Consider the following 55,507-nt stretch of genomic DNA (forward strand, 5'->3'; position numbering starts at 1 on the left):
GAACCCGACTTCTCCAATCACCTCACCGCTAACTGCCGTTCCCGACAAGCGCTGCGTTGTGATCAGCGAAGCCCACGACTGTAGCACAGGTTTTTTTGGTTTCGCAAGCCTGATGACGATTTGATGTCATTGGCGCTTCGCCCCTCACCGCGCAAGGAGCCACACAACGCCGCGCCGCCTTGCATATGAGGATCCGGTTGGACCAGACCCGGCACAGCCCCTCGATTTCATATCCGACTGCTGCCGCTCCGAGAGCTATTTCTATCTACGCCCGTCCTGGGCTCGCTGCCGCCACGAGACGCGCATCTGCGCTGATCAATGAACAGCCACTGCGCCTCGGGCTCCAACCAATTCCTTTTCAGCCGCCGCCTGTGGGTCGTCGCTGTCCAAGATGGAAGGTAGTGCCGCAGCCAGCCGCTGCGCATCCGCACGCAGGACGCGCTGCTTGACGGCAGGAATCTGCGAGGGATGCATGGAGAAGCTGCGCAGACCCATGGCCAGCAACAACTCTGTGAAGACGGGATCCCCCGCCATCTCGCCGCAGACGCTGACCCCCTTGCCCGCCGCACGCGCCTGGGCGATGGACTGACTGATCAACTGCAGCACCGCTGGATGCCAGGGGTCGTACAGATGGGCGACGGCCTCGTCAGCACGGTCGATGGCCAGGGTGTACTGGATCAGGTCATTGGTGCCGATGGAGACGAAATCCACATGCCGCAGCAACAGCGGCAGCATGACGGCCGCTGCCGGAATTTCGATCATGACGCCCAGTTCCACCCGCGTGTAGGCATGGCCGGCGTCGGTCAGCTGCTGTTGAACCTTCTTGACGGTCTCAACAATTGCCCTCACCTCGCTGAGATGGGCCACCATCGGAATCAGCAGCCTGACCTTGCCATAGGCGCTCGCTCTATAGATGGCGCGCAACTGCTGGCGGAACATGCTGGGCTCGGCCAGGCTCCAGCGGATGGCGCGCAGGCCCATGGCGGGATTGAGCACATGCTCGTGGCGCAGCTCGTTCACGGTCAGCCGGTCCAGCGGCTTGTCGGCACCAACGTCCACCGTGCGGATGGTGACCGGCATGCCCTTCATCGCCTCGACCGCCGCCTTGTAGGCGACGAACTGCTCCTCTTCGCTCGGCAGCTCGCCATCTCGGTTCATGAAGAGGAATTCACTGCGGAACAGGCCCACGCCCGTGGCTCCCGACTCGACGGCGGCTTCCGCATCGGCCGGCATCTCGATGTTGGCGTGCAACTCGATGTGCTCGCCGTCAAGCGTGACGGCCGGCGTGTGGCGCAGCCGGGCCAGGCGCGCGCGCTCCAGCTCGCTCTGGCGCTGCCGGAAGCGGTATTCCTCCAGCACGATGGGTGACGGGTTGACGATGACGGTGCCGGCATCGCCGTCGATGATGACCCAGTCGTCCTGCATGATGAGGCGCGAGGCCTCCCGCGTCCCTACCACCGCCGGAATGTCCATGCTGCGGGCGACGATGGCGGTGTGCGAGGTCTTGCCGCCGATGTCGGTGATGAAGCCGCGGAAGACGCTGCGCTTGAACTGGATCATGTCGGCCGGCGCGATGTCGGCGGCCACCAGCAGCAGGGGGTCCTCGCCGCCGAAGTCGCGCGGCGTAACGGGCGTGGGCGTGTCCCCCTGCTCCTCGGCCAGCGCGCGCAGCACGCGTTCGACGACCTGTTCCAGGTCGGCCTTGCGTTCGCGCAGATAGTCGTCCTCCATCTCGTCGAACTGGCGGGCCAGCACTTCGAGCTGGGCGGACAGCGCCCATTCGGCGTTGTAGTGGCGGTCGATGATCCACTGGCTGGCGCTGCCGGTCAGGGCCTCGTCGTGCAGCAGCATCAGGTGGACGTCCAGCAAGGCGGCCAACTCGTGCGGCGCGTCGTCGGGAAGTTCGGCCTTCAGTGTCTCCAGCTCTTGCACGACAGCATCGCGCGCCCGCAACAGGCGCTCGATTTCCGGCTGGACCTCGCTGGGCGCCACAAAGTAGTGGGCCACGTCGACGCGGCTGGAAGCGACCAGCACGGCCCGCCCGATAGCGACGCCGCGTGAGACCGCAATGCCGAACACCTGGAAACTCATCAGCACCCTCCGCAGATCAATCCCCAATGTAGCCTGAGCCGCAAGGCCTTCGCGTCATGGTTTTTTCATAAGGGCTTCACCTCAGCGTCAAAACGCCGGCCCAGCATGGCGGGCCATGAACCGCAGTCTGATCCTGTCGCATGCGCTGCCGCATGCCCCCACGCAGCGCTCTGAGCGCTCCACTTCCTCCACCCGCCTCAGCGTCAGCTGGGCGTGCAGCGAGGCCGAGGTGCGCGAAGCCCAGGCGCTGCGCTACCAGGTCTTCGCCGTCGAGATGGGCGCCCGCCCGCCCACACCCAAGGATGCTCCGGCCGGACTGGACATCGACCTCTTCGACGCCTATTGCGAGCATGTGCTCGTGCGCGCCGGCGGCGAAGACGGTGAGCCCGGCCCCGTCGTCGGCACCTACCGCGTGCTGACGCCTTCTGCCGCCAAGCGCGCCGGCGGCCTGTACAGCGACACCGAGTTCGATCTCACCCGATTGCGCAATCTGCGCTCCCGCGTCGCCGAGATCGGCCGCTCCTGCGTGCACGCCGACCACCGCAGCGGTGGCGCCATCATTGCGCTGTGGGGCGCGCTGGCCGAATTCATGGCCCGCAATGGCCTGGACACCGTCATCGGCTGCGCCAGCGTCAGCATGCGCGACGGCGGCCATTTCGCGGCCAGCCTGTGGAAGCAGATCGCCGCCGAGCACCTCGCGCCCATCGACTGCCGGGTGCGCCCACGCCTGCCGCTGCCCATCGAGCATCTGCGCCAGGACCTGGTGGTGGAGCCGCCAGCCCTGATCCGCGGCTATCTGCGCTGCGGTGCCAAGCTGATGGGCGAGCCCGCCTGGGATCCCGACTTCAACACCGCCGACCTGCCGCTGCTGCTGCGCACGGCCGACCTGCCGGCGCGCTTTCGCCGCCTGGCCGGTGCCTGATCAGCTCACTGACCTTCGCCGAACTTGTCGTTGACGAGGGCGGTGATCTGGTCCTGGGCGGCCTGCTCGTCCTCGCCATCGGTCTCCAGCTCGACGGTTGCGCCGATGCCCGCGGCCAGCATCATGACGCCCATGATGCTCTTGGCGTTCACGCGCCGGCCGTTGCGGCTCATATAGACCTCGCACTTGAAGCTGCCGGCCAGCTTGGTCAGCTTGGCGGAGGCGCGCGCGTGAAGACCCAGCTTGTTGCTGATGGTGAGGGTGGACTTGATCATTCGTCGGGGGGCAAGGGAGGCGTGGCGACGATGCCGGTGATGGCGCCCTGCATGGCGCGCCTGGCCAACTCGGTCAAAGGTTTCTGGCTGGCATAGCAGAGGGTGCGCCACAGCATGGGCACGCTGACACCGCTGAGCACCTGGACCTGCTCGCCCGCCAGACGCTGGGCGCCATTGCTGGGCGTGGCGCCGAAGACGTCGGTTAGCACCAGCCATTCGGGCTGATCGGCCTTGGCCATCAAGGCGCGGGCGGCGGTTTCGACGTCCTCCGCATACATAGCGGTGTCGACATCCAGCACCGCCAGCGTCGGCGCGCAGTCGGGAAAGGTGTGCTCGGCCACCTGCCGCAGCGCGGAGGCCAGCGGCGCGTGGGCAATCACGAGCAGATTGGGCATGACGGCATGTTAGCGGGCGGCCTCGATGGCCAGTCCGGCGCGAAAGCTCTCCCATGCGGCAACATCGTCTGCGTCCGCCGTCATCACCGCCTGATAGACGCGCCCACCGTGGGCGAAGACGGCCACTCGCGCCACACCGGCGGTAGCAGCCAGCCGGTATTCGGCCGCCTCTGGCAGCGGTGTCATGCCCGGCACTTGCAGCGCCTGGGCCGGCGGCAGGGGCTGGCCCAACTTGGTCGCGAGGGATTGGGGCATGGCCTTCAGGGCCGCGCTGAGCTGGGTGGGGTCGGGCAGGTCGGCCCAGGACAGCGCAAAGCGCTTGCCCGCCGCCTCGCACTGGGCCAGGCCCTTGTCTTGGCGCTGGTCGATCTCGGGCTTGCAGGGAAACAGGGCGACGGCGCCCGACCCGGCCGGCCGGGCCTCGCGCCAGTTCAAGGCCGGCTGGCAAGCTACCAGCAGCAGCATTAGGGCAAATCCGGCGGTGGTACGGCAGGGCATGGCCGAATTATCGGCAGCGGCGCGAGGACAATTCCGCAATGCAAGAAATGCCCTCTTCTCAAGTCCCCCAGGCCCTTTCCGGCGTGCGCGTGCTGGACCTGTCCCGCGTGCTGGCCGGCCCCTGGTGCACCCAGACCCTGGCCGACCTCGGCGCCGACGTCATCAAGATCGAGCGCCCCGGCAGCGGTGACGACACCCGCGCCTGGGGCCCGCCCTATCTGAAGGACGCCGACGGCCACGACACCACCGAGGCAGCCTATTTCCTCGGCGCCAACCGCAACAAGCGCTCCCTGGCCGTGGACCTGTCCAAGCCCGAGGGCCAGGCCATCGTGCGCAAGCTGGCCGGCCAGGTGGACGTGCTCGTCGAAAACTTCAAGGTCGGCGACCTGGCCCGATACGGCCTGGACGCCCAGAGCCTGCTGGCCGAACACCCCGGCCTCGTCATCTGCTCCATCACCGGCTTCGGCCAGACCGGGCCTTATGCCGAACGCGCCGGCTACGACTACGCCGTGCAAGGCATGGGCGGGCTGATGAGCGTGACCGGCGAGCGCGATGACCTGCCCGGCGGCGGGCCGCAGAAGGTGGGCGTGGCCGTGTCCGATCTCTTCACCGGCATGTATGCCACCGTCGCCATCCTGGCCGCCCTGCGCCACCGCGACGCCACCGGCCAGGGCCAGCTCATCGACATGGCCCTGCTGGACACCCAGCTCGCCATGCTGGCCAACCTGGGCAGCAACTACCTTTGCAGCGGCAAGGCGCCCGGTCGCATGGGTAATGCCCACCAGAACATCGTGCCCTACCAGGTCTTCGAAGCCAGCGACGGCCATCTGATCCTGGCTGTCGGCAACGACCGCCAGTTCGCCAAGTTCTGCGACATCGCCGGCCGGCCCGACTGGGCCACCGACCCGCGCTTCGCCACCAACTCGGAGCGTGTGCGCAACCGCGCCGTCCTCGTGCCGCAGCTGGAAGAAGCCATCCGCCAACGCCCCCGCAACGACTGGCTGGCCGCCCTGGAGGCCGCCAAGGTGCCCTGCGGCTCGATCAACTCTATTGGTGAGGCGCTGGCCGACCCGCAGGCGCAGGCTCGCGGTGCCGTGGTTCCCATGCCCCACCCCTTGACCCCCGACCTGCGCCTCATCGCCAGTCCCATGAAGCTGTCGGCCACGCCCGTGACCTACCGCCACGCACCGCCGCTGTTGGGCCAGCACAGCGACGAGTTGCTGCGTGAAGCGGGCTGTTCTGCGGAAGAAATCACAGGCTGGCGTAACAACGGTGTCATTGCGTGAGGGCTAACCCACCCCCAACCCAAGGGTTTCCCCCTGGCTGCGGGATGGAGGTGGCACCGTCCTGTCCGCAGCATGCGCTCACGCACCGAGGTGGGCCGACCACCTAGAACCATCCGCCTCGGGTCCGCAGCCACCGGGTCATGTCCACACCGCCCTCTTCAGCGCCAATCAATGCCGCCAACGATGTCACGCCTGAGCCGACGCCGGTCCAGTGGGCGGACATCGTCCAGCAGCTGGGCGCCGAGATCGCCGGGCCGCTGAGTGCGGCGCTGGAGCAGATTCAGAACCTCGCCACCACCGGCCAGATCGACCGCCGCGGCCTGCGCCTGCTGCGCCGCAGTGTGGACGACGCCCGCACGGCCGGCATGCTGGGCCAGCAGCTGTCCCGCCTGGCCTCGGGCCGCCTGCGCCTGAACCGCGAGCGCCAGCACCTCACGCAGATGCTGCGCAGCGTGCTCGCCCAGCGTAGCCGCGAGACCCAGGCCCGCGGCGTGCAGGTGCGCCAGTCGCTCAAGCCGGTCGAGATCTGGGCCGACGGCGCCCTGCTCTTCGGCCTGCTGAACGCGCTGATGGACTGGGCCCTGGCCAATACGCATTCCTCCGTCGACCTGCGCCTGGACCTGACGCCCTGGCCGGTCAAGGCGCGGCTGAGCTGCCGCTTCGCGCACCGCTCGCTGGAGCTGCTGGGCGAAGACGCCGACCCGCATGCGCCGACGCCGGGGCTGGACTCGCTGGCCTGGCGCCTGCTGGAACAGACGGCCATCACCCTGGGCGTGCTGCCGTTGCGCGAGCAGGAGGCCGGCATCACGCTGCTGACGCTGGAATTCAACCAGCTCGCCCCGGACGAAGCGCCGCCACCGGACAGCACGAGCGCCCGGCTGGAGGCCGAGGCCGAACGCATGGGCGGCAATTCGCGTCCGCTGGCCGGTTGCCAGCTGCTCATCGTGTCGGCCCACCGCGAGATGCGCGCCGAGGCGCAAGCCGCCGTGCGCCATATGGGCATGCTGGTGGACGTGGTCGGCAGCGTGGCCGAGGCCGAACAGTTCTGCCGCGAAGGCCTGCCCCACGCCATGCTGTTCGACGCGGCGCAGATGAGCGAACCCCTGCTGCAGCTCATTGCCGGCGTCATGCGTGACGCGCCCGACTTCGCCTTCGTCGAGATGTTCGACGGCGAGCACCGCACCCAGCTGTCCACCGCCACCGGCGACGGCGTGGCCCGCATCTCGCGCCGCCACCTGCCCGACGCCCTGCCCTCGCTGCTGATGTTCGAGCTGGCCAAGAGGGTTTAGCGGCTTCTCTAGAATCCGCTCCATGTTGTCCCGCCGCGCCCTTGCCTGTGCCCTGATTTGCGCCGCCGCGTTGACGGGCTGCGCCCGCGAGCAGGCGCCCGCCGTCGACTATGTGCTGCTGAATGGCCAGAAGGCCAGTTCGAAGGACTGGCACGGCAAGGTCATGCTGGTCAACTTCTGGGCCACCAGCTGCGCGACCTGCGTGAAGGAGATGCCGCAGATCATCGCCACCCACGACAAGTTCAAGGCCCGCGGCCTGGACACCGTCGCCGTGGCCATGAGCTACGACCCGCCGGCCTTCGTCGCCAAATACGCCGAAACGCGCAAGCTGCCCTTTGGCGTGGCCATCGACAACACCGGCAGCGTCGCCCAGGCCTTCGGCTCGGTGCAGATGACGCCGACGACCTTCCTCATCAACAAGCGCGGCGAGATCGTCAAGCGCTTTGTCGGCGAACCCGACTTCGCCGCCCTGCACGGCCTCATCGAGCAGCTGCTGGCCGAAGCCTGAGCCCGTCGACGAAGGCGGCCATGCGGGCCGCGATGAAGTCGACCTCTTCCTCCAAGGCGAAGTGCCCGGTGTCGAGCAGATGCAGCTCGGCTTCGGGCAGGTCGCGCAGATAGGCCTCGGCGCCCGCCGCCGGGAAGAAGGCGTCGTTGCGCCCCCAGACGACAAGCGCCGGCGGCCGGTGCTGGCGCAGCCAGGCCTGCCAGGCCGGATAGCGCTCGACATTGCGGTGGTAGTCCAGGGCCAGGTCGACCTGGATGGCCTTGCGGCCGGGCAGGTCCAGGAAGTGCTGGTCGAGCAGCCAGCCCTCGGGGGCGATGCGCTCGGGCTCGCGCGTGCCGCCCAGGTACTGCATGCGGGTGACCTCGGCCGTCAGGATGCCCATGACGGCCTCCTCGGCGCCGGGCCGGCCGGGCCGCAGCGCGACCAAGTCGCGGGCCATGGGGCTCAGCCCTTCCTCGTAGGCATTGCCGTTCTGGATGACGAGGCCAGCCACCCACTCCGGGTGGCGTTCGGCCAAGCGCAGGCCGACGGGGGCGCCGAAGTCGAACAGATAGGCGACGAAGCGGTCCAGGCCCAGGGCCTGGCAGAAGCCTTCGACCACGTCGGTCAGGCTGTCGAAGCTGTAGGCGAACTCGGTCGCCGCTGGCGCATCGCTGAGGCCGAAGCCCGGGTAGTCGGGTGCTACGAGGTGATAGCGGTCGGCCAGGGCCTCCATCAGCTTCACGTATTGGCGCGACGACGACGGGAAGCCGTGCAGCAGCAAAAGCGTCGGCGCGTCGGCCGGGCCGGCCTCGCGGTAGAAAACGTTGAGGCCGTTGACCTTGATGTTGCGGTGGAAGATGGCTGGGGTCACGAGAGTTCTCCTTGGCGATGCCTCCAGAGTAAGAGCCGGACACGCCCGCCGGTAGCCGCGCTATCCTGCAAAGACTTTCCACTTTCAATGGAAGATCCGCCATCAGCACTCTCGCCGACGTCAATCTGAACCGCCTGGCCGTCTTCGTCGCCGTTGTCGAAGCCGGCTCGCTGAGCGCGGCAGCGCGGCGCCTGGGCATCGCGACGACCATGGTCAGCGCCCATATGCAGCGCCTGGAGCGCGAGGTCGGCGCCAGCCTGCTGCTGCGCACGACGCGCTCCCTGCGCCTGACCGAAGCCGGCGAAGGCTTCTACGAATCCACCCGCCAGATCGTGGCCGACGCCGAAGCGGCCATTGCCGCAGCCGCCGGCGACACGGCCGCACCGCGCGGGCGGCTGCGCGTGACGGCGCCGGTGGACTATGCCGAGCGCGTGCTGGCGCCCGTCGCCGTCGCGCTGCGGCAGCGCCACGCCGAGTTGCAGATCGAAGTGCTGGCCGTGGACCGGCCGCTGGATCTGGTCGCCGAGCAGATCGACGTAGCCGTGCGCATCGGCGAGCTGGCCGACTCGGAGCTGCGTGGCACGCGCGTCGGCCGCTTCGGCAAGTGCATCGTCGCCAGCCCGGACCTGCTGGCAGGCCGGCCGGCGCCCGCGCGGCCCGAGGACCTGGCCACGCTGCCCTTTGTCGCGCTGTCCGTGTTGGCCCAGCCCTTGAGCTTCACTTTCAGCGCCGCCGGCGAAGCCGAGCAGACCGTGCGCTTCCAGGTCGCCCTGGCCATGAACACCGCCTCGGCCGTTCGCAGCGCGGCCCTCGCCGGCGGCGGCCTGTGCGTGCTGCCCGACTATCTCGTCGCCGACGACCTCGCCGCCGGCCGCCTTGTCGCCCTGCTGCCTGGCTGGTGCCTGCCCGAGGGCGGCATCCATGCCCTCTACCCGGCCGCCCGCCAGCCGCCACGCAAGACCCGCGTGCTGATCGAAGCCCTGCAGGCGCGGGCCGAGCAACCCTGACGTTATGACCGCCCCACAAGCTCTCATGAGCGGAGCACGGGCGGCGGATAGACACTGGCGCAATGCACAAGACTCTTGTCGCCCTCTCCCTGCCGCTACTGCTCGCGGCCTGTGCCCATCAGCCGCTGCCGCTGCCCGAGCCGGCGCGCATCGAACCGACGGCGACGCAGCTGGAATCGGCCCGCAAGGTCGGCCTGGACGCCACCGAGCTGGCCAGTCTGCTCAACAAGCCCCTGTACAAGATGCAGCCGGCCGAGGTCGGCCGCTTCCTGGCCTTCGAGCAGCTGGACCAGCCGAGCCTGCGCCAGCGCGTCGCGGCCCTGGCGCGCAAGAACATCGGCCAGCCCTACGAGCTCTTCCTGCTCGGCGAATTCCCCTACGAGACCTATGACGCCCAGCCGCTGTTCGACCTGAGCAAGAGCGACTGCGTCGTCTTTGCCGAGCACACCTACGCAATGGCGCTGAGCGCGTCCTGGGCGGAGTTCTTCTGGGTGCTGCAGCGCATCCGCTACCGCGACGGCATCATCGGCGTGGCCACGCGCAACCACTACACCGAGGCCGACTGGAACCTGGCCAATCGCTGGCTGGTGCAGGACGTGACCGCCGCGCTGGGCGCGCCCACCCAGGCCTACCACCAGCGCATCGACCGCCAGGCCTTTCTGAAGAAGCAGTTCAAGATCCAGCGCGACATCCCGGTGCAGAACTTCGACGATGTCTACGTCGCCAAGCAGGACGTGGCCGCCATCGAGGCCCAGCTGCAGGACGGTGACTTCGTCAACATCATCTCCAGCCGCGCTGGCGAAGCCTGGGCCTCGCATGTCGGCCTCATCGTCACCGGCGCTGACGGCTCGCGGCATCTGCTGCATTCGGCCGAACCGCAAGTTCGCGAGGAGACGCTGCAGGGTTTCATCGCCCGCATGGCCGAGCGCGATGCGCGCCAAGCCGGGCAGAACAAGCCGCGGCTCGCCGGCTTCAAGTTCCTGCGCCTGAACGACGCGCCAGAGCCGCCACCGATGGCGCCGCAGCCGCGGCCGCAGCGGTCCTGATCAGGCTGCGGTCGGGTTCAATGCCGCGTGGGCCTGCTCGTCCGCGTGGTAGCTGGAGCGCACCATCGCGCCGACGGCCGCGTGCGTGAAGCCCAGCTCATAGGCTTCCTTCTCGAATTGCTTGAAGGCGTCCGGCGTCACATAGCGGCGCACCGGCAGGTGATGGCCGGACGGCGCCAGGTACTGACCGATGGTGATCATGTCGATGTTGTGCGCCCGCATGTCGCGCATGACCTGGCGGATCTCGTCGTCGGTCTCGCCCAGGCCGACCATGATGCCGCTCTTGGTCGGCACGCCCGGCACTTCTTCCTTGAAGCGCTTCAGCAGGTTGAGGCTGAACTCGTAGTCCGAGCCCGGGCGCGCTTCCTTGTACAGGCGCGGCGCGGTCTCGAGGTTGTGGTTCATCACGTCAGGCGGCGCGGCCTTCAGGATGTTGAGCGCGCGGTCGGCACGGCCACGGAAGTCGGGCACCAGCACCTCGATCTGCGTCGTCGGGCTCAGCTCGCGAACCTTGGTGATGCACTCGGCGAAGTGGCCGGCGCCACCGTCCTTGAGGTCGTCACGGTCGACGCTGGTGATGACGACGTACTTCAGCTTGAGCGCCGCAATCGTCTTGGCCAGATTCAGCGGCTCATCGACGTCCAGCGGGTCGGGCCGGCCGTGGCCGACGTCGCAGAAGGGGCAGCGGCGGGTGCACTTGTCACCCATGATCATGAAGGTGGCCGTGCCCTTGCCGAAGCATTCGCCGATGTTCGGGCAGCTGGCTTCCTCGCAGACGGTGTGCAGCTTGTGCTCGCGCAGGATCTGCTTGATCTCGTAGAAGCGGGTGGTCGGCGAGCCGGCCTTGACGCGGATCCAGTCGGGCTTCTTCAGCACCTCGGCCGGCACGATCTTGATCGGGATGCGGGACGTCTTGGCCTCGGCCTTTTGCTTGATCGTCGGGTCGTAGGTCGTCGTGTCGGACATGGTCGGGCCGTCAAGGCTGCAATTGGGCCGAGAGTCGCTCGGCGAGCCGGCCGGCCGCGGTCGGCCAGTCGGTGAAAACCCCGATTTTATCGAGAGACGTGGTTTCCAGGCCTTCGTATCCGCAAGGGTTGATGCGGAGAAAGGGTTCCAGGTCCATGGCCACGTTCAGCGCGAGGCCGTGATAGGTGCAGTGGCGGCTGACCTTGATGCCCAGGGCGGCGATCTTGGCCAGGCCGCTGAACCCCTGGATGGGACCGGTCAGCGCCGCGTGGGCGCCAGGGTCGCCGGGGCGCACATAGATGCCCGGCGCGCCGCCGACGCGCAGGCCGGTCACGCCATAGCCGTCCAGGGTCTGGATGATGGCCGTCTCCAGGCGGAAGACGTATTCCTTGACGAAGATGCCGAGGCGCCGCAGATCGACGAGCGGGTAGGCCGTCACCTGGCCGGGGCCGTGATAGGTCACCTGGCCGCCGCGCTCGGTGGCGACGACGGGGATGTCGCCCGGGCCCAGCAGATGCTCGGGCTTGCCGGCCAGGCCTTGCGTGAAAGTGGGCGGATGCTCACACAGCCAGAGCTCGTCGGGCGTGTCGGCATCGCGCGCCGCCGTGAAGGCGCGCATGGCCTCCAGCGTGGGCAGGTAATCGACCCGCCCGAGGGTCTTGACGATCATGCAGGCATCATAGGCAGGCGCTGTAAGCCTTCGCTTGCCCAAGTCGACTGGACCCGATGAAGACTCCACTGATTGCTGCTCTCCTGCTCGCCGCCTCGCTGGCTCAAGCCGCGTCCCTGTCCGATGCCTTGACCGCCTATGACGAGGGCGACTTGAAGACCGCGGCCAAGGGCTTTGCCGATTCGGCCCAACGCGGCGAGCCGCTGGGTCAGTTCAATCTGGCGATGATGAATCTGCGCAAGGAACTGCCCGGCGCCAGCGACGCCAAGGCCTGGCAGCTGCTGCAGCGCGCGGCGGCCCAGAAGCTGGCCCTGGCCGAGAACGCGCTGGGCGAGATGATCGAGCAAGGCCGCCACGGCAAGCCCGACCCGAAAGCCGCCTGCGGCTGGTTCGAGCGTGCCGCCGAGCAGGGCAATGGCGACGGCGCCCTGGCCACCGCGACCTGCTACTACCTCGGCCGCGGCCGGGCGCAAGACCTCGCCCAGGCCCATCGCTGGTATCTGGAAGCGGCCAAGGCCGGCGATGTCGGCGCCCAGTACATCGTCGCGTCGATGTTCGAGACCGGATCGGGCGTGGAGTCGGATGCGCGGCTGGCGCGCTACTGGTACGACGTCGCCGCGAAGAACGGCGACGACGCGGCCAAGGCCAAGCTCAAGGCAATGCGGGACGCGGAGGCGTCGAGCTGATCAGAGCACGACCTTGACCATCGGGTGCGTGGTCAGGGTACGGTAGATCTCGTCGAGCTGCTCGCGGCTGGTGGCCGTGATGGTGATGGTCAGGCCCAGGTAGTTGCCACCCTTGCTCGGGCGTTGCTCGATGGTGGAGGCGTCGAAGGCCGGGTCGAACTGGCGCGCCACATGGGCGATGGCCTCGACGAAGCCCTCGACATGGGCGCCCATGACCTTGATCGGGAACTGCGAGGGGTACTCGATCAGCGATTGCTCGGGCGGGATGTCGGGCGGCAGGTTCATCGGGGCGACCTCACTTGATCCAAAGGCGCAGGGAGTCCCAGGCTCGGCCGAGCAGGCCGGAGCCTGGCACGGCTTCCTGCACGACCAGCGGCACTTCGGCCACCGGCGTGCCCGCAGCTGTCGTCACGCGCAGGGTGCCGACGCGCTGCCCCTTGTTCAGTGGCGCGACCAGCGGGTCGGTGCGCTCGACCTGGGTCTGCAGCTTGGTGGCATCGCCATGCGGCACGGCAACGTAGATGGCGTCAGCGGCACCGAGCTTGGCTTCCTTGGCTTCGCCCTTCCAGACCGGCACGGTGGCGATGGCCTTGCCGGCGTCGAAGATCTTGACCGCGTCATAGGCCGTGTAGCCCCAGTTCAGCAGCTTCTGGCTTTCGTTGGCACGGGCTTCCCTGGAGGTCGTGCCCATGACGACGGACAGCAGGCGGCGCTTGCCATTGGGAAACTCGCGATTGGCGCTGGCCACCAGGCAGTAGCCGGCGGCCTCGGTGTAGCCGGTCTTCATGCCGTCCACGGTCGGGTCGCGGCGCAGCAGCAGGTTGCGGTTGTCCTGGCGGATCTTGTTGTAGGTGTAGTCGCGCTGCGAGTAGTAGGCGTAGTACTCGGGGAAGTCCGTGATGATGTGGGCGGCCACCGTCGCGATGTCGCGGGCGCTGCTCTTGTGGCCGGGCTCGCTCGTGCCGGTCACGTTCTTGAACTCGGTGTTCTTCAGGCCCCAGGCCTGGGCCTGGCGGTTCATCAGCTGCACGAAGTTCTCGACCGAACCGGCCGCGCCTTCGGCCAGGACCACGGCGGCGTCGTTGCCGCTCTGGATGATGAGGCCATGCAGCAGCTCATCGACCTTGGGCGTCATCGTCGTGTCGATGAACATCAGCGAGGGATCGCCCTTGCGCTCGTCCCAGGCGCGCTTGGACACCGGCAGGGTCTGCTCCAGCGTCAGCTTCTTGTCCTTCAGCGCACCGAAGACGACATAGGCCGTCATCAGCTTGGTCAGCGAGGCCGGGTCCTGGGCCGTGTCGGCGTCGCGCTCGGCCAGGGTCTTGTGCGTGGTCAGGTCGATCAGCACATAGTTGCGGGCGGCGAGTTCGGGCGGCTGGGGCGCCTGGGCCTGGGCGGTCAGGGACAGCGCGGCAAAGAGGCAAGCAAGCAGTCGTTTCATCGAATCGGATCAGGCGCGCGCCGGGTCGAAGGCACGCACCACCAAGGACTTCAGCAGTGGCAGCTGCCCGTGGAAGAAATGGCCCACGCCGGGCACGACAATGACGGGCAGGCTCTGCGGGCGCGCCCAGTCGAGCACGGCCTGGAGGGGCACCACGTCATCGACCTCGCCGTGGATGACCACGGTGTCGGCCGGCACGGGGGCGGTGTCGAAGCGGCTGGTCGCGGGGCCGACGAGGACGAGGCGCTGGGCCGGCTCGGTGATGCGCTGAGCAGCCCGCGAGGCGACATAGCCGCCAAAGGAAAAGCCCGACAGGATCAGCGCCTCGCCAGGGGGGCGCACGGCCTCGAGCACGGCGATCGCGTCATCGACCTCGCCGCGGCCTTCGTCCCAGCCGCCTTGCGATTGCCCGATGCCGCGGAAGTTGAAGCGCACCGCGCGCCAGCCGAGCTGGATGAAGGCACGCGCCAGGGTCTGCACGACCTTGTTGTCCATGGTCCCGCCCTGGGTCGGGTTGGGATGGCAGATCAGGGCCGTACCCAACAGCGTGGTGCCGTCGGGTGGCAGGTCGATGGCCACCTCGATCTGGCCGGCCGGGCCAGGGACGAGGCGCTTCTCGGTCTGGGCGTTCATCGGCCGACAGAATCCGGCAGCACCAGGCGCTGGACGACCTGGCCATCGCGCAGATGGCTTTCGACGATCTCGTCGATGTCGCTCTGGTCGACCCAGGAATACCAGACGGCCTCGGGGTAGACGACGGCGACCGGGCCACCGGCACAGCGGTCCAGGCAACCCGCCTTGTTGACCCGCACGCCGCCCTTGCCGGCCAGGCCTAGCTGCTTGACGCGGGACTTGCAGTGATCGAAGCCGGCTTGCGCGTCATGGTCGGCGCAACTGGCCTCGCCATTGGTGCGCTGGTTCAGGCAGAAGAAGACGTGGCGCTCGTAGTAACTCATCACCGGCGATTGTCTCATTGGGGTTTCTGCACGAGGCGGGCGGCAAGCCACAGGAGTGCAACGAAAGGCCATGTCCAGGCCACCCAGCGCGTCAGCCCGTAAAGGTTGACGAAGCGGCCATGCTCCCAGGCCTGCATGTTCAGCGTCAGATAAGGGTCGCTGGGCGCGATGCTGATGAGGCCGATCAGCGCGCACAGCACGAACAGGCCCAGCGCCGCGGCGACGCGCGATGGCAACAGGCAGGCCAACAGGGCCAGCATGACGCCCAGGCCAACGCCGGGCCGCGTCGCGTCGCTGAGCCAGGCCCAGGCGTGATCGGGCCCGAAGGCCATGGCCGTCGACGTCGCCGTGCCGAGCAGGCCCAGCAGCACGGCGCCACCGGCCAGGGCCAGGCGGCGCAGGCCGGGGCGGGCGACGGTGATCATCAGCAGCACCGGCGCGAGCAGGCCCAGCGCGATCGCCAACGCCTCCAGGCCCGGCGGCAGTTCATGCTCGATGGTGACGGCGTCGCCCCAGTTCAGCGCCCAGGGGGTGCCGGTCAGGGCGTCCAGCAGCAGTTCGCGCCACCAGGGCAGCCATTGGCCGAGGCCGAAGGGCAGAGGCGTCGGATACAGCAGGGCCAGCGGCCACAACAGCAGCAGGGCCAGGGCCGGCGCGCTGCTGGCGCCGAACCAGTGGTCGCGCACATCCTCCCAGCGCTCCAGGCCACCCAGCGCACTGAGCACCAGGCCCAGGACCGCACCCAGCGTGCTACCCACGGAATTCAGAGTCCAGTCCGACAGCGAAGGCACCCGACCCGGCACGAAAAACTGCAGGGACTCCATCGCAAAGGACAGCAGCGGCCCCGGCAGCAGGCCCAGCAGCAGTCCACCACGAAGGCCCCAGCCGGAGCGCATCGCCGCCGCGAAGCCGAGCAGGCCCAGCGGGATATAGCCGATCAGGTTGGCCTCGACGTCGAAGGCCCAGAAGCGTCCCGGCCAGGGCAGGCTGAACAGCCAGGGCAGGCCCATGCCCGGCGGCCAGCGCCAAGGCCAGAAGGGATAGAGGCTGGCGTAGATGACCAGGCCCATATGGGCCAGCAGCAGCCAGGTCGCGGAGCTTTGGCGGCGACGCACTTCCTTGCCTCAGAAGGGCTTGACGGTCACCAGGATGACGATGGCCGCAAAGAGCAGCACGACCGTCTCGTTGTAGACGCGGAACCAGCGGTGGCTGCGCTTGTTGGACAGCTCCTCGAAGCTGCGCAGCAGGCGGCGGTTCATGTGGTGATAGCCGATGACGCCGACGACGAACAGCAGCTTGGCATGCAGCCAGTAGCTGCCGGCAAAACGCCCGGCGCCAAAGCCCAGCCAGACCCACAGGCCGAGCAGCAGGGCCACGCCCATCAGGATGCTCGTGAAGCGGTGCAGCTTGTGCGCCATCAGCAGCAGGCGCTCACGCTCGGCATGGCTGTCGGCCGGCACCATGGCCAGGTTGACGAAGATGCGCGGCAGATAGAACAGGCCGGCAAACCAGGCGGCGACGAAGACGATGTGAAAGGCTTTGACCCAGAGCATCCGGGCATTATGGGCAGTCGCCGGAGCCTTCAGGTGGGGCGAGCCCGCCAAGGCTCCATCGGGCTTCGCAACATGGGGCCGAAGGACCCCGGCGCTTCAGCGCCGAGCGGCTTGCATCGCAAGACGCATGTTGCGTGACCGATAAAAAAAGCCCCGGTTCAAGACCGGGGCCGAGAAAGCCTTATCGCTGTCATCACGCTAAGGCTCCTGCTCAGGGAGGAAAAGCAGGGAATGACCACCTTGCGGCTATCATTCGAGAACCAGTTTAGCGCGCTTGAGCGGTGACGTCAGGAATAAATGACGTCTGGATGTGTCAACCATCACGCGCCGGGCCGCACCCCCCGCAGCCTGAGGATTCGAATTGGCACGCTCTGTTTTTCCCTCCTCCGCCTTCCCCGCGGCGCGCCCGCGCCGCCTGCGCCGCGACGCCTTCACGCGCGCCCTGGTGCGCGAGCATTCGCTCAGCGCCAGCGACCTCATCCTGCCGGTTTTCATCCATGAGGGAGAGAACCGCCTGGACGCCGTGGCGTCCATGCCGGGCGTGTCGCGTCAGAGCCTCGATCATTTGTTGCGCACGGCCGAGCAATGCGTCGAGCTGGGCGTTCCCGTCATCGCCCTCTTCCCCGTCATCGATGCATCGCTGAAGACGCCCGACGGGGCCGAAGCACTGAACCCGAACGGCCTTGTGCCGCGCGCGGTGCGCGAGGTAAAAAAACATTTCCCCCAGCTCGGCCTGCTGACCGACGTGGCCCTGGACCCCTTCACCAGCCACGGCCAGGACGGCGTCATCGACGAGACCGGCTACATCATCAATGACACGACAGTGGAGATCCTGGCCCGCCAGGCCCTGGTGCAGGCCGAGGCCGGCGTCGACATCGTCGCGCCCAGCGACATGATGGATGGCCGCATCGGCGCCATCCGCCAGGCGCTCGAGGCCGCCGGCCATATTCACACGCGCATCATGGCCTACAGCGCCAAATACGCGAGCAGCTTCTACGGTCCCTTCCGCGACGCCGTCGGATCGGCTGCCAACCTCGGCAAGGCTGACAAGAAGACCTACCAGATGGACCCCGGCAACAGCGACGAAGCCCTGCGCGAGGTGGCCCTGGACCTGGCCGAGGGGGCCGACATGGTCATGGTCAAGCCCGGCCTGCCTTATCTGGACATCGTGCGGCGCGTGAAGGACGAGTTCCGCGTGCCGACCTTCGCCTACCAGGTCAGCGGCGAGTACGCCATGGTCAAGGCCGCCGCCGCCAATGGCTGGCTGGACCATGACGCCGTCATGATGGAGTCGCTGCTGGCCTTCAAACGCGCCGGTGCCGATGGCGTGCTGAGCTATTTCGCGCTGGACGCCGCCCGGCTGCTGAAGAAGGGCTGAGCCGGTGCGGGTCTTCCACATCCTGCCGGACAGCTTCCAGGAGCTGGCGGCCCTGCCCGAGGCCCTGCCGGAGCGCGGCTTCCTGTGGCTGGGCTATGGCCGGCGCGAGTTCGAGGTCGGTGAAGGGGCCGCGCAGCAGGCCCTGTCGCGCTGGGGCTGCGGCAATATCGTCGACCTGCATGTCTCCGACCTGATCAACAACCAGCTGCCCTCGCACTTCGACTACACGTCCTGGTACGACATGCTGGTGTTCCGCCGCCTGGCCGCGGCACCGGGCAGCCAGGACCTCTTCGTCGACGACGAGCACGGCACCCTGGCCTCCGCCCAGCGCGCCCTGCGCGCCATCGACACCAGCCCGGTCGGCTTTGCCGTCTTCGACCGCGTGCTGGTCACCGTGCACCCGACCGACTGCCAGGTGCGCGAGTTCTTCGCCCAGAAGCTGGACCGCCTCATCGAAGGGCGCGAGAAAGCCCCGGCGCGCGGCAGCGCCCGCCTGCCGGCCAGCCCGGCCGACCTGATGCTGCGCATGGTCAACCACATGGTGGACAGCTATCTGGAGCTGCGCCGTCTGCTGACCCGCCAGCTCGGCACCCTGCAGCGCGTGCTGCTGGACCAGAGCAGCGAGTTCGACGACTGGCCCCTGCTGCTGGAAAGCCGCGACGCCCTGCATCGGCTGGAAGACACCTGCGAAGACCAGCGCGCCGCCATCCAGGAGTGGATAGACGCGCTGGACGAATGGCCGAGCGATGGCGACCCCCAGGTCACGCGCGAGCGTGAGCTGCTGCGGGTGCGCTCTCGCGACGTGCTGGAGCATGTGGAGCGCGTGCTGACCCATGTGCGCCGGCTGGAGTCCTCGGCCGAGTCGGCCGTGCAGATGCACTTCAGCGCCCTGGGCCATCGCACCAACAGCATCATGCGCACGCTGACGGTGCTGACGGCCATCTTCCTGCCGCTCAACCTCATCACCGGCATCTTCGGCATGAACTTCGAGTGGATGCCGCTGATCAAGAACGCCAACGGCTTCTGGGATGCCGCCCTGCTGATGGTGGCCGTGGCGCTGGGGCTGTGGTTCCTGTTCCGTCGCAAGCGCTACCTGAGCAGCAGCCGCTAGCAGGACCTCAACGCAGGCGGCGACGCGCGATGGTCAGGATGACGCCCAAGCCGCCCAGCAGCAGCGCGGCCGTCTCGGGCTCGGGCACGGCGGCCGTCGTCGCGATGACGTTGGAGCTGCCACGCAGGCAGGCACCGCCGCCCGGACATTCGGCCGGATAGAGGGGCTGCAGCGCCGTGAACGAGGAACCGAGCTGCACATCGGCCGCGCCGCCGCCAAAGACCGCGGCGATGCCATTGGTGTTGAAGTAGGTGTTGGCCGTGCCGCCGGCCGCCGTGTCGACGTCCATCAGCCCGGTGCTGAAGCCCGTCGGGCTGGTCGTGCCGATGCCCACGCCGGTCGCGACGAAGGTGTTGCCCGCTGCATCGACCGCATGGCCCTTCAGCGACAGCAGCAGCGTGCCGTTGCTCGCCTCGGCCAGGTCGCCTGCCGAGCCGCCGGCATTCAGCGTCGTGAAGTCGTTGTCGGCACCGAAACCGGCATAGACCTTCAACCAGCCGCCGCTGAAGCGGATCTCGCTGGAGCTGACCGACGCGACCGTGTAGCCACCGAAGACATAGGTCAGCTCGCAGCCCGAGCACAGGCTGGAGACGGCCTGCGAGTTGATGGAATCGATCTTGCCGTAGCCGCCCAGGGTGTCGCCGATGCCCAGCGGCACGTTCTGGTAGGTCTGGGTGGCCGCAAAGATCTGGCCCAGCGGGATGTCCACCCCGGAGATCACGACGGCTTGGGCAGCGCTTGCAGCCAGGAGGCCGGCGGCAGCAGCGAGACGGAACAGCTTCAGCATGAGAGGCTCCCGAGCAAATCGCGACGGAAGCGCAAACATACTCGCCGGCCGCCCGGCCTGTCCACAGCGGCGCCCCCCTAGGACCGTGGGCCTTCAGCGCGCGTAGGGGTCTCGGAAGCCCAGCGCCGTCAGGATCTCGGTTTCCCGCGCCTCCATGCACTCGGCCTCGTCGTCGGCCTCGTGGTCATAGCCCTGGGCGTGCAGGGTGCCGTGAACCAGCATGTGGGCATAGTGGTCCAGCAGCGGGATGCCCATCTCGGCGGCCTCCTTCTCCACGATCTCGGCGCAGATGACGAGGTCGGCGCCGACGACGGGCTCGTGGGCATAGTCGAAGGTCAGCACATTGGTGGCGTAGTCCTTGCCGCGGAAGTCGCGGTTCAGTGTGCGGCCCTCCTCGGCGTCGACGATGCGCACGGCGATCTCGCCGGGCAGCTCCAGCGCCGCGCGGATGAAGCGCTGCACCTTGTGGCGCGGCAGCAGGGCGCGATGGCGCGGATCGGCGAACTGCAGGGACAGGCTCAAGTCGGGCTTGCTCATGCTTCCCTCGCCTCGCGCTTGGCGCGCGCTTCATAGGCCTCGACGATGCGGGCCACCAGCGGATGGCGCACGACATCGGCGCTGGTGAAGCGCGTCATCGCAATGCCCTTGACCTTGGCCAGCACATGCTCGGCGTCGATGAGGCCAGACTGCACGCCGCGCGGCAGGTCGATCTGGCTGGTGTCGCCGGTGACGACGCAGCGGCTGCCGAAGCCGATGCGGGTCAGGAACATCTTCATCTGCTCGGGCGTCGTGTTCTGGGCCTCGTCGAGGATGACGAAGGCGTGGTTGAGCGTGCGCCCGCGCATGAAGGCCAGCGGCGCGACCTCCAGCTGCCCCTTCTCAAAGGCCTTGGTGACGCGGTCGAAACCGAGCAGGTCGTAGAGAGCGTCGTAGAGGGGGCGCAGATAGGGGTCGACCTTCTGCGTCAGGTCGCCGGGCAGGAAACCCAGGCGTTCGCCGGCCTCGACGGCCGGACGGGTGAGGATGATGCGCTGCACCGTCGAGCGCTCCAACGCGTCCACGGCGCAGGCCACGGCGAGGAAAGTCTTGCCGGTGCCGGCGGGGCCGAGGCCGAAGGTGATGTCGTGGGACAGGATCTGCTGCAGATACTGATGCTGGCGCGGCGTGCGGGCCGACAGGTCGGCGCGGCGGGTGCGCAGCACCAGCGGGCCCTCTTCGCCGGGCTTGGGCGCCGGCTTGTCCAGCGGCGCCTTGGCCTCGACGAGGGCCAGCTGCAGGGTCTCGGCCGACAGGGGCCGCCGGGCGCGTTCGTACAGCCCTTCCAACAGGGCCTGGGCGCGCTCGGCCGCCGCCTTGGCACCGTTGACGCGGAACTCGGCGTCGCGGCGCGTGATCTTCACGCCGAAGGCCGCCTCGATCTCGCGCAGATGGGCGTCCAGGCTGCCGCAGACGCGGGCCAGGCGCGTGTTGTCGACCGGTTCGAGGGTGAAGCGCAGGATCACGATGGGTGGAAACGAAAGTGGTCGCGGATTGTCGCCGCCCATCGTGCAAAGAGGCGCCCCGTGGGTGCATTCCCGGCCCGTGACCCGCGGGCGCTCACGCACAATGCCGCCCCATGACGTCACCGATCGCGCCGAGGGCCACCAGGGCTCGGCGCCTGCCCCTTTTCCTGCTGCTGTCCGCCACCCTGCTCTGTCCGGCCGCCGCCCAGGCCCAGGCCTTCGCCGGACCGGACTGGACGGCCACGCTGCGTGGCTGGATGGCCGCCATGCTGGCCCTGATGGCCACCGTCGTCGGTCTGGTTTCCAGCCTGCACCACCGCGAGCGCCCGGCCAGCTTCCTGATCGGCATGATGCTGAGCTGGGTCGTGCTGCGCGCCGCCGCCGCCCCCAGCGCGGCCGGGCTGAGGCCGCTGCTGCTGACCCTGCTGGTGCTGTGCGGCGTCCAGTACCTGCTGCGCCAGATGAACTGGAAGCGCAGCTGGATCGACCATGCGCTGTTGATCCAGTGCCTGGTGGTGCCGGCCAGCCTGCTGCTGACGGGCGGCCAGGTCGGCTTTCTCGGCGCCCTCTGGCAGGCGGTCCTGAGCCTGGAGCTGGTGGCCGCCATGGGCTGGGCGCTGTGGCTGCGCCGCGAGCGCCTGAAGACCGGTGCCGACGAGGCCCAGTCGCGCGAGTTCGTGCTGATGGCGGCCCTGCTGCTGCCGACCATGGCTGCCCTGGTCCTCGAGAGGCTGCTGGCCGCGACCAGCGAATCACTGTGGACGACAGCCGCGCCCTGGTTGAACCTGATGCTGCCGGTACTGATGCTGGGCCTGGGCCTGCAGCTGGTGAACAGCGTCGCCCACGCGCGGGTGGATGCCGAGCGGCATGTCGCGGCACTCGAGCAGCGCATGAACGAGCGCATCGCCGAAGTCGAGCGCAGCCACAGCCAGCTGGCCGAGCAGAAGCTAGAACAGGTCACCGAGCGCGAGCGCAAGCGCATCGCCGCCGACCTGCACGACGACCTCGGCGCCAAGCTGCTGACCATCGTGCACACCAGCGAGTCGGACCGCATCTCCACGCTGGCCCGCGAGGCGCTGGAGGAGATGCGCCTGTCGGTGCGCGGCCTGACCGGCAAGCCGGTGCACCTCATCGACGCCCTGGGCGACTGGCGGGCGGAGGTCGTTTCACGCCTGGGCCAAGCCAACATCCTGGCCGAATGGAAGTCGCCGGCCGAGGACATCGAGCACACCTTCCAGGCCCGCTCCTATGTGCAGACGACGCGCATCCTGCGCGAGTCGGTGTCCAACATCATCAAGCACAGCGGCGCAACTCATGCGACGATTTCGAGCGCGGTGCAGGACGGCGACTTCATCCTGACCATCCAGGACAACGGCCAGGGCATTCCGTCCGAACTGGACGGAAGGTTGGACAGAGGCCACGGGATGGCGAGCATGAAATCACGCGCCAAGCAGATGCATGGCCAATGCCTGGTTGAATCCGGCCCTGGCTGGGGTACTGTGATCCGTCTGACGATTCCGCTGTAGATTGCCGAGGCCCCCATGAACCACATCCTGCTGCTCGAAGACATCCCGGAGATCCGCGCCTGGCTCAAGGCGCTGGTCAAGCAGGTGTTTGCCAACGCCCAGATCACCGAGTGCTCGCGCGTCCAGGACGCCCTGGCCCTGGTCAACGGCCAGCGCTTCACGCTGGCGCTGCTGGACCTGGGCCTGCCCGACGGCTCGGGCGTCGAGGTCATCGCCGCCCTGCGCGAGAAGCAGCCCGAGGTGCAGTCGGTCATCGTCACCATCCATGACGACGACGAGCACCTCTTCCCCGCCCTGCAGGCCGGCGCCTTCGGCTATCTGCTGAAGGAACAGTCGCGCGAGCTGCTGGTCGAACAGCTGCAGCGCATGAGCCAGGGCGAGCCGCCGTTGTCGCCGTCCATCGCGCGCAAGGTCATCGCCTATTTCGCGGCGCAAGCCAAGCCCAGCTCCCAAGCCCTGCTGCACGAGGTGTCGCTGACCGACCGCGAGACCGAAGTGCTGCTGCGGGTGGCCAAGGGCTTCACGCTGCCGGAGATCGGCGTGCAGCTCGGCCTGAGCCGCCACACCATTGCCGACTATGTGAAGCAGATCTATCGCAAGCTCAATGTGAGCTCGCGTGCCGAGGCAGCGCTCGAAGCGCAGCGCCTCGGGTTGTTCGGCAGGAACTAGGCCAGGCTCGGCCCGGATAATGGGCCCATGATTGGAAGACTCAGCGGCGTCATCGCCGAAAAATCGCCTCCACAGGTAGTGATTGATGTGGCCGGCGTCGGCTACGAGGTGGATGTGCCGATGAGCACCTTCTTCAACCTCGGCGGCCTGGGTGAACGAGCGGTGCTGCTCACCCATCTGACCGTGCGGGAAGACGCGCACCAGCTGTTCGGCTTCCTCACCCACGAGGAGCGCGCCACCTTCCGCATGCTGATCAAGATCAGCGGCATCGGGCCCAAGATGGCCCTCGGCCTGCTGTCGGGCCTGTCCGTCGCGGAGCTGGCGCAAGCCGTGTCCCAACAGGAGATCGGCCGGCTGACCAAGGTGCCGGGCATCGGCAAGAAGACGGCCGAGCGCCTGCTGCTGGAGTTGAAAGGCAAGCTGGGTGCCGACCTCGCCCTGCCGGCAGCCGTCGCCAACGACGCCCAGGGCGACATCCTGCAGGCCCTCGTGGCACTGGGTTACAGCGAAAAGGATGCCGCCGCCGCGCTGAAGGTTCTGCCGCCCGACGTCGGCGTCAGTGAGGGCATCAAGCTGGCATTGAAGAAGCTGACATGAGCATCCAGACTGACGACTTCGCGCCGGCGCCCCGCATCGTCAGCGCCGCGCCCGAATCCAGTCGCGAAGAGGCGATGGAACGCGCGCTGCGGCCCAAGCATCTCGATGAATATGTCGGCCAGGCCAAGGCCAGGGAGCAACTGGAGATCTTCATCGGCGCCGCCCGCAAGCGTCGCGAGGCCCTGGACCATGTGCTGCTGTTCGGCCCGCCGGGCCTGGGCAAGACGACGCTCTCGCACATCATCGCGGCCGAACTGGGCGTCAACCTGCGCCAGACCTCCGGTCCGGTGCTGGAAAAGCCCAAGGACCTGGCCGCCATCCTGACCAATCTCGAGAAGAACGACGTCCTCTTCATCGACGAGATCCATCGCCTCAGCCCGGTCGTCGAGGAAATCCTTTACCCGGCGCTGGAGGACTACCAGATCGACATCATGATCGGCGAAGGCCCCGCGGCACGCTCGATCAAACTGGACCTGCAGCCCTTCACGCTGGTGGGTGCCACAACGCGCGCCGGCATGCTGACCAACCCGCTGCGCGACCGCTTCGGCATCGTCGCGCGGCTGGAGTTCTACACACCCGCCGAACTGCAGCGCATCGTGACGCGTTCGGCTGGCTTGCTGGGCGCACCCATAGACGCCGACGGCGCACTGGAGATCGCCCGGCGCTCGCGCGGCACGCCCCGCATCGCCAACCGCCTGCTGCGCCGCGTGCGCGACTACGCCGAGGTCAAGGCCGACGGCCGCATCGTCGCCGGCATTGCCGACAAGGCCCTGGCCATGCTGGACGTCGATCCCCAAGGCTTCGACCTGATGGATCGCAAGCTGTTGGAGGCCGTCGTGCACCGCTTCGACGGCGGCCCGGTCGGCCTGGAGAACGTCGCCGCCGCCATCGGCGAGGAGGCCGGCACCATCGAGGACGTCATCGAGCCCTATCTGATCCAGCAGGGATTCCTGCAGCGCACGCCGCGCGGCCGCGTCGCGACGCTGGCGGCCTATCGGCATCTGGGCCTGACGCCGCCCGGCAGCAGGAACTCACCCGACCTGTTCGGCGAGTAAGCAGCGGTCCGCTATGAAATACCCATAAAAAAAGCGCCCCGAGGGGCGCTTTCTTTGTTCTGGTCCCGAAGGATCAGAAGTTGTGGCGGATACCAGCAGCCAGCGAGCTGAAGTCCTGACCAGCGGCACCGGTGAAGTACGTGCCCTTGGTCTGGTTGTCGACCTTGGTCCAGAAACCGTAGATCTTGGTGCGCTTGCTCAGGTTGTAGTTGTAGCCAACCGTCAGCTGCTTGGCACCGTCGTCGGCGATGATCTGGTCGGCCTTACCGAAGTTCAGGTGGAACTCCGACTGACCCATCACGTACATGCCGGACAGACGCCAGACGTTCCAGTCCTTCTTGCCGGCAGCGCCGAAGCTGTTCTCGGCACGCTGGATGTAGCCACCGATGACCACGGGGCCGATTTCGTACAGGCCGCGGACGGCGACCTGGGTGAAGTCACCCTTCTTTTCGTAGCCGAGACCAGCGTGGAAGGGGCCCACGTCGTAGTTCACGGCGATGTCTTCGGCACGGGTCGTGGTGTTTTCACCAGCGGCCACCGACAGTTCGGCGGAGAAGCCAGCCACGGTCGGCGTGAAGTAGGAGACCTTGTTGTTCGTGTAGAACTGCGTCGCGTACAGCGCGTCGGACGAGGTGCCCGTGTCATGGTTGTGCATGGACACGTAGTCGGCCGTGGCGAAGTAGGAGCCCGGGAACCACTTGCCGAGGCGCACGCCGCCGAAGCTGCCTTCGAGCTGGACCCACGAAGCGCGGTTCCAGAAGGTGGTGCCACCGGTGGCAGCGCCGGTGTCGCTGTTGAGGCCGTGTTCCAGCGAGAAGGAAGCCTTCAGGCCGCCGCCGAGGTCTTCGCTACCCTTGAAACCCAGACGCGAGGAGTTGTTTTGCACAACGATCTTGCGGTCTTGCGTGCCGAACTTCTGGCTTTCGACGGAGGTGTTGATGCGGCCCCACAGGGTCACGCTTTGTGCGAAAGCCGGAGCGGCAGCGGTGGCGGCCAGAGCGGCGACGAGTGCAATTTTCTTCATCGTTTGCCTTTACAGAGAGGTTGGACGGGGCCTTGCAGCCCTGCCTAGAAGGACAAGTGGCGGCCAGTATAGGAGCGGCTTTTGCCACGCCCGACCCCAGCGACGCGTGGATGCAACAGTGTGGCTAGGGAGCTTGAAAAGCGCGGCGCCCGTCCTCAAGCCGCGATGTCGTCGGCGCTCAGCCCGGCCAGATGGCGATCGTCGTTCCATCCGACCAGGGTGAAACCCTCGGGTGTCGCCAGCAGCCGGTTGATGGTGGCGTTGCCGAGTTGCCAGCTGCGCGGCGCGTCCAGGGCCACCTGGGTGGCGGCCCGGTAGAGGCAGTCGAGCACGCCGCCATGGGCGACCAGCGCGATGCTCTGCCCTGGATGCGCGGCGGCGGCGCGGCGGGCCGCCGCCAGGCAGCGCGCGCTGAAGACGTTCAGGCTCTCACCGCCCCCCACCGGGAAATCGGGCTCGCGCTTGCGCCAACGGGCCGCATCCTCGGGATAACCCTGGTCAATCTCCTCCCAGCTCATGCCCTCAAAGCGGCCGAAAGCGCGCTCGCGCAGGCCGGCGTCGAGGTGGATGGCCAGACCTTGGGCGCGGCCCAGGGCCTCGGCGGTCTGGCGGGCACGGCTGAGATCACTGGAATAGATGGCGGCCAGGGCTTCGTCGGCCAGGGCCTCGGCCAGGCGCTCAGCCTGCGCCAGACCCAGGCTGCTCAGGGGGATGTCGGTATGGCCCTGGATGCGGGTGGCGCGATTCCACGCGGTCTCGCCATGGCGGATCAGGACGACTCGGGTGGCTTGTTCCAGCACTAGACGCCCCAGACGACGTCGGTCTTCTCTTTCAGGCTGCGCTGCATCAGCTCATGCAGAGGCCAGGCGCGCTGGCGCAGCGACACGCCCTGGCGGCGCGGCACCGCCTGGCCGGCGGCCTTGGCCTCGTCGACGGCGCGCTGGAATTGCGCCTCGTCGGCCGCCACGCCGGCCTCCAGCGCCTGGATCAGGCCTGGCAGGGCCGCCAGTTCGAAGATGCCTTGTGGAGCGGGTTCACGCCCCATCAGGCGCAGCACGGCATCGGCCGACTCGGCCATCATGATGACGTCGGCACCAGCCTTGGATTTGAAGCGGTAGAGCATGGCGCCATTGTGCGCGCCGTGTGCGATCAGCTGGCCAGGCCCAGCCAGCCGGAGACCGGCGAGTCGACGACGTGCCGGCGCGGCCGCACGCGCTGCTCGAATTCGTCGGGCCGCAAGGGCTTGGCAAACAGATAGCCCTGGAACTCGTGGCAGCCGGCCTGGGCCAGGAAGTCGCGCTGGGCCTCGGTCTCGACACCCTCGGCGATGACCTGCAACCCAAGGGCCCGGCCCATCTGCACGATGGCGTTCGCAATGCCGACGTCGCTGGCGTCGTTGGGCAGGCCCTGCACGAAGCTGCGGTCGATCTTCAGGCGCTGGATGGGGAAGCGCTTCAGATAGCCCAGCGACGAATAGCCGGTGCCGAAGTCGTCGATGGACAGGGTGACGCCCAGGCCGGCCAGCGCGCGCATGCGCTTGAGGGCTTCCTCGGCATCGCCCAGCAGCACGCCCTCGGTCAATTCCAGTTCGAGCAGGCTGGCCGGCAGCATGGCCTCGCGCAGCACCTCGGCCACGGTCTCGACGAAATGGGCTTGCTGGAACTGCAGGGCCGACACGTTGACCGCCACCGGCATGCGCAGGCCACGGCTCAACCAGTAGGCGGCCTGGCCGACGGCCTCGCGCAACACCCATTCGCCGATGGCGACGACAAAGCCGCTTTCCTCGGCCAGGGGAATGAATTCAGCCGGCGAGATGTCGCCGCGCTGCGGGTCGCGCCAGCGGATCAGGGCCTCGGCGCCGATGACGCGGTCGCTACCCAACTCGACTTGCGGCTGGTAGTGCAGGCGGAAGCGCCCCTCGGCCAGGGCCTGGCGCATGTCGTGGTCCAGGCGCATGCGCGACAGCAGGTCGACTTCCTTGCGCGGCACATGGAAGCGAAAACCCGCACGACCGCTCTCCTTGACCCAGTGCATGGCGCGCTCGGCGCTGGCCATCAGTTCGTCGGGCGTGCCGCCGTCGCCGGGGTGCAGGGCGATGCCGCAACTGGCCGTGACGGTGAAGCTCAGCGTATCGAAGCTGAAAGGCTGGGCCAGCAACTCCTGAACATGGCGGGCGGCGGCTTCCGCCTCGAACATCTGGGCGCCGTCGACGAGCAGGGCGAACTCGTCGCCGCCCAGCCGGGCCAGGGTGTCGTTGGCGCCGACGGCGCCGCGCAGGCGCTCGACGACCTCGCGCAGCACGCGGTCGCCATAGCTGTGGCCCAGCGTGTCATTGATCTGCTTGAAGCGGTCCAGGTCGAGGTGCAGCAGGGCGAAGGCCGGCGGCGGCTCGCCGGTGTTGACGGCGGCCATCTGCTGCACGATGCGGTCGGCCAGGGCGCGGCGGTTGGGCGCACCGGTCAACGCATCGGAGCGGCCCAGCTCCTCGATGCGCTGGTGGGCGGCCAGCTTCTCGCTGAGGTCGCGGAATGAAAAAACCCGCCCGATGGGTTCGCCGCGGCTCATCTGCGGCAGCGAGACCTGCTCGAGCACGCGGCCGTCGGCCAGGCGCAGCATGTCGCTGGAGCGCATCAGCGGCGCATCCAGCAGGGCTTCGATGCGCAGCCGGTACTGCTCGCCATCGCGCATGACGCGCTGCAGGCTCAGCCACAGGCCGGCATCGCCGGGCTCGTGCAGCAGGCCGCCGGGCAGGCCCCAGAGCTTGGCGAAGCGGCGGTTGAAGCTGCGCACGCGGCCGCCCAGGTCGACGACGAGGATGCCATCGGCGGTGGATTCCAGCGTGGCGCGCAGTTCGGCCAGCAGGGTCTCGCGCTCGGCCTCGGCGCGGCGGCGACGGGTCTGGTCGTGCAGCAACACCAGCCAGTAGTGGCCGCCCTCGGGCGTGTGGACGGGGCTGATGGAGCGGCTGACCCAGCGCGGCTGGCCGTCGCTGTGGGTCAGCACGGTGTCGGAGCGGATGCGGGCAAAGGGGTCGCGGGAAGCCCCCTGCCAGAAGGCCTCATCCTCCAGCGAACCGCACAGGGCCGCCGGTGGCTGGCCGAGGGCGCGCTCGGGCTTGAGCCCGAGCAGGCGCAGCGCAGCTCGGTTGACGGCACTGACCGTCAGGCTTTCGCCGTCCACCAGCCAGGCTGGTTCGGGCAGGCCTTCCAGCAGTGCGCCGATCACGGACGGCGCCTCCGGGACGCGGGGCAAGGCTGAGTTCGCCTCGCGGCCGGCGTTCACGCGGCCAACTCCCCTGGTCCCGTACTCGCGGCGTCGAAGAAGTAGGCGATGCGGGCTCGCGGGCTCAGATAGTCGAGGGAGGCGCGGGGCAGGAACTGAGGCTTGAGGCTGCGGCGGATGCCCAGGTCGGGCATCTCTTCGAGGTTGAGGATCAGCGCCTCTTCCTTGGGCACCTTGGTGTCGTGGACCATGACGCGCGGCTTGAGCGGGCGTGCCGAGTTCACGGACACGACCAGGGCATAGCGGTCGTCGGTCAGCTGCACGGTGGAGCCCGGCGGATAGACGCCCATCATGCGGATGAAGGCGTTCAGCATGGTCGCGTCGAAACGGTTGCGGCCCTGGGCAAACATCAGCGACAGGGCTTCGTGGGGCGTCATCGCCTTGGACGTGATCAGCGGGTTGCACAAGCCGTCGAAGCGATTCACCAGCGCCACGATGCGGGCACCGGTGCTCATGCGGTCCATGTTGATCTTCTGCGGGAAACCGCTGCCATCGGCATGCTCATGGTGCTGGGCGACGATGAGCAGGGGGCCGGGCGCCAGGCCCATGGTCTGGGCGATGGCCACGCCCTTGACGACGTGCTGCTGGTAGGCCTGGGTCTCGGCCGCCGTGAAGCTCTCGTCGCGGTGGCGCAGGCGCGCAGCGACCTCGAGCTTGCCGACGTCGTGCAGCAGGGAGCCGACGCCGAGATCCATCATTTCGTCGCGGCCCAGGCCGAAGGCGCGGCCGAGCAGCAGGGCGATGATGCAGACATTCAGCGCGTGGGCGGTGCTGCGGTCTCCGGCGGCCTCGTTGAGCAGCCGCATGTTCAGATCACCCTCGACCAGCATCTTGTCGAGCAGGGCGGCGGTCAGGGCTTCGGCCTGGGCGCGGGCAGCGTGGGGGTCGGACTGGACCTGGTCCATGACGACACGGAAGCCGTCGGCAGCCTCGCCGTACTGCTCCTCGCACAGGCGCAGGGCTTCCCGCTGGGCGGCCAGCGCGCGGCGGTGGGCCTCCCGGGCCAGATCCTCGGGGCTGGGCTGGGCCGGCGTGGAGGCGTCGGCCGGCGCCGCTGCGGCATCGGCGACGGCTTCGCCTTCGGGTGACTGCAGGGACAGGTCGCTCTTGGCAGGACTCCAGCGCACCTGGGTCAGGCCGAGGCGGCGCAGGATCAGCAGTTGATCGCTGGAGGCGATCTTGAAGCTCGACAGCGGGAAGGGATGCGACATCCAGCCGAGATCCAGATGAATGAACATCCCGACGGTCAACTGGCTGACATCGATCAGCGGATCGCTTGTTCTATCCTGCATTCGCTCAAAACCCGTGCGGCGGGCACCCTCGACCCGGCCCAAGCTCCGGCGGAAACGCCAGAGTCCTCGAGCCGGTCTCCTGCTATACGTCAAATCGGCCGATTGCGCCTGCTGCTGCCCGGGAAAAATCCCGGACGAGGCGCAAGTCGGAGCTTAGCGCCTGAACGTGACCGATTTCCCGCCGCTTTGTCGGTGCAAACGCGGAGGAATGCCTATCTGGCGGACCTGGCGGGCCGCACGACAGGGAACTTTTCAGCGCCGGGCGTGATGGCGCGCGATGAAGTCCCGATACCAGTGGGCGCTGTCCTTGAGCAGGCGCTGCTGGCTCTCGTAGTCGACGTGGACCAGGCCGAAGCGCTTGTCGTAGCCGGAGTTCCACTCGAAGTTATCGAGCAGGCTCCAATAGAAATAGCCGCGCACATCGGCGCCCAGACTCATGGCCGTGGACAGGGCCTGCAGATGGGCGGACAGATAGGCAATACGCTCCACGTCGGGCACATGAGGCTTGGGCCCGTCGACGATGCGGTCGGCGTTGGCCATGCCGTTCTCGGTGATGAACATCGGCGGCGGGTTGTATTCGCGGGCCAGGCGCACCAGATGCTGGGCGAAGACCTCGGGCACGATCTCCCAGCCCATGTCGGTGAAGCCACGCTTGCCCGGGCCGGGGACGGTCTTGCCGTCGGCGCCGAACAGGCTGCGCGTGTAGAAATTGATGCCCAGGAAATCCAGCGGCTGGTGAATGCGGTCCAGGTCGCCGGCCTCGATCTGCGGCGCGTCGGCGCCGACGTACTCCAGCGCGTCGGCCGGATAGGCGCCGCGGAAGATGGGGTCCATATACCAGCGCACGTTCAGCCCGTCGTCGATGCGGGCGGCGCGCCGATCGGCCTCATTGGGCGTGGCCGGGAAGGACGGCGTGTGGTTGAGGACGATGCCCAGCTTGGTCCGGGTCACGGCGCGCATGGCCCTGATCGCCTCGCCATGGGACAGCATCAGGTGATGGGCCACCTGCAGGCTCTCGGCACGGCTGGTATGGCCGGGCGCGAACTGGGCCGTCTCGTAGCCCAGGGTCGCGGTGCACCAGGGCTCGTTGTGGGTGGCGATGCTGGCCAGCCGGTCGCCGAAGCGGCGCCCGACCTCGGCGGCGTAGTCGGCGAAGCGGGCCACGACGTCGCGCGACAGCCAGCCGCCGATGCTCTCGTCCAGGGCCTGGGGCAGGTCCCAGTGGTAGAGGGTGGCATGGGGCTGGATGCCGGCCTCGAGCAGGGCATCGATGAGGCGGTCATAGAAGGCGAAGCCGGCTCCGTTCCAGGCGCCCTGCCCCAGCGGCTGCACGCGCGGCCAGCTGAAGCTGAAGCGGTAGCAGTCCAGGCCCAGGCCCTTCATCAAGGCGACGTCGTCGCGGAAGCGGTGGTAGTGGTCGCAGGCCACATCGATATTGGACGCATCCTTGATGCGGCCGGGCTGGCGGCAGAAATGGTCCCAGATGGAGGCGCCCTTGCCGTCCTCGAAGGCGGCACCTTCGATCTGCGCGGCGCTGGTGGCCACGCCCCAGAGAAAGCCGGGCGGGAAGGATTGAGCGAGGGCGGCGGGGTCGATGCGGTCGAGGTTGGGAAGGCTCATGGCTGGGGCAGGTCGGGGCGGGGGGCCGGCGGCGACGGAGGGGAGACGGTTCAGCGCAGCGGACGCAGGAGGTCCGCGCGTGGCGGCGTTTGATGGTGTCTCCTGTGTTGTTTGAGTTGGGCCCGCCGCGAGCCGTGGGGTGGTTGACGGCGGGCGCAGCGCCCTTGTCATCGCTCATCTTGCCCGACGGATGACAACGCTGTCAATACGCGCTGATAGCGATGACGGCCGCTCGATGGCGGCGCCGTTCAACGCAGCTGGGTTGGCGCGCGCTTAGCGGGCGCGCGTGGAGTCGCGCACGACGAGCTCGTGCGGCAGCACCTTGTGCAGATCGGCTTCGTCACTGGCGGAAGCCATGTCAGGCCGCTGGACGGACACCAGCATCTCGACGGCCGTGCGCGCCATTTCGGCAACGGGCTGGCGCACGGTGGTCAGCGGCGGCCAGACCAGGGCGGCGGTCGGCGAATCGTCGAAGCCGGCCACCGACAGTTCGTTCGGCACGGCCAGGCCCAGGCGCTGGGCCGCGGCGAGCACGCCCAGGGCCATGTCGTCATTGCTGGCGAACACGGCGGTCGGGCGCTGGCGGCGGCTCAGCAACTGGTGGGCGGCGTCGCGGCCGCTCTCGAAGGTGAACGCGCCGGGCTGGATCAGCTCGGGGTCGGGCTCCAGGCCATGGGCGCGCAGCGCATTGACGAAGCCCTGGTAGCGCAGGCCGCTGGCCGACTGGTCGGGCGGGCCCTTGATGAAGGCGATGCGCTGGTGGCCCAGGCTGAGCAGCAGATTGGTGATCTCCTCGGCCGCATGCACATCGTCCATGCGCACCGAGGGCACGCCGCGCAGGTCGCGCTCGGGCGACATCAGCACGCAGGGCGTACCGCTCTCGCGCAGGGCGGCAAGCACCTCGGGGTTGTCACACAGCGGCGGCGTCAGGATCATGCCATCGGGCCGCAATGCCAGCACCATGCGGTCGATCTGCTGGCGCAGATCCGGTGCGTCGTTGTGAAGTGACTCGACCACGAGGTGATAACCCAGCTCGCGGCATCGCAGCGTGGCGCCTTGCTGCACGCTGCCGACGAAGATCGCACTGGGGTCGTAATAGAGCAGGCCGATCAGGAAGGACCGTCCGCCTGCGAGGCTGCGCGCCGACTGCTTGGGCCGGTAGCGCAGGGCCTCCACCACCTTGAGCACCTGATCCCGGGTGCTTTCATGCACACCGGGCTCATGGTTGAGCACACGCGAGACGGTCTTGATCGACACGCCCGCTTCGCGGGCGACGTCGACGATGGTGGGGCTACCGCCGCGTGAGCTCACGATAGCGAAGAATTACTTCTTCTTGGCCTTGGCGGCCGGCTTGGCGGCGGGCTTGGCAGCAGCCTTCTTGGCAGCGGCCTTGGGATCGACGGCGGCCTTGAAGCCAGCGCCCGGAGCGAACTTGGGCAGCTTGGCGGCGGCGATCTTGATCTTCGCGCCAGTGCTGGGGTTCACGCCGTTGCGGGCGGCACGTGCGTGCTGCTTGAAGGAGCCGAAGCCCGGGATCGACACGGCACCACCCTTTTTGACGGTGGTGACGATGGCGTCCAGCAGGGTCTCGAGGACGCGGCCAGCTTCGGCCTTGCTCAGCTCGTGCTTGGCGGCCAGGTGTTCGATCAGATCGGTCTTGTTCATGCGGGGGGTCTCGTCCAAAAACGCGCCCGAACGACTCGGGCGGGCGCGATTGTGGCGCATTGCGAGAGGCATACAGTCCAGCAGAGTCCCGTATCCATCGCCGATGTCAGCCCACGTGCATTTTTCCTCTTTGCTCGACGCCCTGCCCCAACAGGTGTGGAAGGCCGATGCCCAGGGCCGCTTGCTGTGGATGAACGCGCGCCTGGCCGAGGCACTGAACCGCCCCGCGCTGCCGACGCCCCTGACCCAGTGGCTGCACGAGGACGACCGTGCCGCCTTCACCGAACGCTGGGCCGCGGCGCAGGCCAGCGGCCGCTTCGACATGGAATACCGCGTCGGCCCGAACTGGGTGCTGGCCCAGGCCCAGCGCCTGCCGGACTCGCCGCTGTGGCTGGGCACGCATACCGACATCAGCGCGCGGCGTGCCATCGAAAACCGGCTGCGCGAGTCCGACGAGATCTGGAAGCTGGCCCTGGAATGCAGCGGCGACGGCGTCTGGGACTGGCATGTGCAGGCCGGCACCGAGTACTTCTCGGAGCGCTATCTGCGCCTGTATGGCTTCGAGCCCGGCGATGTCGACGCGACGCCCGAGGCCTTCGACGCCCGCACCCATCCCGACGACCTCGCACAGATGGACAAGGACCGCGAGGATCATTTCTCGGGCCGCACGCCGCTCTACCGCAACGAGCACCGCGTGCTCGCCAAGGACGGCAGCTGGAAGTGGATCTTGAGCCGCGGCATGGTCATCGCACGCGACGCGGCGGGCAAGCCGCTGCGCATGGTGGGCACGCACACCGACATCACCGACCGCAAGCGCCAGGAAGCCCTGGTCTGGCAGCAGGCCCGTGTCGACACCCTGACCGGCCTGCCCAACCGCCGCTCGCTGCGCGAGCGCATCGAGCGCGCCCTGGCCCTGCGCAGCATGCGCGGCGACGAACTCGCTGTCATGTTCGTCGACCTCGATCACTTCAAGGAGGTGAATGACTCCCTCGGCCACGATGTCGGCGACGCACTGCTCGTGCAGGTGGCCGGACGGCTGCAGGACCATATGCCGGTGGGCGGCGTGGTCGCGCGCATGGGCGGCGATGAATTCACCGTGCTGCTCGCGACGGCCCAGGCTGGCCCCGAGGCCGAGCGCGTCGGCCACGATCTGCTGGAAGCCCTGTCGGAGGCCTTCGAGGTGGCCGGCGAGCGCGTCTATGTGTCGGCCAGCATCGGTGTCAGCCTGGCGCCGCGCGATGGCGTCGAGATCGAGGCCCTGTTCAAGCATGCGGATCTCGCGCTCTACGAGGCCAAGGGGGCCGGCCGCAACCGCCTGAGCCTGTTCACGCCGGCCCTTCACGAGGCAGCGCAGCGCCGTGTCCGCCTGGCCGCGGAGCTGCGCGAAGCGCTGCGGCTGGCGCAGTTCAGCCTGGTCTACCAGCCCATCCTGTCGCTGCGCGATCCCGCGGCGCCGCCCCGCAAGGCTGAGGCCCTGCTGCGCTGGAGGCATCCGACGCTGGGCGACGTCAGCCCGGCCCAGTTCATCCCGATCGCCGAGACCAGCGGTTTCATCGTCGACATCGGCGACTGGGTCTTCCGCGAGGCCGCCGCCCAGGTCCAGGCCTGGCGGGCTGCGGGGCATGAGGCTTTCCAGATCAGTATCAACAAGTCGCCGGTGCAGTTCCTCGGCGAGCGCAGCCATCGCGTGCAGCCCGATTGGGTCATGCATCTGCGCGGCCTGGGGCTGGCGGGAGACGCGCTGGCGGTGGAGATCACCGAGGGGCTGTTGCTGGAAAGGGACGAGGCGGTGGCGGAGAGGTTGCGCGCGCTGCGCGAGGCCGGGCTGTCGATTTCCCTGGACGACTTCGGGACGGGGTATTCGTCGCTGAGCTATCTGCAGCACCACGAGATCGACACGGTGAAGATCGACCGCAGCTTCGTGGCCGGGCTGGAGCAGGGCGGCAAGGCGCTGGCCCTGTGCCGGGCCATCGTGACGATGGCGCATGAGCTGGGGATGGAGGTGGTGGCGGAGGGGGTGGAGACCGAGGCGCAGATGGTGGCGCTGCGGGACATGGGATGCGATTGGGGGCAGGGGTGGTGGTTTGGGAAAGGGATCCCTGCCGCCGAGTTTGAGGAGAGGTGGTTTGGCGCCACCGGGGAAGGCTCGGTTTCCGCCACCACGCGCTAAGGCGCCCATCGAGGGCACCTTAGCGGGGACTCGGTCACGTTCCGCGACCCCGGTTCGCAGCACAGCTGCGAACCCTTCGAGTCCTCACGCGATGTCCGCTGGACATCGCTTCCTGCGCCCCAAACGCAAAAGGCCAGCACTTTCGTGCTGGCCTTTCTTGTTTGGTGCCCAGGAGAGGACTCGAACCTCCACGGAGTTACCCGCTAGTACCTGAAACTAGTGCGTCTACCAATTCCGCCACCTGGGCTTTCAGGGAGGCCGGACTATAGCCTAGTTCTCAGCCCTCCCCGATGAAGTCGATCAGATGTCGAACTTCACTCCCTGAGCAAGCGGCAACTCACTCGAATAGTTGACGGTGTTGGTGGTGCGGCGCATATAGGCCTTCCACGCATCCGAGCCGCTCTCGCGGCCACCGCCGGTTTCCTTCTCACCACCGAAGGCGCCGCCGATCTCCGCCCCGGACGTGCCGATGTTGACGTTGGCAATGCCGCAGTCGCTGCCCGAGGCGCTCATGAAGCGCTCGGCCTCGCGGATGTCGGTCGTGAAGATGGCGCTCGACAGGCCCTGCGGCACGCCGTTCTGCAACTCGATGGCCTCTTCCAGCGTCTTGTACTTCAGCGTGTACAGGATGGGAGCGAAGGTCTCGTGGCACACCACTTCGGTTTGCGAAGGCATGCGCACCAGGGCCGGCACGGCGTAGTAGGCCTCGGGGAAACGGTCGGCCAGGGCACGCTCGCCACCGCTCACCTGACCACCCTGCTCGCGCGCGGCGGTCAGGGCGAACTGCATCGCATCGAAAGCCTGGGCGTCGATCAGCGGACCGATCAAGGTGCCCTGCTCCAATGGCGAACCGATGGGCAGCTGGGCGCGGGCACGGTCCAGGCGCTCGACGAGGGCATCGTGGATGCTCTCGTGGGCGATGACGCGGCGCGTCGTCGTGCAGCGTTGGCCGGCCGTGCCGTAGGCGCCGAACAGGATGCCGCGCACGGCCAGTTCCAGGTCGGCGCTGGGCGTCACGATGATGGCGTTGTTGCCACCCAGCTCCAGCAGCGAGCGGCCGAAGCGCGCCGCAACGCGCGGGCCGACGGCACGGCCCATGCGGGTGGAGCCGGTGGCCGAGACGAGCGCCACACGGACATCGTCGACCAGGGCCTCGCCGACGTCGGCGCGGCCGATGATCAGCTCAGACAGGCCGTCAGGCGCGGTGTTGCCCGCGGCGCGATAGGCCTTCAGCGCGCGCTCGAACAAGGCCTGCGTGGCCAGCGCGGTCAGCGGCGTCTTTTCGGACGGCTTCCACACACAGGTGTCGCCGGCGACCAGGGCCAGGGCCGAGTTCCAGGCCCAGACGGCTACGGGGAAGTTGAAGGCCGAGATGATGCCGACGACGCCCAGCGGCAGCCACTGCTCCATCATGCGATGGCCGGGGCGCTCGCTGGCGATGGTCAGGCCATGCAGCTGGCGCGACAGACCGACGGCGAACTCGCAGATGTCGATCATTTCCTGGACTTCGCCCAGGCCTTCGCTCGTCACCTTGCCGGCTTCGATGGAGACCAGCTGGGCCAGCTGGGCCTTGTGGGCGCGCAGCTCTTCGCCGAACAGGCGCACCAGTTCACCGCGCTTGGGTGCCGGCACGACGCGCCAGGCCTTGAAGGCTTCATGGGCGCGGCCGATGGCGGCGTGCATGTCGCCGCGGCTCGCGGCCGGGATCTGGGCCAGCACGCCGCCGTCAATGGGCGAACGCACGGTCAGGTCACCGGAACCCGGCAGATGGACGCCCAGGGCGTCGAGGAGGGAAAGAGTCTGTTGCTTCATGACGAACATTGTCCCGCGCTCAGGAAATGGACTCGACTTGACGGCTTTGTTGATAGGCGGAACCGAAGCGGTTCGCAAGGAAGTCGGGCAGCTTGACCTCTTCCTGGCGAATGAAACCCTTCTGCGGCAGCTTGCCTTCGCGGAACAGGTCGACGGCGGCGCAGATGCCGGCGGCGGTCGTGATCTGGATGGCGGAGAGCGGCTGGGCGCCGTCACGCGTGGCGAAGATCTTGCGGGCGAAGACTTCCTGCAGCAGCACGCCGTTCTTCTGGCCGGACACGGTCACGAACACCAGCACCACGTCCTGCATCGTGGCGGGCATGCTCTTGCGCATGATGTCTTTCAGCAGGTTCTGGTCACCCTTCAGGCCCAGGTCGCCCAGCAGGAACTGCATCAGGTCGCGGTGACCGGGGTAGCGCACCGTCTTGTAGTCGAGGTTGCGCACCTTGCCCGCCCAGGTTTCGCACAGCGTGCCCAGACCGCCGGAGGTGTTGAAGGCCTCGTACTCGGTGCCGTCCAGGCTGAAGTGCTCCAAGCCTTCCAGCGGCAGGGCCGAGATGGTCTCGCCTTCGTGGACGGCTTCGCAGGGGTGGCAGTACTCGTTGATGAGGCCGTCGACCGACCAGGTCAGGTTGTACTTCAGCGCATTGGTCGGGAAGGCCGGCAGGGCGCCGACGCGCATCTGCACGTCGCGCACCGAGTCGAAGCCGCTGGCCAGGTGGTGGGCCACGATGCCGATGAAGCCCGGTGCCAGGCCGCACTGGGGCATGAAGGCGGTCTTGGCGCCTTGGGCCATCTTCATGATGGCCTTGGTGGCGGCCACGTCCTCGGTCAGGTCGAAGTAGTGGCAGCCGCATTCCAGGGCCAGTTCGGCGGCGGTGATGGCCAGGTGGTAGGGCAGCGCGTTGACGACGGCGTCCTTGCCGCGCAGCTGGGCGGCCAGGGCGGCGCGGTTGTCGCTGTCGACCTCGGCCGTGGCGATGCCCTCAGACGCCAGCACCTTCAGATAGCCGGGGTTCTTGTCCAGCACGGTGACCTGGTAATCGCCGGTGGCGTGCAGCAGGCGGGCGATGGTCTGGCCGATGTGTCCGGCGCCAAGCAGGGCGATCTTCATGGGGTGCTCCGTGGAGGTGTGTTGTCGTTGGCCGGCACTCTAGGCAGGGTCGATGACGAAAGAAAGCACTACTTCGACGAAACAGATTGATGTTTCGACGATTCGTCGCGATGATTCGTCGATATGGATGAATCAAGGGTAAACCCGAGCGCATCGGTCGATGACCTCGACCGCCGCTTGATCCTGCTGCTGCAGGCCAATGCGCGCGAGAGCACGGCCACGCTGGCGCGCAAGCTGGGCGTGGCGCGCACCACCGTTGTCGCGCGGCTGGCAAGGCTGGAGGCCAGCGGCCGCATCGTCGGCTACACGGCCCGGCTGGGCGGCGACGAGGCGGGCCGCAGCGTGCAGGCCTTCGTCGGCATCACCGTCAGCCCCAAGGCCGGGCGCGAGGTCGTCAAGCGCTTATCAGAACTGCCCGAGCTGCGCCAGCTCGCCAGCGTCAGTGGTGAGTTCGATTACATGGCGCTGCTGCGCGCCGACACTACGGCCCGGCTCGACGCCCTGCTCGACGAGATCGGCGAGATCGACGGCGTGCTGCGCACCAACAGCTCGGTGGTGCTGGCGCTGCGCGTCGACAGACAGACCTAGCAATGAAGCCCCTCGTCCAAGGCTTACCGTGGCGGGGACGGCGATGCATGCGGCATCGAGCCGCATGCACATCGCCAGTGCAGGCCGGCTAGGGAGCGGCCCGGCGCTCGGCCCGCTATGGACCGTGGAACGAACAACTGACAAGGAGAACTCAGATGACCTGGCTTGCCCTCGGCCTCGCCCTCTTCCTCGGCATCCACCTGACGCGCGCGCTGGCGCCGAACTGGCGCAACGGCCAGATGGCCCGCATGGGCGAGAAGGGCTGGAAGATCCGCTACACCATCGTGTCGCTGATCGGCTTCGGCCTCATCCTGTGGGGCTTCTCGCAGGCACGGCTGCGACCTGTCGTGCTGTGGCCCCACATCCCCGGCATCAACCACGCCGCGGCGGCGTTGATGCTGATCGCGATGATCCTGATGGCCGCGGCCTATGTGCCGCGCAACCACTTCAAGGCCAAGCTGCAGCATCCGATGACGCTGTCGGTCAAGACCTGGGCCTTCGCCCATCTGATCGCCAACAACACCCTGGCCGACGTGATGCTGTTCGGCAGCTTTCTGGTCTGGTCCATCCTCGTCTTCCGCGCGGCGCGCCGCCGCCCCGCACCGGCCGCACCGCCCGGCACGGTGGCGGGCAGCTTGGCCACCCTCGTCGCCGGCTTCGCGCTGTGGGCCTTCTTCGCCTTCTGGGCGCACGCGGCCTGGCTGGGCATCGCGCCTCTCGGCCGGTGATCCGCCCAGTCATGGCCGCTGACGAAGCGGCCTTCATCGCCGCCACTCAGGCCAGCCGCAAGCTGCATCGCCCCTGGGTGCAGCCACCCGGCGATGCGCAAGCGTTTGCGCGCTACCTCGCCCGCTTCGACGGCGTCGCCCATCACGGCTTTGTCGTTGAAGCGGAGGGTGAGTTGGCCGGCGCCATCAACCTGACCAACATCGTCATGGGCGCGTTCCGCAACGGCTATCTCGGCTACTACGCCTTCGCCGGCTTCGAGGGCCGAGGCTTGATGACGCAGGGGCTGAACGCCGTCGTGCGGCATGCCTTCAAAGAGCTGGGCCTGCACCGCGTCGAGGCCAATATCCAGCCGGGCAATGCCGCGTCCATCGCCCTCGCGAAGCGCTGCGGCTTCCAGCTTGAAGGCTATTCGCCGAAGTACCTGAAGATCGCCGGCCGCTGGTGCGACCACGAGCGCTGGGCGCGCATCAAGCCTTAGCGCGGCAGCTGTCCATCAACCTCGTCAAGCCCAGCAGCGCATCCAGCATCGGCGTCGCCACGCCCAGTTGCTGCGCCAGCTCGCGTGGCGCCTCGAGCAGGGCGTCGACTTCGATGGCCCGGCCGGCCTCGATGTCCTGCAGCATCGAGGTCTTGAAGGCCCCGAGTGAACGCGTGATGGCGTGGCGGTCCTGAGGCGTCTGCGCGATCGGGCAGCCCATGCGCTCGCCGACCTCGGCGGCCTCCGCCATGATGGCCGTCGTGAAATCGCGCACGAGCTCGTCGGCGAGGATGCGGTCGGTCGTCGCGCGGGTCAGCGCCGAGACCGGGTTGGTCGTCATATTGCCCCAGAGCTTGTACCAGACGTCGCGCTGGATGCTCTCCGCGGCCTTGGCTTCGAAACCGGCGTTGCCAAGCAGGATTGCCAGCGCATCGACGGCCGGGCTCGCCCCGCCCGCGGCCTCTCCGATCAGCAAGCCCTTGCCCATCACATGGCGGATATGGCCAGGCGCTTGCGCGAAGCAGCTCGCGTGGACGACGCAGCCGATGACGCGCTCCGGCGGAATCAACGCCGCGATGCGGCCATCGGGGTCCACGCATGTCAGCGTCAGCCCCGGCACCGCGAGGCCGGCGGTGAACCACCAAGGCAGGCCGTTCAGCGCTGTCAGCACGCGCGTGTCCGGCCCGCAGAGCTGGGCGACCTGGGCCGCCACGCCGGCAATGGCCGGGCCCTTGACGGCGAGGATGACAAGATCCTGCACGCCGAGCTCCGCGGGAGCATCGCTGACGCGCAGCGGCTCGCGCCAGCTGTCCTCGCCGCTGTCCAGCCGCAGGCCCCGCTCGCGCACGGCGGCCAGCGTCTCGCCCCGGGCCAGGGCGCAGACGCTCAGGCCGTCGACGCGCTGCAGATGCGCAGCCATCCAGCCGCCTATGGCCCCCAGGCCGACGATGCAGACCTTAAACATGGGGATCAGTCTCGCACGTGGGCTTGTGGCCGAGATGACCCGCAGCCATCATCGCCCTCCTCTCAAGGAGACCGCCATGGCCACCAAGACCAAGAAGGCTGCCGCCAATACCGCCCCCACCCCCAAGCTCGACGCCCGCCCCGACCGCCTGGACCTGCGCGATCTGGTCTACCGCTCGCCACTGCGTTCCCTGCCGGGCCGCTGGCCGCAGGACAGCGACCTCAAGCGCCTGCTGCCCGCCTATGTGAAGGCCGGCCGCATCCTCAACCAGGGCAACGAGGGCGCCTGCACCGGCTTCGGCCTGGCCTGCGTGACCAACTATCTCTACTGGCTGCGCCACCTCGACACGCCGCGCTCACGCCTGCCCGAGCTGGTGAGCCCGCGCATGTTCTACGAGCTGGCCCGCCTCTACGACGAATGGCCCGGCCAGGACTATGAGGGCTCGTCCTGCCGCGGCGCCCTGAAGGGCTGGCACAAGCACGGCGTGTGCGCCGCGGGGCTCTGGCCCTATCCCATCGACAAGGACGGCAACGGCGTCTTCGAGCGCCCCGGCGCCGGCTGGGACGAAGATGCGACGACGCGGCCGCTGGGCGTCTATTACCGCGTCGACAAGAAGAGCATCGTCGACATGCAGGCCGCCATCTACGAGATCGGCGCCATCTATGTGTCGGCCGATGTGCACGACGGCTGGACCCTGGACGCGGCGGCCGCTCCGACTCGCCATGACCAGCTGCCACGCATCCAGCGCGTGGCGCAGAAGAGCGGCGCCCATGCCTTTGCGCTGGTGGGCTTCAACGAGCGCGGCTTCGTCGTGCAGAACAGCTGGGGCACGGACTGGGGCGCCAGCGGCTTCGCCGTCCTCAGCTACGAGGACTGGATCACCAATGGCACCGACGCCTGGGCCGTGGCCCTGGGCGTGCCGCAGGACCTCTCCGACATCAAGCCCAGCCAGCCGCCGGCCGGCAAGGCGAGCAAAGGCGGCAAGGCCGGCCGCGCGGCCGCGGGCGGTTTCCGCGCCATGGCCGGCCGCGGCCTCGGCGATGTCGGCGCCACGCTGCGCGTCGAGGACAACCCGCGTGACGACCCCTGGCCCGTCAACCATGTCTTCGCCCACCTGCCCTACCAGCCGCTGCGCACCGACGAGGCCTACACCCACACCCTGGTCTCGGGCAACGACGGCCAGCTGATGTCCACCGACTTCACCCGCGCCCGCGACGACCGCGAGGGCCTGGCGCGCGAGATCGTCGTCGAGCGCCCCTCGGCCTGGTTCAAGGCCAGCAAGGACAAGACCGTCAAGCTGGCGATCTATGCCCACGGCGGGCTGAACAGCGAGGTCGGCTCCGTCCAGCGCATCCGCGTGCTGGCGCCCTATTTCCTCGCCAACGGCATCTACCCGCTGTTCTTCACATGGAAGACAGGCCCGGGCGAGACGCTGAAGGACATGCTGGAAGACTTGAAGCACCGCATCGTCGACTCGGCCGACGTCAGCACCGGCATGCTGGACCGGCTGCGCGAGGTCGCCGCCGAGGCCAAGGACCGCGCCATCGAGGCCGTCGGCCGCCAGTTCGCCCGCGGCATCTGGAGCGAGATGCGCGAGAACGCCGAAGGCGGCGCGACGGCCGACCATGTGCTGGATCTCGCCGCCCGCATGCTGCGCGAGTTGCGCGACGCCCTGGCCAAGAGCGGCAAGACGCTGGAGATCCATCTCGTCGGCCATTCGGCCGGCTCCATCCTGATCGGCCATCTGCTGGGCCGCCTGGGTGGCGCCAATCCCGTGCAGGCCGCGAGCTGCGAGCTCTATGCCGCCGCCTGTTCCAGCGGTTTTGCCGTGCAGCACTACGGCGCCGCGGAGCAGGCCGGCGTGCTGTCGCTGAAGACGCTGCGCCTGCATGTGCTGACCGACGCCAACGAGCGCGCCGACGGCCTGCCCAGCGCCGAACGAGACATCTACGGCAAGTCCCTGCTCTATCTCGTCTCGCGGGCCCTGGACGATGTGCGCAAGCAGCCCCTGCTCGGCATGGAGAGGGCCTTGTGTGCGGCCGACCCGGCCTGGAGCGAAGACCAATGGGCCGGACCGCCGAATGCCGACATCACGGCCTGGCTCAAGCTCTGGCCCGCCGGTGCCCTGCTCAACCGCGTGGCGACACCCAAGGTCCGCACGACCAAGGCCGGCGACCAGATCGACGCCAGCCATGGCAGCTTCGACAACAACATCGACGTCCTGACGGGGACGCTGGAGCGCATCCGTGGCGGCGCCCTCGTTGCCCCCATGGAATGGCTGGACTACTGACGCAGCCCCTGACGCAGACGCGACTGTTGGAGATGTCCGGTTCCGGCCGGTACCGGGTCGTCGGCGCAGCCATCATGGGCCATCACCACAGGAGATGGCCATGGCCTCGATTCACCGCGAAATCCTCGTCGACACCCCCGCTGCCGCCCTCTGGGACGCCATGCGCGACGCCGGCGCCCTGCACACCCGGCTGGCGCCCGGCTTCATCACCGAATGCACCATGGACGGCGAGGAGGCGCGCCAGCTCCGCTTTGCCAACGGCATGACGGCGCGCGAGCTCATCATCGACATCGACGACCCGGCGCGCCGCATCGCCTGGTCGGCCCTCAGCGAACGGCTGACCCACCACAACGCCTCGACCCAGATCTTTGAAGAGGGCGACTCGCGCTGCCGTGTCGTCTGGATCGCCGACCTTCTGCCCCATGCGCTGGCGCCCGCCGTCGCCGGCATGATCGAAGCCGGCCTGGCCGCCATGAAGACCCACGCCGAAACTCGGCCACCGCTTTGACGAACAATCACGGGCCATAGACGGATTAGCCTGTTGACAAATTTGCGACACATCTGTCCTAGGCGGATCAATCACTTAGGGCAAGGTCAAGTGTCCATGGCCCTCCGGCCTTCGTGGACACATTGACGACGCCAAGCCCAGATCAATCCTGCTGAGGCTAAACGCGGACCTCAGGTCTTTCCGCGCGAATTACGTTCGCAGCAGACCTGTGCCCCACTTATCGAACTTGTCGAATTGAGCTTGGCGGCAGTTTGAGATTCCCGATGTCGCGCCTTCGCCGCGCACAAGACTAGCCATGCCAACAATGACTTCGCCCCTACATTTCCTCCGAATATTCGCCGTGTGCGCCGGCATTGCCTTTAGCGGTACCACATGGGCTTGGGGCAGCCAAGGCCATCGGTTGGTTGGCCTCGTGGCCGACGCGGAACTCTCGCCCAAGGCGCGCATCGCTGTGCACCGGATCATGGGGGCCGACTCGCTAACGGCCGTCGCCAACTGGATGGATGAAGTCCGCGGCACGCCTGAAGGGAGGTCCATGCAACGGTGGCATTTCGTGACCACAAAGGTGTGCGGACGAGGCGAGCCCACGTGCAAGGACGGCAACTGTGTCACCGATCGGATTGAATGGGCACGCGACGCGTTGAAGTCGGGCTCGCGGGCAGATGCGCTCAAGGCATTGAGCGTGCTGGTGCACCTGGTCGGCGACATCCACCAACCACTTCACGCCGCAGACAACGACGACCACGGCGCCAACGGAGTTGTGGTGTTGAACCGCACCTGCGCAGAATTTGGCAGCCGCTCGCCGACGGCCTGCAAGCTGCACACTTATTGGGACACCAACCTCGTCAAGATTGCCGCGCGTGGTCAGGCCGAGAAGGCTGCCGCAAATGCCTGGTCAAAGGCCTATGGACCGCTGCCAGTGACCGACACCGATGCGCCGGAGACATGGGCGGCTGAATCCTTTCAGCTCGCGACGCACACTGCCTACCGGTTCGAGGGGTTTGCCTGCAGGCAAAAGCACCTAGGCTTCGAGGTCACCGACGAGTACGACGCCGTCGGCGTGTCAACGATTCAGTCCCAAATTGCCAAGGCCGGTAAGCGCTTGGCCAGGATGTTGAACGCGATCTTTGCCTGACATCCGCTGGCACCATCAGCCACGACCAGCAGAAATATCGCCCCTTGCTCATAGTCAGGTTTATTAAGGGGTAGACGCTGGTGCGGGCGCGACAGCGTCTGTTCGCCGCGGCCCTATTTAGCGGGCGGCTGCCAGCCAAATGGTGCTTGGTAGGTCCACCAGCCATCCTTCGTGGGGATGCCGATAGGTTCGTACTCAACCGGCAGCTGCGCTTGGCGCGCAGCTGCCAGCGAGCTATACGCGCGCTCGTCGATCTCGCGGATGCCATTTCCAGGGCGACTGAAAAACAGCCTCACCAGACCAGGTGTAGACGAGTGCCAAAGCGCCTCAAGCGCGTCAATGGCGGCTTCTCGGATCTGAGCCGAAACCAGTTGAAGTTGGGCCGCTACCTCAAGCTCCACGTCTGCTGGCGCGACACCGTTGGCCGACACGATGCATAGGAACTTGCCATTAACGAATCGCCCGCGCGGCGCCAGCGGTGCACGGTCTAGATAAGGGTCAGACCGCTTCAAGAACTGTCGGATGACCCACCGAGGTGGCGGCGCCGGAAGCTCGAAGCTGAGATCGGACTGTTTCATCTGCGCCAGCAGCTTTGGAGATTCGATGACCAGCTTGACGAAGAAGACGCCACGGTCACCTGGCTCGAATGGCTCGACGACCAGCTTCAAGCACTCAGATGGCCCCGGTGGAATCGAGTTCTTCTTCAACAGTGCCCAGTTTGGCCAGCCTTCGCGCTGTGCAATCAGGTCAAAGGCCCGCATGTGAGCCAAGCTGGGGTTTTCGCGCCGAAGCGCTCTGACATCACGTTCAAGACGAATGATGTCGGCAGGAGTGAAATGGGTGTGCATAAGACCTCGCTCGGTTGCGCCGTCAAGTCGATGTGCCCGTCAAAGACCACGGCTACCACAGCCAGGTCTACATAGAGTCCTCACGTGCCATTCGGCTTTGCCAGTCGGGCAGGCAGGCCCCGTGGTTGAGGCCGTGCCGTCACTGTAGGGCAAGGCGACCTAAGTCGGCAAGGGGCACGCCGGTGTCGGTCTCGTCTCCTAAGCCTCGTAGCAGCCATATCAAGAATCTGCATATCGCCGGCTGGGCCGAAAAATTCTCTGACCTCTATTTCTTGCCGAACCGACTTGGTTTGCATGCCACGGCCATGTTCCTATCCTCACCGTCCAACCTGGCTGAAACACATTGATGGCAGGCGCGCCAGACACCCTCTCTGAGCTGGCCGTGATGATCAATGGCACCAAAGCGGGCCGCCTTCGCAAGTCGTCGATCTACGAGTTCAACTACCTCGCTCATGACGTCGAACAGCCCGGCGTGGCGCTCAGCATGCCGCCCAGCGAACGCCTGACGTGGCGCGACGGCGCGCTCTTCGCGGGGATGGATCAGCACCTCCCCGAGGGCGACCTGCTCCTGCGCCTGAGCGCTGCGCTGCCGCGCAAGCGGCTTGACCCCATGCACCTGCTGGCGATGATTGGTGCAAACGGAATCGGCCGGCTTGGCTACAGCGCCGCCAACGGGCAGATGCTGGCCAGTCCGTTGCCAGTGGACCGCGGAGCGCTCCTATCTATGCGCTTCTCGCAGTCGCTGTTCGATGAGTTGGTCGAAGCTCATTGGCACACCGGTTCGGGCATCGCTGGTGTGCAGCCCAAGATCATGCTGGCGGATCGCGCCGGGGCGCCGTTTCCGACGGTGATCGTCAAGGTGGCCCCGATCGCCTATCCAGGCCTGGTGGCCAACGAGTTTCTGTGCCTGTCTGCGGCGAGGCGGGCAGGTATCGAGACGCCTGGCTTCAACTTGTCGCACGACGGGCAGATACTGGTGGTCGATCGCTTCGATCTGGTCTGGCAAGACGGCGGCAGCGTCAGCCGGCTAGGGTTTGAGGACATCGCAGCGCTCATGAACCTGCGGGTGCGCGATGTTCTTGGCGCGCGCAAGTACCAGGGCAGCTACCGGCACATCGCTGAGTTGCTGCAGCGGCTGGGCCTGGCTGCCGATGGCATGCGTCGCTTCTTTGAACAGGTGGCATTCAGCGTCATGGTCCGAAACGGGGACGCCCACCTGAAGAACTTCGGCGTGCTGGTGCCGGCCGTCGGCCCGATCCGACTATCGCCGCTTTTCGACGTCGCCACCACCGCGGCCTACACCTACGCCAGGTTCGCGGGCGATGCCGAGCAAACGGACCGAACCATGGCACTCAAGCTCCTTTCGGGACGGCATCACACAAGGGCCTATCCAACGGTTGAAGAGCTGCTGAGGTTCGGCACGGATATCTGCGGCGTCGCGCTGCCCTACGTCGTTCTAGACCGCATCGCCCAAGCCATGCACGAGACGCTGGCTGATGCGCGAGGTGACGCGCGGATCTCGCCGTCACTGCTGCGGCTGCTCTGCCCGATATGGGCCAGCGGGATGGGATACGCCTCGACGGCGGTCACCGAGCGTTGAGGGGAACGGCCAGATTCGGTGGACCGCGGGCTCAGGTCAGTCAACGCGCCGTGACCTACGCGCCGTTGTCCGACATCGATGCCGGTTCGATGGTTCTACTGTGGTCCACGCCGACTAGCAAGGAGCCAATCATGTCAGACGGCAAATCGAAGTCCGGCGGTCAGGACCGCAAGCGCATCAACCTCAATGAGGACTACGAGGTCCGGGACTGGGCCGAGAAGTTCGGTGTGACCCAAGAGGAGCTGCGTCAAGCAGTGGGCAGGGTCGGTGATCGCGCCGAAGAAGTCGAGCGCCACCTCAAGGGCGCCAAGGCCTGACACCATGGCCAGCCCTTATCCACAAAATCTGTGGGCAACGTTGTGGATAAAGCGTGCGAGGCGAGCTGCGAGCCAGGGCCAGTGCTGCTACTGACGTCCTGCCGCAGGAATGGGCAGCCCATAGCAAGTAGACAGATTTCCGCTGATCTAGCAGCGAAGCTTCACCGTCTCGAGGCCGCGAATCGGGGCAGCTTTCAAGTCGCCCAGCCGTGCCACCAAAGGGTCAGTGCTCATCGAGCAGACCCTAAGCCTGCAATCCGAAAAGACTGGCCCACCGTTTGTGCGGCGAAGGACTTCAGCGAGCACCAAGGTCGCGGCGACAGCGCCAACGAAGGGAACGGCCACCGCCTTGTCTGCCACCAGCAGCTTGCCGCACTCGTCGGCCACGATGTCCCCATAGGCCGGGTTGCTGCTTGTCCTCCGCTTCTGCCGCGCCGCGCGCTCCTCACGCTGAGCCTGGTTTTCCAGCGGCCAGAGCGAGTCAGCGCTCTGGGAGTGGGGCCATGCGCGTACAGCGATGGAATCGAAGTTGGTGGCTTCACCACCGAGGCCGGAATCGAAGACTGCCGTGAAACCTGCGCGCGCGAGCCATTGCCGCGCCTCGTTGTTGTCGAAGCCGGACAGTGCGACCGTCGGCTCGCTCGAGCACCTGCGGTATCCCTCGTCGATGAATCGCTCGACCAACCGACTATCGAACCCGCGCTGCCGCAGCCACTCTGCGACAACGCGCGTTTTACGGCCAGGCAAGTCTTCGTTGCGCAGCAAGGCTCCGGTCTCCAAGTTGGGCGGCTCCACGGCGTCGTCATCACACAGGTAGGGCATGAGCGCGCTCTTGTCCTCGAAGGGCAGGGCCACCATTGCCCAAACGTAGGCCTGCCCAAGGTGGCCAAGCCCGAAAAACTCAACCTTCCTCGGGAACTCAGCAACTGGCTCCCCCAGGGCTTCCTCGAGCTCGAAGTCCAGGTCGGGCCGCCACAGCGAGAAGGCAATGTTCTTGCGTGTGGCCTCGACGCTGATGTTCGCCCATGCCGAGAAGGACTCGCCGACCGCAACGGCCGCTGCGGCCAACGGGGCGAGCATGCAGTACGGCCGCTCTTCCAAACGAGCCATCGAGACAGCCGGCCCCACGCCCACGCGCCAGCCGTCGAACGTGACGCGCAAGGCGCGCGCCTCCGCTTGCACATCCCCGATCAGCAGCCTCAACGCCTGCCCGTGACCTGCCACCTCCCGAACTGCGCCAATCTCCCGCAGGGCTTCGCCCAGGGTCGACTTGGCGCTCAACGCCGTCATGCAGGCCGCACCCCAGACACCGTCTGACGCCTGCACAGGCACCAGCGCGCTGAACGACTTGTGCGCCAGGTTGACGGCCGTCAGCAGCGCCACCTGCAAGGCCTCAGAAACCGCGCAGTCGTCGCCCACCGCGACGGTGGGTACGCTGGCCTCGCGAAGAGCCCGCGACTGCTGCGGCGCCATCGCGTCGCGATCCAGCAGCAACTTGTCAATGCGCGAGAGGTCGATGGGCAGTTGCTTGGTCATGGTGTCACCAGAGCGAAAGCTTCACCGGGCAGTCAGCGGCGTCGGCGTGAAAGGTGTCCCACTGCCCGGCACCGGCGAAGCGGTAGATGCCGGCCGGCGCTAAGGACCACCTCGACGTCGCTCCGTACTTGGGCAGGATGAGTGCCACATGGCCACGGACCGGCAGCATCGGGTTGGCCTTGTCGGTGAAGCTCTGCCGCACGTCGCGGGTCGGGTGAGTGTGGACGTCCGCCAGCACTTTCAGGCTGCGGTCCTTGCACACGTCCCACAGCTTAGAGAAGCCCCCACGGTGGAACTCGACGATGCCATGAGCCAGCGCGCGCCGGTCTAGGTCGTCATAGCAGAGGTAGTCAACCACCGCGCGGCCTTCATCGCCCTTCTTTCCCATAAGGAATGCGCCCGTTTCGCGCGTGCCCGAGCCGCGCGCCATCAGGTCGCCGACGAGTCGACGCCAGGTCAACAAGGGGATCTGGATTTGCTTACTGGCCAAGGTAGTCCTCCGACGTCAGCCAGCGGTGAAACTGGCCGTTGTATTCCGCGATGGTCACTTCGGGCTTCCACGCCCAAACTTGGTCAGCCCAGGTGTGGCCCGCGAGCGCTCTGCGGTCCCACGGGTGATAGAAGCCCTGCCCGGGCGCCGCCCAACCCTCGGTCTTGAAAACTGAGGCCACCACCGACCCTGGGCGCGCTTTCGGCCACTTTTCCTTCACGAGGAAGGTGTTGGTCTCGGCGTCCCAGAAGCCGCCAGTGATTGGCCCGCTGCCGTAGTTGGTAGCGTCCCAGCGCACGAGCCAGTGCTCGGGGCCGTTAGGCCTCGGGGCAGCAGCAACTTCGGTGAACAAGTACGGCCAGGCGAGGTGTGCCGGGATGCCGCTGAGCGCCCAGTCCCCGCGCAGCAGGCCGGCGCGGAAGGCCGCGCCAGCCAGGTCCGCTTCCAGGAGACGTTGGGCGTTGGAACTCACACCGCCCCCTGCGGATTGACTTCCTTGACCAGCTTGAAGGTCAACTCGGCGCGGCCATGAGCCAGGTCGCTCAGATAGGCGTCCATCCGCGGCACTTCACCACCCGGCACCAACTCCAAAACCAGCTCCGCGCCTGCCACCGGGTCAATATGGAGACGGTGCTTTGCCCAGACCAGAACGGACTCGACGGTGGTGTTGGGGCCGAAAACGCGTTGCGGCGACTCGTCATTGAACTCCACGGTGACCGAGATGACCCGAGGGGCGCGGGTGTGGATATGGCGCTTGATAGGTAGGCCCAGAGCCATGAGCGTCAGGGCAAGGTCGGCGGGGGCCTGCTCTTCATGCTTGGGGTCAGGGTCGTCCTTGGCGTGGCGCACCTCGCCGAGGTAGACGAATTCGCCGTCTCGGGGCAGTGCATCGTGCTTGGCGAGGACGTCGTGGAGGACGTCGTTCTCCTGCGCTTGGATGACCACCGGCCGGCCGGCACCATGGAGAAAAAGTTCGACAGAGTTCATGGAAATACCTCAAGAAGACACGGTTGCAAAAGGACCGGCGGCGTGGCAGATTCCGTTGTCTGTCCAAGCAATACACGACCCATTTCCCTCGCGTGACCGGTAACTCTCATGGAGACTGCGTCCGTTGTCCACGCAGACAACACTTTGCTCCGATCCGATCCCGGTGTCAAGGGAGGTCGGATTCCGTCATCCAATCGTCGATTTGCAGCAGGGCGCCCAGGTCGGGTGCCTCAATCTGCTTCCCAGGAGATTTCGTATGCCCGTAACTGGCCTAGGCGTGGCCTTGAAGAAGCTGCGCGAGCGGCGAACTTTTTCCCAGCGCGAGCTCGGTGAGCTCAGCGAAGTCGATAACGCCTACATCTACCGCCTGGAGACGGGCGAGAAGGTCAACCCCACACCGGAGACCTTGACCAAGTTGCTGCGGGCACTTAAGGCCCCGGAGCGCGACGCCTCGATCCTCAGGTGGCTTGCCGACAGGCCGAATACCTCCCCGGACCTGGTGACGTACACACTTGATACGCCTGACGTGGAGTTCGATCACTTCGTCACCGCCGCCGGCATGAGCTTTCGCGGTGACGCCAGACCCACCCCTGAGGCGCTCCTGGCCAAGGTCAAGCGCATGTACGACGAGGAGTAGCGACGTGGATGAACAGGATGTCGTCAGGAAAGCACGTGCGTTCATGCAGGGCTTGGACCTGTCGAACATCCGCGAAAGCCTCGAGCCCTATCTGACCAAGGCCAACGCCCGAGTGCGCGAGGAAGAGCTTGGCCCAGGCGAGTCGGGCACGGTTGCCGAAATCAAGGGCAGGCTGGTTATCACGGTCAACTCCACTGAATCGCTCGAAAGACAGCGCTTCACCATCTGCCACGAGCTGGGCCACAAGGTGCTGGGGCTGGACTCCAGCCACCAGCACGTTCCACCCTGGGGTCACGTCAAGCGCGACATGACAGAGGTGCTGTGCGATGTCTTTGCGGCCGAGCTGCTGATGCCGCACGATCAGTTCTCGGCCGTCTGCCGTGACTCCGAGCCATCGCTAATGACCATGCTGTCCTTGATGGACGCCTTTAAGACATCGTTCCCTGCAACCGGTTCCCGCTTCGCCCGTCTGACGAACGCTCCCTGCGCCTTCGTCAACATGCAGGGCGGTCTTGTGCGGTATGCGGCGATGTCGACACCGCTGCGCAAGCTAGGCGCGCGAATCACGTTGAAGACGCCAATCCCGGCAAGGTCATTGGCGGCGCGCCTGCGGCAAGCCAAAACCAGCGAGTTCCAGGATGGGGACGTTGCACAGGACGAATGGTTCGAGAACTGGCCCACAGGCCTGGACCTGATCGAGCTCAGCCGTCATCACGACGGCTCGGACACCACCTTGTCGCTGCTTTGGTTTGAAGAGGAAGACGCGCCGAGGATGGAAGTAGACCGATTTGGACAGCGCGTCCAAGAGGACAACGGGTTAGACGAGCTGACCGGCGTACTCTCTTGGAAGAAGAGGTAGTCGAGCTGGCGCGGCGGGCCTATGGCGCATCACTGTCACGGGCGTCGCCCTCGCCCGTGCACCGCTCCGACACTGCCCTTGAGTACTTGCGTCGTCATCACCAGCAATCACCTAAGCCTGCATGGCTGCGACAAGCCTAGTGACTTGGCCGGCGGCGAGTCCAGACGGCTGCTGCGCGCGCATGGGCTCGACACTTCGAACCTGCCCTCCCACAAGCGATACCTCGACGGCAGGCCCGCGCACGCCCAGTACCCCAAACAATTTGGCTGGGAGGGTGCTGGCCGACGACACCCCGGCGCCCCCTGCGTATTCCAGTGGTTGTCAACATGCAGGCCAGCGCGGTGAGCACTCAATCCAGTCACTATGAGCACGGGCAACCAGTAGGTGAACGGAGCGGTGAGTCGGCTCTGTGGCGAGAGTAGGCACGACGCCGACTCAATTTGTTGCCCCAAAGCTGGTCTTCAGAAAGCCAGCGCGGTCTGCGGCTTTTCTCGGGCAAGGACTCCGCAACGAGTTGCTTGACGGAACGGTGGCCTAGCCAAGCCGCGGCCATCGCAGCGGGCGCAGCGAGCCGGTAGGGGCATGCTCCTTAAACTGAGGTTATGAACCGAAGATTTGGCGTGAACGCCAGCGACGCCGCGTCTGAAGCGTCCATCGATAGCCGCGGAAACGCTTACCTCGGCAAAACCATCGGATGGTCGACGCTGCTGGAATCCCAGCGCGTCCTGCTGGTCGCCGAGGCGGGGGCGGGCAAGACGCATGAATGCGAGTCACGAGCCGACGACCTCTTCGAGCGCGGTGAGGCGGCTTTCTTCCTGCGACTTGAAACGGTGGCCGCCAGCGGTATTCGATCGTCGCTCAACGGCGAGCAGTTCAAAAAGCGATTCGACGACTGGCGGGCGTCTTCGTCCCAGATCGGCTACTTCTTCTTCGACTCCATCGACGAGCTGCAACTGGTGCACGGGGATTTCCGCAATGCGCTCAAACGCGTGCACGAAGACCTGGAAGGGGCGCTAGGGCGGGCAACGGTCATCGTGACCTCGCGCCCTGTGGACATTGACCGGCGAGCGTTCGCGGACGTGCTGCCGGTGCCCAAGGTCGCGATCGACAAAGGGCACGGCGACACGTTCGTCCGGACCGCGCTGGAAGGGCCGACCAAAGACGACAAGGATCGATCCCCGCCTTTCCGAGAAGTGACGCTGCTGGCGTTCTCAGATGAGGAAATCGTCGAGTTCGCCCGAGGCCAAGGCGTCAAGAACCCTGAAAAGCTGCTGGAGGAGATCCGCTCGCGGCATGCCGAGGACTTCGCGCGCCGGCCACAGGACTTAATCGAGCTGTGCGACAGCTGGCGCGACCACGGCAAGATCCGCTCGCACTACGAACAGCTAAAGAGTCACATTAAGGCGAGGTTGCGCGCGCGTCCTAAGCGCAAGGAGCCGGCAGAGCTCACGCTGGACCGGGCGCGCACCGGCGCTCAGAGACTGGCGCTCGCGGCCATACTTAGCCGTCGCCTCACCATTCGGCACAGCGCCGGCGCTGATGTTGAAGGCTCGGGCGACGCGCCGCTGGTGCCGGACGACCTGCTCTCAGACTTCACGTCCAGCGAGATCCAGACGCTGCTGCAGCGACCGATCTTCGCGGAGGGCGGGTATGGACGGGTCCGCTTTCATCACCGGTCGGTGCTTGAGTTCCTGGCCGCCACAGAAATCGATCACATGGTCGGCTCCGGCTCGATTGCTGTTTCGGCAGCGAAGCGGATGCTGTTCAGCCTCTCTGATACCCAGGTACTGCTGCCGAAGCCCTCCATGCGCCCCGTGGCCGCCTGGCTCGCCAAGATGCGTCCGGAGTTCTTTGACACGGTGTTGAAGGTCGAACCGAGCACGCTACTGCTCTACGGTGATCCCGAGTCGCTCAGCGAGGATCAGTGCGCCCAAGCACTGCGCGCGTACATCCAACGCCACGGCGCCGGGCAATGGCGAGGCCTGGAGGTGCCAAGCCTTCAGCTGGAACGACTGGCCCGTCAACCGCTGCATCAAGTCATCCTGGACGCTTGGTCTGCTGGGATCGAGAACCCCGAGGTCCGCCAAATCCTGTTGCAGCTGATCGCGGTTGGTCGATACAAGCCGTGTGCCGATCTGGCGGTCGCCGTCGCCGGCGACAAGGCTGGCGAGGACCGGGAGCGGTTTGAGGCCTTGGACGCGCTGGTTGAGCTGGATGACTACCGCATCGATGCGCTGATCGAAGATTTGGCGTCATCCCAGCCAGGCTGGGGTCATCGCATTGGCCGATGGGTGGCTCAGAACTTCTACCCCAAGAACGTGACGGACGAACAGCTCGTCCGGCTGCTGACCGCCATCCCTCGCGCGTCGAGACGGGACGACTTTTTTCCGAGCGGCATGGCGGCCATGCTGGAGCGCGTCTCGGTCAGCCGCGAGAGGCTGGAATCCTTGTTGCCCGGGGTGCTTGCGTTGACGCGCAGCTCGGTCGTCGTCGAC

At 67.1% G+C, this 55,507-nt stretch carries 57 protein-coding genes and 1 tRNA gene (1 of these 58 cut by a window edge); 25 read left to right on the forward strand and 33 right to left on the reverse strand.

The genetic code is table 11. From position 1 onward, the window contains the following. Nucleotides 1-315 precede the first annotated feature (315 nt). Nucleotides 316-2,091: a phosphoenolpyruvate--protein phosphotransferase gene (ptsP, locus tag J2X20_RS28680; RefSeq protein ID WP_310273062.1), complete on the reverse strand. Its 1,776-nt coding sequence runs from the start codon at nt 2,089-2,091 to the stop codon at nt 316-318. 115 nt (nt 2,092-2,206) lie between these two features. On the opposite strand from ptsP, the gene J2X20_RS28685 reads away from it, so the two are divergent. Beyond that, the gene (locus tag J2X20_RS28685; protein ID WP_310273065.1) at nt 2,207-3,013 is read left to right on the forward strand and encodes a GNAT family N-acetyltransferase; all 807 of its coding nucleotides are present in this window, start codon (nt 2,207-2,209) and stop codon (nt 3,011-3,013) included. 5 nt (nt 3,014-3,018) lie between these two features. On the opposite strand, the gene J2X20_RS28690 is transcribed toward J2X20_RS28685, so the two are convergent. From J2X20_RS28690 to J2X20_RS28700, 3 genes are read right to left on the reverse strand one after another with little or no spacing between them, the layout of a single operon-like run. Then, complete coding sequence (locus J2X20_RS28690; protein ID WP_056194300.1) at nt 3,019-3,288, reverse strand: HPr family phosphocarrier protein; 270 nt, start codon at nt 3,286-3,288, stop codon at nt 3,019-3,021. After that, entirely contained in the window at nt 3,285-3,683 is a 399-nt protein-coding gene (locus tag J2X20_RS28695) for a PTS sugar transporter subunit IIA (protein ID WP_310273070.1), read from the reverse strand. Before J2X20_RS28695 ends, J2X20_RS28690 begins: the two co-directional genes overlap by 4 nt. Nucleotides 3,684-3,692: 9 nt before the next feature. Beyond that, the gene (locus J2X20_RS28700) at nt 3,693-4,181 is read right to left on the reverse strand and encodes a hypothetical protein (RefSeq protein WP_310273072.1); all 489 of its coding nucleotides are present in this window, start codon (nt 4,179-4,181) and stop codon (nt 3,693-3,695) included. Nucleotides 4,182-4,228: 47 nt separating this feature from the next. On the opposite strand from J2X20_RS28700, the gene J2X20_RS28705 reads away from it, so the two are divergent. The 3 genes from J2X20_RS28705 to J2X20_RS28715 all read left to right on the forward strand — a co-directional run bounded on the left by J2X20_RS28705 (nt 4,229) and on the right by J2X20_RS28715 (nt 7,264). Further along, nucleotides 4,229-5,467: a CaiB/BaiF CoA transferase family protein gene (locus J2X20_RS28705; protein ID WP_310273074.1), complete on the forward strand. Its 1,239-nt coding sequence runs from the start codon at nt 4,229-4,231 to the stop codon at nt 5,465-5,467. A 140-nt stretch (nt 5,468-5,607) separates the two neighbouring features. After that, the gene (locus J2X20_RS28710; protein ID WP_310273075.1) at nt 5,608-6,756 is read left to right on the forward strand and encodes a hypothetical protein; all 1,149 of its coding nucleotides are present in this window, start codon (nt 5,608-5,610) and stop codon (nt 6,754-6,756) included. A gap of 22 nt (nt 6,757-6,778) precedes the next feature. Beyond that, a complete protein-coding gene (locus tag J2X20_RS28715; RefSeq protein WP_310273077.1) occupies nt 6,779-7,264 on the forward strand; it encodes a TlpA family protein disulfide reductase in 486 nt (161 codons plus the stop codon). On the opposite strand, the gene J2X20_RS28720 is transcribed toward J2X20_RS28715, so the two are convergent. Beyond that, a complete protein-coding gene (locus J2X20_RS28720) occupies nt 7,236-8,117 on the reverse strand; it encodes an alpha/beta fold hydrolase (protein WP_310273079.1) in 882 nt (293 codons plus the stop codon). The genes J2X20_RS28715 and J2X20_RS28720 overlap by 29 nt on opposite strands. A gap of 101 nt (nt 8,118-8,218) precedes the next feature. Here J2X20_RS28720 and J2X20_RS28725 point away from each other — a divergent pair, with 101 nt between their 5' ends. After that, nucleotides 8,219-9,124: a LysR family transcriptional regulator gene (locus J2X20_RS28725; RefSeq protein WP_310273197.1), complete on the forward strand. Its 906-nt coding sequence runs from the start codon at nt 8,219-8,221 to the stop codon at nt 9,122-9,124. A gap of 62 nt (nt 9,125-9,186) precedes the next feature. Continuing rightward, nucleotides 9,187-10,170 carry an N-acetylmuramoyl-L-alanine amidase-like domain-containing protein gene (locus J2X20_RS28730; RefSeq protein WP_310273080.1) on the forward strand — a complete coding sequence of 328 codons (984 nt, stop codon included), beginning with the start codon at nt 9,187-9,189 and terminating at the stop codon, nt 10,168-10,170. On the opposite strand, the gene lipA is transcribed toward J2X20_RS28730, so the two are convergent. Next, on the reverse strand, nt 10,171-11,136 hold the full coding sequence (lipA, locus tag J2X20_RS28735) for a lipoyl synthase (protein ID WP_310273082.1): 966 nt from the start codon (nt 11,134-11,136) through the stop codon (nt 10,171-10,173). A 10-nt stretch (nt 11,137-11,146) separates the two neighbouring features. Beyond that, the gene (gene lipB / locus J2X20_RS28740; RefSeq protein WP_310273084.1) at nt 11,147-11,806 is read right to left on the reverse strand and encodes a lipoyl(octanoyl) transferase LipB; all 660 of its coding nucleotides are present in this window, start codon (nt 11,804-11,806) and stop codon (nt 11,147-11,149) included. A gap of 56 nt (nt 11,807-11,862) precedes the next feature. Between lipB and J2X20_RS28745 the strand changes: the two genes are divergently transcribed. Beyond that, complete coding sequence (locus tag J2X20_RS28745) at nt 11,863-12,492, forward strand: tetratricopeptide repeat protein (protein ID WP_310273088.1); 630 nt, start codon at nt 11,863-11,865, stop codon at nt 12,490-12,492. Here the strand turns inward: J2X20_RS28745 and J2X20_RS28750 are convergent, their stop codons facing one another. From J2X20_RS28750 to J2X20_RS28775, 6 genes are read right to left on the reverse strand one after another with little or no spacing between them, the layout of a single operon-like run. Further along, nucleotides 12,493-12,777, reverse strand: coding sequence for a DUF493 family protein (locus J2X20_RS28750; protein WP_310273090.1), 285 nt, complete (start codon nt 12,775-12,777; stop codon nt 12,493-12,495). Nucleotides 12,778-12,787: 10 nt separating this feature from the next. Continuing rightward, entirely contained in the window at nt 12,788-13,933 is a 1,146-nt protein-coding gene (locus J2X20_RS28755) for a D-alanyl-D-alanine carboxypeptidase family protein (protein WP_310273093.1), read from the reverse strand. Nucleotides 13,934-13,942: 9 nt separating this feature from the next. Beyond that, a complete protein-coding gene (locus tag J2X20_RS28760) occupies nt 13,943-14,566 on the reverse strand; it encodes an alpha/beta hydrolase (protein WP_310273095.1) in 624 nt (207 codons plus the stop codon). Continuing rightward, a complete protein-coding gene (locus J2X20_RS28765; RefSeq protein WP_310273097.1) occupies nt 14,563-14,889 on the reverse strand; it encodes a (2Fe-2S) ferredoxin domain-containing protein in 327 nt (108 codons plus the stop codon). Before J2X20_RS28765 ends, J2X20_RS28760 begins: the two co-directional genes overlap by 4 nt. A 14-nt stretch (nt 14,890-14,903) precedes the next feature. Then, nucleotides 14,904-16,004, reverse strand: a complete 1,101-nt coding sequence (locus tag J2X20_RS28770) for a VanZ family protein (RefSeq protein WP_310273099.1) — start codon at nt 16,002-16,004, stop codon at nt 14,904-14,906. 9 nt (nt 16,005-16,013) lie between these two features. Beyond that, entirely contained in the window at nt 16,014-16,442 is a 429-nt protein-coding gene (locus tag J2X20_RS28775; protein WP_310273101.1) for a CopD family protein, read from the reverse strand. 361 nt (nt 16,443-16,803) lie between these two features. Here J2X20_RS28775 and hemB point away from each other — a divergent pair, with 361 nt between their 5' ends. Together hemB and J2X20_RS28785 are read left to right on the forward strand one after the other, a co-directional pair. Next, the gene (gene hemB / locus J2X20_RS28780; protein WP_310273103.1) at nt 16,804-17,820 is read left to right on the forward strand and encodes a porphobilinogen synthase; all 1,017 of its coding nucleotides are present in this window, start codon (nt 16,804-16,806) and stop codon (nt 17,818-17,820) included. Between the two features lie 4 nt (nt 17,821-17,824). After that, nucleotides 17,825-18,931: a magnesium transporter CorA family protein gene (locus tag J2X20_RS28785; protein ID WP_310273104.1), complete on the forward strand. Its 1,107-nt coding sequence runs from the start codon at nt 17,825-17,827 to the stop codon at nt 18,929-18,931. 7 nt (nt 18,932-18,938) lie between these two features. Here the strand turns inward: J2X20_RS28785 and J2X20_RS28790 are convergent, their stop codons facing one another. From J2X20_RS28790 to J2X20_RS28800, 3 genes are all read right to left on the reverse strand, one after another. Next, nucleotides 18,939-19,718, reverse strand: a complete 780-nt coding sequence (locus J2X20_RS28790) for a PEP-CTERM sorting domain-containing protein (RefSeq protein WP_310273105.1) — start codon at nt 19,716-19,718, stop codon at nt 18,939-18,941. Between the two features lie 93 nt (nt 19,719-19,811). Then, nucleotides 19,812-20,255 (reverse strand): rRNA maturation RNase YbeY, encoded by a 444-nt coding sequence (gene ybeY, locus J2X20_RS28795; protein WP_310273107.1) that lies wholly within the window; start codon nt 20,253-20,255, stop codon nt 19,812-19,814. Beyond that, complete coding sequence (locus tag J2X20_RS28800; RefSeq protein ID WP_310273108.1) at nt 20,252-21,220, reverse strand: PhoH family protein; 969 nt, start codon at nt 21,218-21,220, stop codon at nt 20,252-20,254. Before J2X20_RS28800 ends, ybeY begins: the two co-directional genes overlap by 4 nt. A 113-nt stretch (nt 21,221-21,333) precedes the next feature. On the opposite strand from J2X20_RS28800, the gene J2X20_RS28805 reads away from it, so the two are divergent. Genes J2X20_RS28805 through ruvB form a run of 4 tightly spaced genes read left to right on the forward strand, consistent with a single transcriptional unit; the run spans nt 21,334 to nt 25,067 of the window. Continuing rightward, nucleotides 21,334-22,746: a sensor histidine kinase gene (locus J2X20_RS28805; RefSeq protein ID WP_310273109.1), complete on the forward strand. Its 1,413-nt coding sequence runs from the start codon at nt 21,334-21,336 to the stop codon at nt 22,744-22,746. Between the two features lie 15 nt (nt 22,747-22,761). Next, on the forward strand, nt 22,762-23,415 hold the full coding sequence (locus J2X20_RS28810; protein WP_310273110.1) for a response regulator transcription factor: 654 nt from the start codon (nt 22,762-22,764) through the stop codon (nt 23,413-23,415). A 27-nt stretch (nt 23,416-23,442) separates the two neighbouring features. Then, nucleotides 23,443-24,012 carry a Holliday junction branch migration protein RuvA gene (gene ruvA / locus J2X20_RS28815; RefSeq protein WP_310273112.1) on the forward strand — a complete coding sequence of 190 codons (570 nt, stop codon included), beginning with the start codon at nt 23,443-23,445 and terminating at the stop codon, nt 24,010-24,012. Further along, entirely contained in the window at nt 24,009-25,067 is a 1,059-nt protein-coding gene (gene ruvB / locus J2X20_RS28820) for a Holliday junction branch migration DNA helicase RuvB (RefSeq protein ID WP_310273114.1), read from the forward strand. The genes ruvA and ruvB overlap by 4 nt, the downstream gene beginning before the upstream one ends. A 73-nt stretch (nt 25,068-25,140) precedes the next feature. On the opposite strand, the gene J2X20_RS28825 is transcribed toward ruvB, so the two are convergent. The 8 genes from J2X20_RS28825 to J2X20_RS28860 form a co-directional block, all read right to left on the reverse strand. Next, complete coding sequence (locus J2X20_RS28825; RefSeq protein ID WP_310273116.1) at nt 25,141-26,091, reverse strand: porin; 951 nt, start codon at nt 26,089-26,091, stop codon at nt 25,141-25,143. 155 nt (nt 26,092-26,246) lie between these two features. After that, complete coding sequence (locus J2X20_RS28830; RefSeq protein ID WP_310273199.1) at nt 26,247-26,888, reverse strand: histidine phosphatase family protein; 642 nt, start codon at nt 26,886-26,888, stop codon at nt 26,247-26,249. Between the two features lie 2 nt (nt 26,889-26,890). After that, nucleotides 26,891-27,214, reverse strand: coding sequence for a DUF1840 domain-containing protein (locus J2X20_RS28835; RefSeq protein ID WP_310273117.1), 324 nt, complete (start codon nt 27,212-27,214; stop codon nt 26,891-26,893). Between the two features lie 26 nt (nt 27,215-27,240). Continuing rightward, entirely contained in the window at nt 27,241-29,316 is a 2,076-nt protein-coding gene (locus tag J2X20_RS28840; protein ID WP_310273118.1) for a putative bifunctional diguanylate cyclase/phosphodiesterase, read from the reverse strand. 53 nt (nt 29,317-29,369) lie between these two features. Further along, the gene (locus J2X20_RS28845; protein WP_310273121.1) at nt 29,370-30,665 is read right to left on the reverse strand and encodes an HD-GYP domain-containing protein; all 1,296 of its coding nucleotides are present in this window, start codon (nt 30,663-30,665) and stop codon (nt 29,370-29,372) included. Between the two features lie 252 nt (nt 30,666-30,917). Next, the gene (locus J2X20_RS28850; RefSeq protein WP_310273123.1) at nt 30,918-32,285 is read right to left on the reverse strand and encodes a GH1 family beta-glucosidase; all 1,368 of its coding nucleotides are present in this window, start codon (nt 32,283-32,285) and stop codon (nt 30,918-30,920) included. 273 nt (nt 32,286-32,558) lie between these two features. Beyond that, a complete protein-coding gene (locus tag J2X20_RS28855; protein ID WP_310273125.1) occupies nt 32,559-33,596 on the reverse strand; it encodes a LacI family DNA-binding transcriptional regulator in 1,038 nt (345 codons plus the stop codon). Nucleotides 33,597-33,608: 12 nt separating this feature from the next. Continuing rightward, nucleotides 33,609-33,950: an HU family DNA-binding protein gene (locus J2X20_RS28860; RefSeq protein ID WP_293503166.1), complete on the reverse strand. Its 342-nt coding sequence runs from the start codon at nt 33,948-33,950 to the stop codon at nt 33,609-33,611. A 115-nt stretch (nt 33,951-34,065) separates the two neighbouring features. On the opposite strand from J2X20_RS28860, the gene J2X20_RS28865 reads away from it, so the two are divergent. Next, nucleotides 34,066-36,120, forward strand: coding sequence for a putative bifunctional diguanylate cyclase/phosphodiesterase (locus J2X20_RS28865; RefSeq protein WP_310273128.1), 2,055 nt, complete (start codon nt 34,066-34,068; stop codon nt 36,118-36,120). Between the two features lie 162 nt (nt 36,121-36,282). On the opposite strand, the gene J2X20_RS28870 is transcribed toward J2X20_RS28865, so the two are convergent. The 3 genes from J2X20_RS28870 to J2X20_RS28880 form a co-directional block, all read right to left on the reverse strand. Further along, nucleotides 36,283-36,367 (reverse strand) — tRNA-Leu (locus J2X20_RS28870). 53 nt (nt 36,368-36,420) lie between these two features. Next, nucleotides 36,421-37,932: an L-piperidine-6-carboxylate dehydrogenase gene (amaB, locus tag J2X20_RS28875; protein WP_310273131.1), complete on the reverse strand. Its 1,512-nt coding sequence runs from the start codon at nt 37,930-37,932 to the stop codon at nt 36,421-36,423. Between the two features lie 19 nt (nt 37,933-37,951). Then, a complete protein-coding gene (locus J2X20_RS28880) occupies nt 37,952-39,046 on the reverse strand; it encodes a saccharopine dehydrogenase family protein (RefSeq protein WP_310273133.1) in 1,095 nt (364 codons plus the stop codon). 123 nt (nt 39,047-39,169) lie between these two features. On the opposite strand from J2X20_RS28880, the gene J2X20_RS28885 reads away from it, so the two are divergent. The 3 genes from J2X20_RS28885 (at nt 39,170) to J2X20_RS28895 (ending at nt 40,841) form a co-directional block, all read left to right on the forward strand. After that, nucleotides 39,170-39,634 carry an Lrp/AsnC family transcriptional regulator gene (locus J2X20_RS28885; protein ID WP_310273137.1) on the forward strand — a complete coding sequence of 155 codons (465 nt, stop codon included), beginning with the start codon at nt 39,170-39,172 and terminating at the stop codon, nt 39,632-39,634. 155 nt (nt 39,635-39,789) lie between these two features. Then, on the forward strand, nt 39,790-40,362 hold the full coding sequence (locus J2X20_RS28890) for an NnrU family protein (RefSeq protein ID WP_310273139.1): 573 nt from the start codon (nt 39,790-39,792) through the stop codon (nt 40,360-40,362). A gap of 11 nt (nt 40,363-40,373) precedes the next feature. Then, nucleotides 40,374-40,841: a GNAT family N-acetyltransferase gene (locus tag J2X20_RS28895; protein WP_310273141.1), complete on the forward strand. Its 468-nt coding sequence runs from the start codon at nt 40,374-40,376 to the stop codon at nt 40,839-40,841. Here the strand turns inward: J2X20_RS28895 and J2X20_RS28900 are convergent. Further along, nucleotides 40,831-41,805, reverse strand: coding sequence for a 2-dehydropantoate 2-reductase (locus J2X20_RS28900; protein ID WP_310273143.1), 975 nt, complete (start codon nt 41,803-41,805; stop codon nt 40,831-40,833). The genes J2X20_RS28895 and J2X20_RS28900 overlap by 11 nt on opposite strands. Nucleotides 41,806-41,881: 76 nt before the next feature. Here J2X20_RS28900 and J2X20_RS28905 point away from each other — a divergent pair, with 76 nt between their 5' ends. From J2X20_RS28905 to J2X20_RS28915, 3 genes are all read left to right on the forward strand, one after another. Then, on the forward strand, nt 41,882-44,095 hold the full coding sequence (locus J2X20_RS28905) for a C1 family peptidase (protein ID WP_310273145.1): 2,214 nt from the start codon (nt 41,882-41,884) through the stop codon (nt 44,093-44,095). A gap of 100 nt (nt 44,096-44,195) precedes the next feature. Further along, a complete protein-coding gene (locus tag J2X20_RS28910) occupies nt 44,196-44,603 on the forward strand; it encodes an SRPBCC family protein (RefSeq protein ID WP_310273147.1) in 408 nt (135 codons plus the stop codon). A gap of 304 nt (nt 44,604-44,907) precedes the next feature. Further along, nucleotides 44,908-45,738, forward strand: coding sequence for a S1/P1 nuclease (locus J2X20_RS28915; protein ID WP_310273201.1), 831 nt, complete (start codon nt 44,908-44,910; stop codon nt 45,736-45,738). Nucleotides 45,739-45,851: 113 nt separating this feature from the next. Here J2X20_RS28915 and J2X20_RS28920 read toward each other — a convergent pair whose 3' ends face one another. Beyond that, complete coding sequence (locus tag J2X20_RS28920; RefSeq protein WP_310273149.1) at nt 45,852-46,586, reverse strand: P-loop NTPase family protein; 735 nt, start codon at nt 46,584-46,586, stop codon at nt 45,852-45,854. Between the two features lie 385 nt (nt 46,587-46,971). On the opposite strand from J2X20_RS28920, the gene J2X20_RS28925 reads away from it, so the two are divergent. After that, nucleotides 46,972-48,186, forward strand: a complete 1,215-nt coding sequence (locus J2X20_RS28925; RefSeq protein WP_310273151.1) for a type II toxin-antitoxin system HipA family toxin — start codon at nt 46,972-46,974, stop codon at nt 48,184-48,186. A 131-nt stretch (nt 48,187-48,317) separates the two neighbouring features. Continuing rightward, entirely contained in the window at nt 48,318-48,503 is a 186-nt protein-coding gene (locus tag J2X20_RS28930; RefSeq protein ID WP_310273153.1) for a DUF3606 domain-containing protein, read from the forward strand. Nucleotides 48,504-48,650: 147 nt separating this feature from the next. Here J2X20_RS28930 and J2X20_RS28935 read toward each other — a convergent pair whose 3' ends face one another. From J2X20_RS28935 to J2X20_RS28950, 4 genes are read right to left on the reverse strand one after another with little or no spacing between them, the layout of a single operon-like run. Then, on the reverse strand, nt 48,651-50,039 hold the full coding sequence (locus J2X20_RS28935) for a hypothetical protein (protein WP_310273155.1): 1,389 nt from the start codon (nt 50,037-50,039) through the stop codon (nt 48,651-48,653). Nucleotides 50,040-50,043: 4 nt separating this feature from the next. After that, nucleotides 50,044-50,529: a hypothetical protein gene (locus tag J2X20_RS28940; protein ID WP_310273157.1), complete on the reverse strand. Its 486-nt coding sequence runs from the start codon at nt 50,527-50,529 to the stop codon at nt 50,044-50,046. After that, the gene (locus tag J2X20_RS28945; RefSeq protein ID WP_310273159.1) at nt 50,519-51,001 is read right to left on the reverse strand and encodes a DUF7665 family protein; all 483 of its coding nucleotides are present in this window, start codon (nt 50,999-51,001) and stop codon (nt 50,519-50,521) included. The genes J2X20_RS28940 and J2X20_RS28945 overlap by 11 nt, the downstream gene beginning before the upstream one ends. Then, on the reverse strand, nt 50,998-51,516 hold the full coding sequence (locus J2X20_RS28950) for a hypothetical protein (protein ID WP_310273160.1): 519 nt from the start codon (nt 51,514-51,516) through the stop codon (nt 50,998-51,000). The genes J2X20_RS28945 and J2X20_RS28950 overlap by 4 nt, the downstream gene beginning before the upstream one ends. 277 nt (nt 51,517-51,793) lie before the next feature. Between J2X20_RS28950 and J2X20_RS28955 the strand changes: the two genes are divergently transcribed. The 3 genes from J2X20_RS28955 to J2X20_RS28965 all read left to right on the forward strand — a co-directional run. Continuing rightward, nucleotides 51,794-52,153: a helix-turn-helix domain-containing protein gene (locus J2X20_RS28955; protein ID WP_310273162.1), complete on the forward strand. Its 360-nt coding sequence runs from the start codon at nt 51,794-51,796 to the stop codon at nt 52,151-52,153. Between the two features lie 4 nt (nt 52,154-52,157). Then, entirely contained in the window at nt 52,158-53,012 is an 855-nt protein-coding gene (locus J2X20_RS28960) for an ImmA/IrrE family metallo-endopeptidase (protein ID WP_310273164.1), read from the forward strand. 620 nt (nt 53,013-53,632) lie between these two features. Continuing rightward, nucleotides 53,633-55,507, forward strand: partial view of a hypothetical protein gene (locus J2X20_RS28965; RefSeq protein ID WP_310273166.1) — the 5' portion only. 2,478 nt of this gene lie beyond the right edge of the window; the window shows 1,875 of its 4,353 coding nt (coding positions 1-1,875); it begins with the start codon at nt 53,633-53,635; its stop codon lies beyond the right edge, outside the window.

Source organism: Roseateles saccharophilus, assembly GCF_031458095.1.
In the GTDB taxonomy this organism is placed as follows: Bacteria; Pseudomonadota; Gammaproteobacteria; order Burkholderiales; family Burkholderiaceae_C; genus Pelomonas; species Pelomonas saccharophila_A.

Bases quoted from the DNA above. Each gene is read 5' to 3' on its own strand.
- ptsP (WP_310273062.1), bottom strand. From the start codon at position 2,091: ATGAGTTTCCAGGTGTTCGGCATTGCGGTCTCACGCGGCGTCGCTATC.
- J2X20_RS28685 (WP_310273065.1), top strand. From the start codon at position 2,207: ATGAACCGCAGTCTGATCCTGTCGCATGCGCTGCCGCATGCCCCCACG.
- J2X20_RS28690 (WP_056194300.1), bottom strand. From the start codon at position 3,288: ATGATCAAGTCCACCCTCACCATCAGCAACAAGCTGGGTCTTCACGCG.
- J2X20_RS28695 (WP_310273070.1), bottom strand. From the start codon at position 3,683: ATGCCCAATCTGCTCGTGATTGCCCACGCGCCGCTGGCCTCCGCGCTG.
- J2X20_RS28700 (WP_310273072.1), bottom strand. From the start codon at position 4,181: ATGCCCTGCCGTACCACCGCCGGATTTGCCCTAATGCTGCTGCTGGTA.
- J2X20_RS28705 (WP_310273074.1), top strand. From the start codon at position 4,229: ATGCCCTCTTCTCAAGTCCCCCAGGCCCTTTCCGGCGTGCGCGTGCTG.
- J2X20_RS28710 (WP_310273075.1), top strand. From the start codon at position 5,608: ATGTCCACACCGCCCTCTTCAGCGCCAATCAATGCCGCCAACGATGTC.
- J2X20_RS28715 (WP_310273077.1), top strand. From the start codon at position 6,779: ATGTTGTCCCGCCGCGCCCTTGCCTGTGCCCTGATTTGCGCCGCCGCG.
- J2X20_RS28730 (WP_310273080.1), top strand. From the start codon at position 9,187: ATGCACAAGACTCTTGTCGCCCTCTCCCTGCCGCTACTGCTCGCGGCC.
- lipA (WP_310273082.1), bottom strand. From the start codon at position 11,136: ATGTCCGACACGACGACCTACGACCCGACGATCAAGCAAAAGGCCGAG.
- lipB (WP_310273084.1), bottom strand. From the start codon at position 11,806: ATGATCGTCAAGACCCTCGGGCGGGTCGATTACCTGCCCACGCTGGAG.
- J2X20_RS28745 (WP_310273088.1), top strand. From the start codon at position 11,863: ATGAAGACTCCACTGATTGCTGCTCTCCTGCTCGCCGCCTCGCTGGCT.
- J2X20_RS28750 (WP_310273090.1), bottom strand. From the start codon at position 12,777: ATGAACCTGCCGCCCGACATCCCGCCCGAGCAATCGCTGATCGAGTAC.
- J2X20_RS28755 (WP_310273093.1), bottom strand. From the start codon at position 13,933: ATGAAACGACTGCTTGCTTGCCTCTTTGCCGCGCTGTCCCTGACCGCC.
- J2X20_RS28760 (WP_310273095.1), bottom strand. From the start codon at position 14,566: ATGAACGCCCAGACCGAGAAGCGCCTCGTCCCTGGCCCGGCCGGCCAG.
- J2X20_RS28765 (WP_310273097.1), bottom strand. From the start codon at position 14,889: ATGAGTTACTACGAGCGCCACGTCTTCTTCTGCCTGAACCAGCGCACC.
- J2X20_RS28775 (WP_310273101.1), bottom strand. From the start codon at position 16,442: ATGCTCTGGGTCAAAGCCTTTCACATCGTCTTCGTCGCCGCCTGGTTT.
- J2X20_RS28790 (WP_310273105.1), bottom strand. From the start codon at position 19,718: ATGCTGAAGCTGTTCCGTCTCGCTGCTGCCGCCGGCCTCCTGGCTGCA.
- ybeY (WP_310273107.1), bottom strand. From the start codon at position 20,255: ATGAGCAAGCCCGACTTGAGCCTGTCCCTGCAGTTCGCCGATCCGCGC.
- J2X20_RS28805 (WP_310273109.1), top strand. From the start codon at position 21,334: ATGACGTCACCGATCGCGCCGAGGGCCACCAGGGCTCGGCGCCTGCCC.
- J2X20_RS28810 (WP_310273110.1), top strand. From the start codon at position 22,762: ATGAACCACATCCTGCTGCTCGAAGACATCCCGGAGATCCGCGCCTGG.
- ruvA (WP_310273112.1), top strand. From the start codon at position 23,443: ATGATTGGAAGACTCAGCGGCGTCATCGCCGAAAAATCGCCTCCACAG.
- ruvB (WP_310273114.1), top strand. From the start codon at position 24,009: ATGAGCATCCAGACTGACGACTTCGCGCCGGCGCCCCGCATCGTCAGC.
- J2X20_RS28825 (WP_310273116.1), bottom strand. From the start codon at position 26,091: ATGAAGAAAATTGCACTCGTCGCCGCTCTGGCCGCCACCGCTGCCGCT.
- J2X20_RS28835 (WP_310273117.1), bottom strand. From the start codon at position 27,214: ATGCTCTACCGCTTCAAATCCAAGGCTGGTGCCGACGTCATCATGATG.
- J2X20_RS28845 (WP_310273121.1), bottom strand. From the start codon at position 30,665: ATGCAGGATAGAACAAGCGATCCGCTGATCGATGTCAGCCAGTTGACC.
- J2X20_RS28850 (WP_310273123.1), bottom strand. From the start codon at position 32,285: ATGAGCCTTCCCAACCTCGACCGCATCGACCCCGCCGCCCTCGCTCAA.
- J2X20_RS28860 (WP_293503166.1), bottom strand. From the start codon at position 33,950: ATGAACAAGACCGATCTGATCGAACACCTGGCCGCCAAGCACGAGCTG.
- amaB (WP_310273131.1), bottom strand. From the start codon at position 37,932: ATGAAGCAACAGACTCTTTCCCTCCTCGACGCCCTGGGCGTCCATCTG.
- J2X20_RS28880 (WP_310273133.1), bottom strand. From the start codon at position 39,046: ATGAAGATCGCCCTGCTTGGCGCCGGACACATCGGCCAGACCATCGCC.
- J2X20_RS28885 (WP_310273137.1), top strand. From the start codon at position 39,170: ATGGATGAATCAAGGGTAAACCCGAGCGCATCGGTCGATGACCTCGAC.
- J2X20_RS28890 (WP_310273139.1), top strand. From the start codon at position 39,790: ATGACCTGGCTTGCCCTCGGCCTCGCCCTCTTCCTCGGCATCCACCTG.
- J2X20_RS28895 (WP_310273141.1), top strand. From the start codon at position 40,374: ATGGCCGCTGACGAAGCGGCCTTCATCGCCGCCACTCAGGCCAGCCGC.
- J2X20_RS28900 (WP_310273143.1), bottom strand. From the start codon at position 41,805: ATGTTTAAGGTCTGCATCGTCGGCCTGGGGGCCATAGGCGGCTGGATG.
- J2X20_RS28905 (WP_310273145.1), top strand. From the start codon at position 41,882: ATGGCCACCAAGACCAAGAAGGCTGCCGCCAATACCGCCCCCACCCCC.
- J2X20_RS28910 (WP_310273147.1), top strand. From the start codon at position 44,196: ATGGCCTCGATTCACCGCGAAATCCTCGTCGACACCCCCGCTGCCGCC.
- J2X20_RS28915 (WP_310273201.1), top strand. From the start codon at position 44,908: ATGACTTCGCCCCTACATTTCCTCCGAATATTCGCCGTGTGCGCCGGC.
- J2X20_RS28920 (WP_310273149.1), bottom strand. From the start codon at position 46,586: ATGCACACCCATTTCACTCCTGCCGACATCATTCGTCTTGAACGTGAT.
- J2X20_RS28925 (WP_310273151.1), top strand. From the start codon at position 46,972: ATGATCAATGGCACCAAAGCGGGCCGCCTTCGCAAGTCGTCGATCTAC.
- J2X20_RS28930 (WP_310273153.1), top strand. From the start codon at position 48,318: ATGTCAGACGGCAAATCGAAGTCCGGCGGTCAGGACCGCAAGCGCATC.
- J2X20_RS28935 (WP_310273155.1), bottom strand. From the start codon at position 50,039: ATGACCAAGCAACTGCCCATCGACCTCTCGCGCATTGACAAGTTGCTG.
- J2X20_RS28950 (WP_310273160.1), bottom strand. From the start codon at position 51,516: ATGAACTCTGTCGAACTTTTTCTCCATGGTGCCGGCCGGCCGGTGGTC.